At 67.4% G+C, this 56,434-nt stretch carries 50 protein-coding genes (2 of these 50 only partly in view); 20 read left to right on the top strand and 30 right to left on the bottom strand.

From position 1 onward, the window contains the following. From nifJ to B9N97_RS09465, 5 genes are all read left to right on the top strand, one after another. Nucleotides 1–175, top strand: the final stretch of a protein-coding gene (gene nifJ / locus B9N97_RS09485) for a pyruvate:ferredoxin (flavodoxin) oxidoreductase (RefSeq protein ID WP_085086673.1). Its footprint begins 3,356 nt before the window's first position; the window shows 175 of its 3,531 coding nt (coding positions 3,357–3,531); the start codon falls outside the window, past its left edge; the stop codon is at nucleotides 173–175. A 271-nt stretch (nucleotides 176–446) separates the two neighbouring features. Further along, nucleotides 447–1,952: a tagaturonate reductase gene (locus tag B9N97_RS09480; protein WP_085085696.1), complete on the top strand. Its 1,506-nt coding sequence runs from the start codon at nucleotides 447–449 to the stop codon at nucleotides 1,950–1,952. A 55-nt stretch (nucleotides 1,953–2,007) separates the two neighbouring features. Further along, entirely contained in the window at nucleotides 2,008–2,313 is a 306-nt protein-coding gene (locus B9N97_RS09475; protein WP_244560635.1) for a hypothetical protein, read from the top strand. Nucleotides 2,314–2,363: 50 nt separating this feature from the next. Further along, complete coding sequence (locus tag B9N97_RS09470; protein WP_085085694.1) at nucleotides 2,364–3,428, top strand: LacI family DNA-binding transcriptional regulator; 1,065 nt, start codon at nucleotides 2,364–2,366, stop codon at nucleotides 3,426–3,428. 104 nt (nucleotides 3,429–3,532) lie between these two features. Further along, entirely contained in the window at nucleotides 3,533–5,056 is a 1,524-nt protein-coding gene (locus B9N97_RS09465; protein WP_085085692.1) for an FAD-binding oxidoreductase, read from the top strand. Between the two features lie 21 nt (nucleotides 5,057–5,077). Here B9N97_RS09465 and pflA read toward each other — a convergent pair whose 3' ends face one another. Next, nucleotides 5,078–5,851 (bottom strand): pyruvate formate-lyase-activating protein, encoded by a 774-nt coding sequence (gene pflA, locus B9N97_RS09460; protein WP_085085690.1) that lies wholly within the window; start codon nucleotides 5,849–5,851, stop codon nucleotides 5,078–5,080. 126 nt (nucleotides 5,852–5,977) lie between these two features. Then, nucleotides 5,978–8,263: a formate C-acetyltransferase gene (gene pflB / locus B9N97_RS09455; protein WP_085085688.1), complete on the bottom strand. Its 2,286-nt coding sequence runs from the start codon at nucleotides 8,261–8,263 to the stop codon at nucleotides 5,978–5,980. Nucleotides 8,264–8,658: 395 nt separating this feature from the next. Here pflB and B9N97_RS09450 point away from each other — a divergent pair, with 395 nt between their 5' ends. Next, nucleotides 8,659–9,555 carry a MurR/RpiR family transcriptional regulator gene (locus tag B9N97_RS09450; RefSeq protein WP_085085686.1) on the top strand — a complete coding sequence of 299 codons (897 nt, stop codon included), beginning with the start codon at nucleotides 8,659–8,661 and terminating at the stop codon, nucleotides 9,553–9,555. A 272-nt stretch (nucleotides 9,556–9,827) separates the two neighbouring features. On the opposite strand, the gene B9N97_RS09445 is transcribed toward B9N97_RS09450, so the two are convergent. Continuing rightward, entirely contained in the window at nucleotides 9,828–10,205 is a 378-nt protein-coding gene (locus tag B9N97_RS09445; protein ID WP_085085684.1) for a hypothetical protein, read from the bottom strand. Between the two features lie 204 nt (nucleotides 10,206–10,409). Here B9N97_RS09445 and rraA point away from each other — a divergent pair, with 204 nt between their 5' ends. Then, a complete protein-coding gene (gene rraA, locus B9N97_RS09440; RefSeq protein ID WP_244560634.1) occupies nucleotides 10,410–10,955 on the top strand; it encodes a ribonuclease E activity regulator RraA in 546 nt (181 codons plus the stop codon). A 202-nt stretch (nucleotides 10,956–11,157) separates the two neighbouring features. Then, nucleotides 11,158–13,749, top strand: a complete 2,592-nt coding sequence (gene acnB, locus B9N97_RS09435; RefSeq protein ID WP_085085682.1) for a bifunctional aconitate hydratase 2/2-methylisocitrate dehydratase — start codon at nucleotides 11,158–11,160, stop codon at nucleotides 13,747–13,749. Nucleotides 13,750–13,824: 75 nt separating this feature from the next. Here acnB and B9N97_RS09430 read toward each other — a convergent pair whose 3' ends face one another. From B9N97_RS09430 to B9N97_RS09395, 8 genes are all read right to left on the bottom strand, one after another. Then, on the bottom strand, nucleotides 13,825–14,724 hold the full coding sequence (locus B9N97_RS09430) for an MBL fold metallo-hydrolase (RefSeq protein ID WP_085085680.1): 900 nt from the start codon (nucleotides 14,722–14,724) through the stop codon (nucleotides 13,825–13,827). Nucleotides 14,725–14,804: 80 nt separating this feature from the next. Further along, entirely contained in the window at nucleotides 14,805–15,581 is a 777-nt protein-coding gene (locus B9N97_RS09425) for an SDR family NAD(P)-dependent oxidoreductase (protein ID WP_085085678.1), read from the bottom strand. Nucleotides 15,582–15,598: 17 nt separating this feature from the next. Beyond that, a complete protein-coding gene (locus tag B9N97_RS09420; protein WP_085085676.1) occupies nucleotides 15,599–17,125 on the bottom strand; it encodes a tripartite tricarboxylate transporter permease in 1,527 nt (508 codons plus the stop codon). A 51-nt stretch (nucleotides 17,126–17,176) separates the two neighbouring features. Further along, entirely contained in the window at nucleotides 17,177–17,713 is a 537-nt protein-coding gene (locus B9N97_RS09415; protein ID WP_085085674.1) for a tripartite tricarboxylate transporter TctB family protein, read from the bottom strand. Nucleotides 17,714–17,779: 66 nt separating this feature from the next. Beyond that, a complete protein-coding gene (locus B9N97_RS09410) occupies nucleotides 17,780–18,769 on the bottom strand; it encodes a Bug family tripartite tricarboxylate transporter substrate binding protein (protein WP_085085672.1) in 990 nt (329 codons plus the stop codon). A gap of 65 nt (nucleotides 18,770–18,834) precedes the next feature. Further along, the gene (locus B9N97_RS09405; protein WP_085085670.1) at nucleotides 18,835–19,488 is read right to left on the bottom strand and encodes a 2-dehydro-3-deoxy-6-phosphogalactonate aldolase; all 654 of its coding nucleotides are present in this window, start codon (nucleotides 19,486–19,488) and stop codon (nucleotides 18,835–18,837) included. Further along, complete coding sequence (locus B9N97_RS09400) at nucleotides 19,488–20,534, bottom strand: 2-dehydro-3-deoxygalactonokinase (protein ID WP_085085668.1); 1,047 nt, start codon at nucleotides 20,532–20,534, stop codon at nucleotides 19,488–19,490. Before B9N97_RS09400 ends, B9N97_RS09405 begins: the two co-directional genes overlap by 1 nt. Then, complete coding sequence (locus B9N97_RS09395; RefSeq protein WP_143266578.1) at nucleotides 20,519–21,349, bottom strand: IclR family transcriptional regulator; 831 nt, start codon at nucleotides 21,347–21,349, stop codon at nucleotides 20,519–20,521. Before B9N97_RS09395 ends, B9N97_RS09400 begins: the two co-directional genes overlap by 16 nt. Nucleotides 21,350–21,574: 225 nt before the next feature. Here B9N97_RS09395 and B9N97_RS09390 point away from each other — a divergent pair, with 225 nt between their 5' ends. Further along, nucleotides 21,575–22,684, top strand: coding sequence for a branched-chain amino acid ABC transporter substrate-binding protein (locus B9N97_RS09390; RefSeq protein WP_085085666.1), 1,110 nt, complete (start codon nucleotides 21,575–21,577; stop codon nucleotides 22,682–22,684). Between the two features lie 24 nt (nucleotides 22,685–22,708). Here the strand turns inward: B9N97_RS09390 and B9N97_RS09385 are convergent, their stop codons facing one another. After that, entirely contained in the window at nucleotides 22,709–25,723 is a 3,015-nt protein-coding gene (locus B9N97_RS09385; RefSeq protein ID WP_085085664.1) for an MASE3 domain-containing protein, read from the bottom strand. Between the two features lie 466 nt (nucleotides 25,724–26,189). Between B9N97_RS09385 and B9N97_RS09380 the strand changes: the two genes are divergently transcribed. Together B9N97_RS09380 and B9N97_RS09375 are read left to right on the top strand one after the other, a co-directional pair. Continuing rightward, a complete protein-coding gene (locus tag B9N97_RS09380) occupies nucleotides 26,190–26,516 on the top strand; it encodes an antibiotic biosynthesis monooxygenase family protein (RefSeq protein WP_085085662.1) in 327 nt (108 codons plus the stop codon). A 32-nt stretch (nucleotides 26,517–26,548) separates the two neighbouring features. Further along, nucleotides 26,549–27,439, top strand: a complete 891-nt coding sequence (locus B9N97_RS09375) for a pirin family protein (RefSeq protein ID WP_085085660.1) — start codon at nucleotides 26,549–26,551, stop codon at nucleotides 27,437–27,439. 51 nt (nucleotides 27,440–27,490) lie between these two features. On the opposite strand, the gene B9N97_RS09370 is transcribed toward B9N97_RS09375, so the two are convergent. From B9N97_RS09370 to B9N97_RS36715, 11 genes are all read right to left on the bottom strand, one after another. Beyond that, nucleotides 27,491–27,835 (bottom strand): HesB/IscA family protein, encoded by a 345-nt coding sequence (locus B9N97_RS09370; protein ID WP_085085658.1) that lies wholly within the window; start codon nucleotides 27,833–27,835, stop codon nucleotides 27,491–27,493. Nucleotides 27,836–27,857: 22 nt separating this feature from the next. Beyond that, on the bottom strand, nucleotides 27,858–28,307 hold the full coding sequence (locus B9N97_RS09365; RefSeq protein ID WP_085085656.1) for an iron-sulfur cluster assembly protein: 450 nt from the start codon (nucleotides 28,305–28,307) through the stop codon (nucleotides 27,858–27,860). A 16-nt stretch (nucleotides 28,308–28,323) separates the two neighbouring features. Next, nucleotides 28,324–28,791, bottom strand: coding sequence for a Fe-S cluster assembly sulfur transfer protein SufU (gene sufU, locus B9N97_RS09360; RefSeq protein ID WP_085085654.1), 468 nt, complete (start codon nucleotides 28,789–28,791; stop codon nucleotides 28,324–28,326). After that, nucleotides 28,788–30,050 carry a cysteine desulfurase gene (locus B9N97_RS09355; RefSeq protein WP_085085652.1) on the bottom strand — a complete coding sequence of 421 codons (1,263 nt, stop codon included), beginning with the start codon at nucleotides 30,048–30,050 and terminating at the stop codon, nucleotides 28,788–28,790. Before B9N97_RS09355 ends, sufU begins: the two co-directional genes overlap by 4 nt. A 2-nt stretch (nucleotides 30,051–30,052) precedes the next feature. Beyond that, nucleotides 30,053–31,420 carry a Fe-S cluster assembly protein SufD gene (gene sufD, locus B9N97_RS09350; RefSeq protein ID WP_244560633.1) on the bottom strand — a complete coding sequence of 456 codons (1,368 nt, stop codon included), beginning with the start codon at nucleotides 31,418–31,420 and terminating at the stop codon, nucleotides 30,053–30,055. Further along, nucleotides 31,420–32,172 carry a Fe-S cluster assembly ATPase SufC gene (sufC, locus tag B9N97_RS09345; protein WP_085085648.1) on the bottom strand — a complete coding sequence of 251 codons (753 nt, stop codon included), beginning with the start codon at nucleotides 32,170–32,172 and terminating at the stop codon, nucleotides 31,420–31,422. The genes sufD and sufC overlap by 1 nt, the downstream gene beginning before the upstream one ends. Nucleotides 32,173–32,258: 86 nt before the next feature. Then, the gene (sufB, locus tag B9N97_RS09340; RefSeq protein ID WP_085085647.1) at nucleotides 32,259–33,743 is read right to left on the bottom strand and encodes a Fe-S cluster assembly protein SufB; all 1,485 of its coding nucleotides are present in this window, start codon (nucleotides 33,741–33,743) and stop codon (nucleotides 32,259–32,261) included. Between the two features lie 45 nt (nucleotides 33,744–33,788). Continuing rightward, nucleotides 33,789–34,259, bottom strand: a complete 471-nt coding sequence (locus B9N97_RS09335; RefSeq protein ID WP_085085645.1) for an SUF system Fe-S cluster assembly regulator — start codon at nucleotides 34,257–34,259, stop codon at nucleotides 33,789–33,791. Nucleotides 34,260–34,569: 310 nt separating this feature from the next. Continuing rightward, nucleotides 34,570–35,571, bottom strand: coding sequence for a hypothetical protein (locus tag B9N97_RS09330; protein ID WP_085085643.1), 1,002 nt, complete (start codon nucleotides 35,569–35,571; stop codon nucleotides 34,570–34,572). Nucleotides 35,572–35,582: 11 nt separating this feature from the next. Continuing rightward, entirely contained in the window at nucleotides 35,583–36,008 is a 426-nt protein-coding gene (locus B9N97_RS09325; RefSeq protein WP_085085641.1) for a phage holin family protein, read from the bottom strand. Further along, the gene (locus tag B9N97_RS36715) at nucleotides 36,005–37,075 is read right to left on the bottom strand and encodes a hypothetical protein (protein WP_085085639.1); all 1,071 of its coding nucleotides are present in this window, start codon (nucleotides 37,073–37,075) and stop codon (nucleotides 36,005–36,007) included. The genes B9N97_RS09325 and B9N97_RS36715 overlap by 4 nt, the downstream gene beginning before the upstream one ends. Nucleotides 37,076–37,282: 207 nt before the next feature. On the opposite strand from B9N97_RS36715, the gene B9N97_RS09315 reads away from it, so the two are divergent. Continuing rightward, entirely contained in the window at nucleotides 37,283–38,446 is a 1,164-nt protein-coding gene (locus B9N97_RS09315; protein ID WP_085085637.1) for a hypothetical protein, read from the top strand. A 159-nt stretch (nucleotides 38,447–38,605) separates the two neighbouring features. Then, nucleotides 38,606–40,765, top strand: coding sequence for a malate synthase G (locus B9N97_RS09310; RefSeq protein ID WP_085085635.1), 2,160 nt, complete (start codon nucleotides 38,606–38,608; stop codon nucleotides 40,763–40,765). Nucleotides 40,766–40,815: 50 nt separating this feature from the next. Here B9N97_RS09310 and B9N97_RS09305 read toward each other — a convergent pair whose 3' ends face one another. Both B9N97_RS09305 and B9N97_RS09300 read right to left on the bottom strand, forming a co-directional pair. Then, nucleotides 40,816–42,144: a class I SAM-dependent methyltransferase gene (locus tag B9N97_RS09305; protein ID WP_085085633.1), complete on the bottom strand. Its 1,329-nt coding sequence runs from the start codon at nucleotides 42,142–42,144 to the stop codon at nucleotides 40,816–40,818. Nucleotides 42,145–42,156: 12 nt separating this feature from the next. Then, entirely contained in the window at nucleotides 42,157–42,633 is a 477-nt protein-coding gene (locus B9N97_RS09300; RefSeq protein WP_085085631.1) for a class I SAM-dependent methyltransferase, read from the bottom strand. 444 nt (nucleotides 42,634–43,077) lie between these two features. On the opposite strand from B9N97_RS09300, the gene B9N97_RS09295 reads away from it, so the two are divergent. After that, entirely contained in the window at nucleotides 43,078–43,899 is an 822-nt protein-coding gene (locus B9N97_RS09295) for a ParB/RepB/Spo0J family partition protein (RefSeq protein ID WP_085085629.1), read from the top strand. Nucleotides 43,900–43,925: 26 nt separating this feature from the next. On the opposite strand, the gene B9N97_RS09290 is transcribed toward B9N97_RS09295, so the two are convergent. Then, a complete protein-coding gene (locus tag B9N97_RS09290; RefSeq protein WP_085085627.1) occupies nucleotides 43,926–44,558 on the bottom strand; it encodes an MBL fold metallo-hydrolase in 633 nt (210 codons plus the stop codon). A gap of 256 nt (nucleotides 44,559–44,814) precedes the next feature. Here B9N97_RS09290 and B9N97_RS09285 point away from each other — a divergent pair, with 256 nt between their 5' ends. After that, nucleotides 44,815–45,267 carry an RrF2 family transcriptional regulator gene (locus tag B9N97_RS09285; RefSeq protein ID WP_085085625.1) on the top strand — a complete coding sequence of 151 codons (453 nt, stop codon included), beginning with the start codon at nucleotides 44,815–44,817 and terminating at the stop codon, nucleotides 45,265–45,267. A 100-nt stretch (nucleotides 45,268–45,367) separates the two neighbouring features. Further along, the gene (locus B9N97_RS09280) at nucleotides 45,368–46,072 is read left to right on the top strand and encodes an SDR family oxidoreductase (protein ID WP_085085623.1); all 705 of its coding nucleotides are present in this window, start codon (nucleotides 45,368–45,370) and stop codon (nucleotides 46,070–46,072) included. Nucleotides 46,073–46,137: 65 nt separating this feature from the next. Here B9N97_RS09280 and B9N97_RS09275 read toward each other — a convergent pair whose 3' ends face one another. The 3 genes from B9N97_RS09275 to phoU all read right to left on the bottom strand — a co-directional run bounded on the left by B9N97_RS09275 (nucleotide 46,138) and on the right by phoU (nucleotide 49,788). Next, on the bottom strand, nucleotides 46,138–47,430 hold the full coding sequence (locus B9N97_RS09275; protein WP_085085621.1) for an adenylosuccinate synthase: 1,293 nt from the start codon (nucleotides 47,428–47,430) through the stop codon (nucleotides 46,138–46,140). 131 nt (nucleotides 47,431–47,561) lie between these two features. Beyond that, nucleotides 47,562–48,728 carry an ATP phosphoribosyltransferase regulatory subunit gene (locus B9N97_RS09270; RefSeq protein ID WP_085085619.1) on the bottom strand — a complete coding sequence of 389 codons (1,167 nt, stop codon included), beginning with the start codon at nucleotides 48,726–48,728 and terminating at the stop codon, nucleotides 47,562–47,564. Nucleotides 48,729–49,017: 289 nt separating this feature from the next. Then, on the bottom strand, nucleotides 49,018–49,788 hold the full coding sequence (gene phoU / locus B9N97_RS09260; RefSeq protein ID WP_085085615.1) for a phosphate signaling complex protein PhoU: 771 nt from the start codon (nucleotides 49,786–49,788) through the stop codon (nucleotides 49,018–49,020). A gap of 299 nt (nucleotides 49,789–50,087) precedes the next feature. Here phoU and B9N97_RS09255 point away from each other — a divergent pair, with 299 nt between their 5' ends. Genes B9N97_RS09255 through B9N97_RS09245 form a run of 3 tightly spaced genes read left to right on the top strand, consistent with a single transcriptional unit; the run spans nucleotide 50,088 to nucleotide 54,716 of the window. Beyond that, nucleotides 50,088–50,795: a hypothetical protein gene (locus tag B9N97_RS09255; protein ID WP_085085613.1), complete on the top strand. Its 708-nt coding sequence runs from the start codon at nucleotides 50,088–50,090 to the stop codon at nucleotides 50,793–50,795. A 25-nt stretch (nucleotides 50,796–50,820) separates the two neighbouring features. Further along, nucleotides 50,821–52,959 carry an adenylate/guanylate cyclase domain-containing protein gene (locus tag B9N97_RS09250; RefSeq protein ID WP_085085611.1) on the top strand — a complete coding sequence of 713 codons (2,139 nt, stop codon included), beginning with the start codon at nucleotides 50,821–50,823 and terminating at the stop codon, nucleotides 52,957–52,959. Between the two features lie 32 nt (nucleotides 52,960–52,991). After that, the gene (locus B9N97_RS09245; RefSeq protein ID WP_085085609.1) at nucleotides 52,992–54,716 is read left to right on the top strand and encodes a ShlB/FhaC/HecB family hemolysin secretion/activation protein; all 1,725 of its coding nucleotides are present in this window, start codon (nucleotides 52,992–52,994) and stop codon (nucleotides 54,714–54,716) included. 69 nt (nucleotides 54,717–54,785) lie between these two features. Here B9N97_RS09245 and B9N97_RS09240 read toward each other — a convergent pair whose 3' ends face one another. Beyond that, nucleotides 54,786–55,421: a cold-shock protein gene (locus B9N97_RS09240; protein WP_244560632.1), complete on the bottom strand. Its 636-nt coding sequence runs from the start codon at nucleotides 55,419–55,421 to the stop codon at nucleotides 54,786–54,788. Between the two features lie 410 nt (nucleotides 55,422–55,831). Between B9N97_RS09240 and B9N97_RS09235 the strand changes: the two genes are divergently transcribed. Further along, nucleotides 55,832–56,434: the beginning of a right-handed parallel beta-helix repeat-containing protein gene (locus B9N97_RS09235; RefSeq protein WP_085085607.1), read on the top strand. 1,278 nt of this gene lie beyond the right edge of the window; the window shows 603 of its 1,881 coding nt (coding positions 1–603); its start codon is at nucleotides 55,832–55,834; its stop codon lies beyond the right edge, outside the window.

Raw genomic sequence — 56,434 nt, 5'->3', positions numbered from 1 at the left:
ACTGGACAGCGGCGCCCCCTCCGCCGGTCTCGCCGCCTTCATGGCCGGCGAATCCCGCTTCAGCGCGGTGGAGCGCGCCAATCCCCAGCGCTACCACGCGCTGCTCGATGAGGCCGAAGCGGAGATCCGCCGCAAGCGCCACCTGTTCGAACATATGGCGGGGTTCAAGGAGTAGGGGAGGCGTTAGACCCCCACCCTAACCCTCCCCCGCTGGGCGGGGGAGGGGACAAGTGCTTAAGGGGGAGGGCGGCGGCAGTCCCTCCCCCGCCCAGCGGGGGAGGATAGGTGGGGGTCTAACCCCGCAAGAATCCCACTCCCCCAACCACAATGCCGCACCCATTTCCCCTTGCCCCACCCATTAATATATTAGTATATTTACTCCATCGCCCGTGCCTGCCGTCAACGCACCGGGCCCCGATCTTCAGCTCCCGTAAGGATGCCCAGTCATGCGTTCCCTGACCCGTGACCAGCTTGCCGGCGGCGCGTTCGACGTCGCACACACCGATGGCGCTCCGACCTTGCCCGTGACCATCCTTCAGGTCGGCGACGGTAATTTCCTGCGCGGTTTCGTCGATTGGATGGTCGATGTCGCCAATGGCCAGGGGCTCACCAAGGCCGGCGTCGCCATCGCCCAGCCGCTCGACCAGGGCATCGCCCCCCTGCTGAAGGCGCAGGACAACCTCTACACCGTCCTGCTGCGCGGAATCGAGAATGGGCGCGAGGTCGAATCCCGCCGCGTCGTCTCCTGCGTGTCGGAGGCGCTGAACCCCTACGCCGACTGGGCGCGGATGGTCGAACTGGCGACCTCCCCGGCGCTCCGCTTCTTCGTCTCCAACACCACGGAGGCCGGCATCGCCGACCGCGAGGAGGCCTATGCCCCCGGCGCCTGCCCGGACAGCTTCCCGGCCAAGGTCGCGGCCCTGCTCCACGCCCGCTATCGGGCGCTGGGCGGTACGGCCGACAGCGGACTTGTCTTCCTGCCCTGCGAGTTGATCGAGGCCAACGGCGCCAACCTGAAGCGCATCGTGCTCGCCCACGCCAAGCGCTGGGGCCTGGAAGCCGGCTTCGCGGACTGGGTGGAAACTCACAACCATTTCCTGAACACGCTGGTCGACCGCATCGTCCCCGGCTATCCGAAGGACGAGGCCGCCGCCCTCTCCGCCAAGTGGCGCTACGAGGACAAGCTGACAGTTGCCGCCGAACCCTTCCATGTCTGGGTGATCGAGGGCCCGGCCCATCTGGCGGACGAGCTGCCGCTGCACAAGGCCGGGCTCAACGTGGTGTGGACCGACGATCTGCAGCCCTACCGCACCCGCAAGGTCCGCATCCTGAACGGCGCCCACACCGCCAGCGCCCTGGCCGCCTATTGCGCCGGTCTCGACACCGTCAAGTCGATGATGGACGACCCGACCGTCTCGGCCTACCTGAACAAAGTCATGTTCGAGGAGATCGTCCCCTACGTCCCGCTGCCGGAGGCGGAGCGCCAGGATTACGCCCGCACCATCATGGAGCGCTTCGGCAACCCCTATATCCGGCACGAGCTGATCTCGATCACGCTGAACTCCGTGTCGAAGTGGCAGGTGCGCGTCCTGCCCAGCCTGAAGGACGCGGTCGCCCGCAACGGCTCGGCCCCTGCCGGGCTGTCCTTCTCGCTGGCGGCGCTGCTGCGCTTCTACCGCGGCCGGCAGGCCGACGGCGCCTATACCGGCTCGCGCGAGGCCGGGTCCTACCCGATCAGCGACAATGCCGAGGTGATCGCCGCCATGAGCGCCGCCTGGGCCGCCAACGCCGGTGACCCGAAGGCCCTGGTCGCCGCCGTCCTGTCCGACGCCCGCCTGTGGAAGGAGGACCTGACCGCCATCCCCGGCCTTGCCGCGCGCGTGGCCGACAGCCTCGCCGCCATCGAGGCGAAGGGCATGAAGGCCGCCATGGCGGAACTGGTCGCCGGCTGATCCGGCGACTGTCTTATGAAGCGGGGCGTGTCCGATGGGATGCGCCCCGCTGGGCATGACATCGATGACACCCCATCTGACCCGGCGTATCGCCGAACTGGAACTCGATGCGGCGGTGCTGCGCCATCGCCTGCTGCATATCCCGCTCGCACTGCAAGAGGATTGCGGTCTGCAGGCTTGTCATAGGATCATCGGCCGCGAAGCGCTGAGCCTGTTCCGGGCCGTCCGGCAGGAGACGCGCGACGATGACGACGAATGCGACCGTGCGCTCTGCCGGATCGAGGCCGCCTATCAACTCGTCCACGACGCGATCGGGGCCCTGGCCGTCCTTGCGCTCGCCGATCCGCCGACGCGGCACTGACCGGCCGCCCCTGATGGGCAAGGCCACCTGATGCGTGAGGAAGACCGACGATGCAGACGACCGAAACCAGGAAGCGGACGCGCCGCGGCACCCAGCGGGTGACGATGACCGACGTGGCCGCCGCCGCCGACGTGTCGCCCAGCACCGTCTCGCTCTATCTCCGCCGGCCGGAATCGGTGTCGCGCCACCTCGCCGAACGCATCGCGCGGGTGATCGACGAGATGGGTTATGTGCCCAATCTGGTCGCCGGCAGCCTCGCCGCCGCGCGCAGCCGCACTGTCGGCGTCATCCTGCCGTCGATCCTCAACTCCTTCTTCGCCGAGACCTACAACACGCTGCAGGGCATGTTTCAGGCGGCGCATTACCAGACCCTGCTGGGCGTCAGCGAGTTCAGCCCGGAGGAGGAGGAAAGCCTGATCCGCGCCTTTCTCGCCTGGTCGCCGGCGGCGATGGTGGTGACCGGCTTCCACCACACCGAACGGACCCGCGCCATGCTGGCCTCCTGCGGCGTGCCGGTGGTGGAGATGTGGGACATGCCCGGCCATCCCGGCGAGGCGGTCAACATCAGCGTCGGCTTCTCGCATTTCGAGGTCGGCCGCATGCAGACCAGCCACCTCTACGACCAGGGCAGCCGCAAGGTCGCCTATATCGGCGCCGCCGCCAGCCAGGATCTGCGCGTGCGCAGCCGCACCGACGGCTATGAGGCGGAGGTGATGCGCCGCGGCCTGCACGATCCCATCGACTTCACCGTCCCCGACGCCGCGACGACGGAGGTCGGCCGCTGGCTGATCGACGAGATCCTGACCCGCCATCCCGACATCGACGGCGTGGTCTGCTCCAACGACGCGCTGGCGCTGGGCGTGCTGTTCGAGGTGACCCGCCGCGACCTGCGCGTGCCCGACGATCTGGCGGTGGTGGGCTTCGGCGATCTGCCCTTCAGCAACTCCTGCCCGCCACCGCTGACCACCGTCCGCCCGCCCCAGCGCGAGATCGGCCGCCTCAGCGCCACCCAGATCCTGGCGGCATTGGACGGGGTCCGCGTGACGCCGAAGCACCACAACCTGGATTGCGAGCTGGTGATCCGCGGCAGCACCCGTCCCCTCAAGAACGGGTAGGGGAAGCAGCTTCACCCCATGGGCGTGTTTGGTTGACGATGGTTGTTATCATTCGGATAATAACCATCAACAAACACAACCGCTGACCCAGGGTGGACAGGCTCATGGCTTTCGGACTGCAGTCATCCCGCCGCAATTTCCTTGTCGGCGCCGGCCGTTTCGCCGGTGCGGTCGCCGCGGTCCGGCTGATGCCGGGCTCCGCGCTGGCGGCGGAGGCGGGCGGGGCGCTTTGCCCGCCGCCGTCGGCCTGGTCCGATCTGGCGAAGGCGGTGAAGGGCGGGGTTCTGCGCCCCGAGGATCCCTTCTTCGCCGATGTCTGCCGCCCCAACAACCTGCGCTACGGCGCCACCCTGCCGGCCGGTATCGCCCGCTGCGCCAGCGCGACCGACGTCCAGGCCTGCATCAAATGGGTGAAGGAGCAGGCCATGCCCTTCGCCGTCCGCTCCGGCGGCCACAATTATGCCGGTTTCTCCACCACGCCCGGCCTGCTGATCGACATGACGCTGATGGCCGGGGCGAAGCCGGTGGCGGGCTCCGACGGGCTGGTCCGGGTGCTGGGCGGGACGCTGAATTCCTACGTCTACAAGCAGATGGAGCGGCTGGGCCGCACCATCACGCACGGGCGCTGCGATTCCGTCGGCGCCGCCGGCTTCCTGCTGGGCGGCGGCATCGGCTTCAACATGCGCAAGTTCGGCATGGCGTCCGACCTGCTGCGGGCGACGGAACTGGTGACGGCCGACGGCAGCCACGTCAAGGCCGATGCCGCCACCGAATCCGCGCTCTATTGGGCCTGCCGCGGCGGTGCCGGCGGGAATTTCGGCATCAACACCTCCTTTACCCTGGAAACGCGCCCGGCAGAGCCGGTGACGGTGTTCAATCTGGTCTGGACCAAGGAGCTGCCGAAGGTTCTGAAGCTCCTGCTGAGCGAACTGGCGGCGGCACCCGACGAGTTCGGCAGCAAGATCAGCGTCACCATCCCCAGCTGGCAGGAGCGCTGCGCCGGCACGCCGCTCAAGCTGTCGATCCTCGGCCAGCTGCACAAATCCAATCTGACGCTGAAGGATATCTTCAAATCCACCTGGGAACTGATCGACAGGAGCCAGTCGCAGATCGAGGAAAATGTTCCTTACTGGACGGGTCAGGACTTCCTGACTGAAACGACCTTCCCCTACTACTATCAGGAAAAATCCAGCTACATGAAGGCGGCGGACATCGGCGACGAGGCGATTGCCGCGATGTTCGACTGGGCGGCGAAGATGCCCGCCACCTCGATGCCGGTATCCTTCAAGTTCTTCCAGGTCGGCGGCGCCATCAACCGCGTCGGCCCGACGGAGACCGCCTATGTCCACCGCGGCTATGACTGGCTGTTCTCGGTGGAGGCCAACTGGTGGCGGCCGACCGATTCCGCCCTGCTGATCGAGCAGGCGCTGGAATGGCAGCAGCGCTTCTACGACGACGTCAACCGCCGCACCAAGGCGCAGGGAGCCTTCCAGAACTTCCCCGATCCGTCGCTGGCTGACTGGCAGCGGGCCTATTACGGCGAGAATCTCGCCAAGCTGGCCCAGGTGAAGAAGGCGGTCGATCCGGCCATGCTCTTCACCTTCGCCCAGGCGATCCGTCCGGCGTAACTCCGGGACCGGGCTGCGGGTTCAGTCCGCCCGCAGCCCCCGCGCCTGGAACTGTCCCCGCACCCGCTCCACCAGCGCGCGGGAGGGCGGTTCGGTGTCGGTCAGCATGTATTTGCGCCCCAAGGCCTTCCATTTGTGCTCGCCCATCTTGTGGAAGGGCAGCACGTCGACCCGGTCGACCACGCCCAGCCCGGCGACGAACTCGGCCAGCCCGTCGATCTCTGCCGCGTCGTCGGTCAGGTTGGGGACCAGCACATAGCGCAGCCAGATGCGCTTGTTCATCCCGGCCAGCCGTTCGGCGAACTCCAGCGTCGGGCGCAGCGGAACGCCGGTCAGGTGGCGGTAGGTCTTTTCGGAAAAGGCTTTGATGTCGAGAAGGACGAGATCGACGTCCTCCAGCAGATGATCGTCGGCATGGTTGCCGAGGAAGCCGGAGGTGTCGAGTGCGGTGTGCATGCCCAGCGCCTTCGCCCCGCGCAGGATGGCGGCGGCGAATTCCGGCTGCACCAGCGGCTCGCCGCCGCTCAGTGTCAGCCCGCCATGGGCACGTTTCAGGAATTCCGCGTAGAGAGCGATGTCTTCGAGGACTTCGGTCGAGGTCGTCCGCGTCCCGTCATGCATGTGCTGGGTGTCGGGATTGTGGCAGTAGAGGCAGCGCAGCGGACAGCCGGACATGAACAGCACATAGCGGATCCCCGGCCCATCCACCGTGCCGCCGGTCTCGACCGAATGGATCCAGCCGGAAACCGGCCCCAGGCCGTTCGGGGGGCGGATCGGGGGGTAGGCGTTTGTCATTGCAGAACATCCGTTTGAGAATCTGTCGTCCACAGGGGACCGCGTTCCGAATTCGCCACCCCCGCCGATAAGGCGGGGATGACGGATCGGAGTTCCTGGCCGTTGGACGAACTGTCCGGACGGTCCTCAATGCTTGTCGTGGAACGTCCGGCTGATGACGTCCAGCTGCTGCTCGCGCGTCAGCTTGATGAAGTTCACCGCGTAACCGGACACCCGGATGGTCAGCTGCGGATACAGCTCCGGATGGTCCATGGCGTGCAGCAGCGTCTCACGGTCGAAGACGTTGACGTTGATGTGGTGACCGCCCTGGTGGGCATAGCCGTCCAGCATGCCGACCAGATTGCTCACCCGCTCGTCTTCCGTGCGACCCAGCGCGCCGGGGACGATGGTGAAGGTGTAGCTGATGCCGTCCTGCGCATGCGCATAGGGCAGCTTCGCCACGCTGGCCATCGACGCGATGGCGCCCTTCTTGTCCCGCCCGTGCATCGGGTTGGCACCCGGCGCGAAGGGCTGGCCGGCCTTGCGGCCGTCCGGCGTGTTGCCGGTCTTCTTGCCGTAGACGACGTTCGACGTGATCGTCAGCACCGACTGCGTCGGAATCGCGTTCCGGTAGGGCTTCTGCTTGCGCAGTGCCGTCATGAAGCGCTCGACCGCCCACACCGCGATGTCGTCCACGCGGGCGTCGTTGTTGCCGAAAGCCGGGTAATCGCCCTCGATCTCGAAATCGGTGGCGAGGCCGTTGGCGTCGCGGATGACCTTCACCTTGGCGTGCTTGATCGCCGACAGGCTGTCCGCCACCACGCTCAGGCCGGCGATGCCGCAGGCCATGGTGCGCAGGATGTCGCGGTCGTGCAGCGCCATCTCCATCCGCTCGTACATGTACTTGTCGTGCATGTAGTGGATGGCGTTCAGCGCGTTCATGTAGACCTTGGCCAGCCACTCCATCATCGGCTCGAAGCGGGCCATGACCTCGTCATAGTCCAGCACGTCGCCGGTGATCGGGGCGAAGGCCGGGCCGATCTGCTCGCCCGAAACCTCGTCCTTGCCGCCGTTGATGGCGTACATCAGCGTCTTGGCCAGGTTGGCGCGGGCACCGAAGAACTGCATCTGCTTGCCGATGCGCATCGCCGACACGCAGCAGGCGATGCCGTAATCGTCGCCCCAATAGCCGCGCATCAGGTCGTCGTTCTCGTACTGGACCGAGCAGGTCTTGATCGAGGTGTCGGCGCAGAAGCGCTTGAAGCCGTCCGGCAGCTTCTCCGACCACAGGACCGTCAGGTTCGGTTCCGGCGCCGGACCCAGGTTGTGCAGGGTCTGCAGCATGCGGAAGTTGGTCTTGGTGACCAGCGTCCGGCCGTCCAGCCCCATGCCGCCCAGGCATTCCGTAACCCAGGTCGGGTCGCCCGAGAACAGCTGGTCGTATTCCGGCGTGCGCAGGAAGCGGACCATGCGCAGCTTCATCACGAAATGGTCGATCATCTCCTGGGCTTCCGCCTCGGTGATGACGCCGGCGCTGAGGTCGCGCTCGATGTAGATGTCGAGGAAGCTGGACACCCGGCCCAGCGACATCGCAGCACCATTGGCTTCCTTCACCGCGGCCAGATAGGCCAGATAGGTCCACTGCACCGCTTCCCGCGCGGTGGCGGCCGGACGCCTGACGTCGAAGCCGTAGGAGGCGGCCATCTGGACCAGCTCCTTCAGCGCGCGGATCTGCTCGGAGATCTCCTCGCGCAGGCGCAGGACGTCCTCGTCGATGCGGCTCACCTCCAGCGAGGCGAGCTGGGCCTTCTTGTCCTTGATCAGGAAATCGGCGCCGTAGAGAGCCAGCCGGCGATAGTCGCCGATGATGCGGCCGCGGCCATAGGCGTCGGGCAGGCCGGTGATGACGCCGGACTTGCGGCAGCGCAGCATCTCGGGCGTGTAGACATCGAACACGCCGTCATTGTGCGTCTTGCGCAGGGCCGGGAAGATCTCTTCCAGCTTCGGCGATGGGGTGTAGCCGTAGGCCTCGAGCCCCGTCTTGACCATGCGCCAGCCGCCGAACGGCATGATCGCGCGCTTCAGCGGCTTGTCGGTCTGCAGGCCGACGATCACTTCCAGTTCCCGGTCGATGTAGCCGGCGGCGTGCGAGGTGATGGAGGCGAAGACTTCGGTGTCGGCGTCCAGAACGCCGCCCTTGGCGGCGCGTTCCTGCTTCAGCAGGTCGGTGACCTTGGCGAACAGCGCGGTGGTGCGGGCGGTGGGGCCAGCGACGAAGCCTGCGTCGCCTTCATAAGGGCACAGGTTGCGCTGGATGAAATCGCGGACGTCGACCGAGCGGCGCCAGACGCCCGGGGCGAAGCCGCGCCAGGGGTCGGCGGCGGACTGCTGCTCCGTTGTCTGGGCAAGTCCGTCCATCAGCAGGGTGTCCATGATGACTCCTCAGAGATTCAGACGTCGGCGCGGATCGTAGGCCGTGTCGGCAGTCTCGTGGTGCCCGCGAACCGGCGGGGCGATTGGAAACATAGGCGCGATGGGCGCCGGATTCGTTGATACACGTCATATTTTCAGCCCGGGCCGGTGGCGGCAGATGCCATGGATGGATGCCGTGGTTTGCGCCCGCTCTGTAGTTTTACTACATACCCCCGGACGGGCTTCCCGACAAGGCGAACCGGCTCGACATTTTGTCGCAGGGCAAGGTTCAGCAGCTTGGAAAGGCTCGGAAAGGACGTCTTCTCCGGGCGACTTAATCGGTCGTTCGCAGCGCTGTATATGTAGCTTTGCTACATGTGCTAGGCTGACCCACAATCAGAAGGGAGAGCCCCCAAATGCTGGCGAGAATCGCCGCCGTCCGCGACCAGATCCGGCCATCGGAACGCAAGCTGGCCGACTATGCGATGGCCCATCCGGGCGACGTCATCAACCTGTCGATGGCCGAACTGGCCGACCGGGTCGGGGTGAGCGAGCCGACGGTGGCGCGCTTCTGCGCGGCGCTCGGCTGCCGCGGCTTCCGGGAGTTCAAGATCAAGCTGGCGCAGGACATCGCCGGCGGCATGCCCTTCCTGCACCAGGACCTGTCCGCGGGTTTGGAACTGGAGTCCGACGGCGTGGGGGCTGGGACGGTGCCGGGCGCGGTGCTGGCCGGCAAGCTGTTCGACCGCACCATCGCCACGCTCATGCAGGTGCGCAACAACCTGCCGGCCGAGGCGGTGGACCGCGCCGCCGATGTTCTGGCCGCGGCACGGCGGATCGAATTCTACGGCTCCGGCAATTCCGGCACGGTGGCGGAGGATATCCAGCGCAAGTTCTTCCGGCTGGGCATGCCGACGGTCGCCTACACCGACTCCCACGTCTATTTCGCCTCCGCCCTGACGCTGGCGAAGGGCGACGCCGTGGTCGCGGTCTCCAGCACCGGCCGCACCCGCGACATCCTGGATGCCGTGCGGAACGCCCGCAAGGCCGGCGCCGACGTGGTGGCGCTGACCCGCTCCGGCTCGCCGCTGGCGGAGATGGCGACCGTCAGCCTCGTCGCCGACATCGCCGACGATTTCGACATCCATTCGCCGATGACCGTCCGCATCGCCCATCTGGTGCTGGGCGATATCCTGTCGATCGCCGTGGCCCTGCGCATGGGCGACACGTTGCAGGAACGGCTGAAGCGCCACGACCGCGCCGTGGACGCGCATGTGTCTGAAACGGTGTCGGCACGGGCCGGCGATAGTTAAGACAGGTCAGAGGTTCATAGCGTAGGGTCGCAGTCAGCGTCCCTTTTAACAAATGCGCCAAAAAGGACGGAAGTCCTATAAAATCCGGCAGTTCCCACCCGCATGCGGAGGCCGGCCAGATGGAACAGCAGCAGGGATCATGTTTCACGACGTTCCATCCACCCGATGCTCTTCTTATCGGAAGGGCGGGGTGTTGCAACATGGAACGACAGCTGGGATCCTGTTCCACGCTGTTCCATCCGTCCGGCCGTCCACCCTATCGAGTGGCAGGTTCACCGGCTGCCCGGCAGCGTCGCCCCGCCGCGGGCGTAGACCTGGATCGGCCGGCAATCCTCGTCCAACGTGACCACCAGGGAGCCGGGCTGGTCCTTCAGATAGACCCAGGCGTCCCAGCGGACGATGGCGTCACGGAACTCGTCGCGGTAGAGGCCGTAGCTCAGGCCGCGGATATCGCCGGCCGGAATATGCATCCCCGTCAGCACCGCCGCGGTCTGCGGGTTGCACTCGCCCGCGGAGTAGCGCTCGAGCGTGCTCAGCACCGCCGGGTCGGGCTGCGCCACCGGCGGGGGCGAGATGACGGAGGCGCAGGCCGAGACCAGAAGGGTCAGCCCACCGGCCGCGGTTGCGGCGGCAATCTTCGGCGTGTTCATGGAGGACACCACGGTTTCTATTCGTCTTTCCGGAAATATGGGCGCCGGCCGCCGGGGCGTCGACTGCACGTTCGGCAAGCCTCCTGCGTCATGTTCGCCGACCTGCCGCCGTCGCGGCGCGCCGCCCTTGCCTCCCGCCCGCCTTTGGCGCAAGAGGTGACGGGAGAAAGTCCCTGCACCGTTCACGCTGCGGAGCAAGCCCCCATGAGCGCCGATCAGATGAGCACCGATCAGATGAGCACCGATCAGACCGCCACCGCCTTCACCCCGACCTGCGACCTGTTCGACCGGTTCAAGGACGACGCCCGCTACGTCCTGCCGGGCTTCCGCGATTTCGGCGCCGTCACCCGCTTCGCAGGCGAGGTCGTCACCGTGAAGTGCCTGGAGGACAATTCCCGCGTGAAGGAACTGCTGGCCACCCCCGGCGCCGGCCGCGTCCTGGTGGTCGATGGCGCCGGCAGCCTGCGCTGTGCCCTGATGGGCGACATGATCGCCGCCTCGGCCGTCAGGAACGGCTGGGCCGGGGTGGTGATCTGGGGCTGCGTCCGCGACGTGGCGGAACTGGCGACCCTGCCGCTCGGCATCAAGGCGCTGGCGCCGATCCCGCGCGCCTCCACCCGCCGCGACCAGGGGCTGGTGGATGTGCCGGTCGAACTGCCGGGCGCCGCCGTCCGGCCCGGCGACATCCTGTTCGCCGACGAGGACGGCATCGTCCTGCTGACGCCGGAGCAAGCCGCCGCGCTGAAGTAAAGCGGGGTTGGCAAAGTGGTCATACCAAGCGCCGGTAATACCAATGCAAAAAGAATGGCTGCTTCATCCTGCCCGCTTCACGTAAGCGGGGCGCCCCCTTGCGCTTTCATTTAAGCGGGCATATAAACCCGACCTGAGTTCAAGCGGGCCGTCTCACGGTTCCCATCCAAGGGCCGGCCTTTCATTTATGAGGAACCCTGCCGTGCTCGAAGCCTATCGCCAGCACGCGGCCGAACGCGCCGCCCTCGGAATCCCGGCCCTGCCCCTCACCGCGAAGCAGACGTCGGAGCTGATCGACCTGCTGAAGGCCCCGCCGGCGGGCGAGGAGGCCTTCCTCCTCGACCTCATCACCCACCGCGTTCCGGCCGGCGTCGATGACGCCGCCCGCGTCAAGGCCGGCTTCCTGGCCGCCGTCGCCAAGGGCAACGACAGCTCGCCGCTGATCTCCAAGGTCAAGGCCACCGAACTGCTGGGCACCATGCTCGGCGGCTTCAACGTCCAGCCGCTGATCGACCTGCTGTCGGACGCCGAATGCGGCGCCGCCGCCGCGGAAGGCCTGAAGAAGACCCTGCTGGTCTTCGACTTCTTCCACGACGTCAAGGAACTGGCCGACAAGGGCAACGCCAACGCCAAGGCGGTGCTGCAGTCCTGGGCCGATGCGGAGTGGTTCACCTCGCGTCCGGAAGTCCCGGCGTCGATGACGCTGACCGTCTTCAAGGTGTCGGGCGAGACCAACACCGACGACCTGTCGCCGGCCCCCGACGCCTGGAGCCGTCCGGACATCCCGCTGCACGCGCTCGCCATGCTGAAGAACCCGCGTCCGGGCATCGAGGCCGACGAGCCGGGCCAGCGCGGTCCGACCAAGCAGCTGGAAGCGCTGAAGCAGAAGGGCAACCTGATCGCCTATGTCGGCGACGTGGTCGGCACCGGCTCCTCGCGCAAGTCCGCCACCAACTCGGTGCTGTGGTTCACGGGCGAGGACATCCCGTTCGTCCCGAACAAGCGTTTCGGTGGCGTCTGCCTGGGCACCAAGATCGCCCCGATCTTCTACAACACCATGGAAGACGCCGGCGCGCTGCCCATCGAGTTGGACGTCAACCAGATGGAGATGGGCGACGTCATCGAGCTGCGCCCCTATGAGGGCAAGGCCCTGAAGAACGGCGAGGTCATCGCCGAGTTCACCGTGAAGTCCGAGGTGATCTTCGACGAGGTGCGCGCCGGCGGCCGCATCCCGCTGATCATCGGCCGCGGCCTGACCGCCCGCGCCCGCGAGGCGCTGGGGCTGGCTCCGTCGACCCTGTTCCGCCAGCCTGCCGCCCCGGCCGACACCGGCAAGGGCTTCACGCTGGCCCAGAAGATGGTCGGCCGCGCCTGTGGCCTGCCGGAAGGCAAGGGCGTCCGTCCGGGCACCTATTGCGAGCCGAAGATGACCACGGTCGGGTCGCAGGACACCACCGGCCCGATGACCCGCGACGAGCTGAAGGACCTGGCCTGCCTGGGCTTCTCGGCCGACCTTGTGATGCAGTCCTTCTGCCACACCGCCGCTTATCCGAAGCTGGTGGACGTGAAGATGCACCACGAGCTGCCGGACTTCATCTCCACCCGCGGCGGCGTGGCGCTGCGTCCGGGCGACGGCGTCATCCACTCCTGGCTGAACCGCCTGCTGCTGCCGGACACCGTCGGCACCGGCGGCGACAGCCACACCCGCTTCCCGATCGGCATCAGCTTCCCGGCCGGTTCCGGTCTGGTCGCCTTCGCCGCCGCCACCGGCGTCATGCCGCTGGACATGCCGGAATCGGTGCTGGTCCGCTTCAAGGGCGAGATGCAGCCGGGCGTCACCCTGCGTGACCTCGTCAACGCCATCCCGCTCTATGCGATCAAGGCCGGCCTGCTGACCGTCGAGAAGAAGGGCAAGAAGAATATCTTCTCCGGCCGCGTGCTGGAGATCGAAGGTCTGCCGGATCTGAAGGTCGAGCAGGCGTTCGAACTGACCGACGCCTCGGCCGAGCGGTCGGCGGCGGGCTGCACCGTGCTCCTGAACAAGGAGCCGATCATCGAGTACATGACCTCCAACATCACGCTGATGAAGTGGATGATCGCCAACGGGTACGCCGACGCGCGCACCCTGGAGCGACGCATCAAGGCGATGGAGGCGTGGATCGCCGATCCGCAGTTGCTGAAGCCCGACGCCGATGCCGAGTATGCCGCGGTGATCGAGATCGATCTGGCCGACATCAAGGAACCGATCCTGGCCTGCCCGAACGATCCGGACGACGTGAAGACGCTGTCGGAGGTTGCCGGCGACAAGATCGACGAGGTGTTCATCGGCTCCTGCATGACCAACATCGGCCACTTCCGCGCCGCGGGGAAGATCCTGAACGGCAAGTCGGACATCCCGACCCGCCTGTGGATCGCCCCGCCGACGAAGATGGACGCGATGATGCTGACCGAGGAAGGCTATTACGCCACCCTCGGCAAGGCCGGCGCCCGCATGGAGATGCCGGGCTGCTCGCTGTGCATGGGCAATCAGGCGCAGGTCCGCAAGGGCTCGACCGCCATCTCGACGTCGACCCGCAACTTCCCGAACCGTCTGGGCATCGACACCCGCGTCTACCTGTCGTCGGCCGAACTGGCCGCCGTCGCGGCGCTGCTGGGCAAGATCCCGACCAACGAGGAGTATCTGGCCCAGGTCGGCGTGGTGAACCAGGCCGCCGCCGACATCTACCGCTACATGAACTTCGACCAGATCCCGGCCTTTCAGGAAGTCGCGGACAAGGTCGCCGTCCCGGCCTGATAGCCGGACGCAGCGGTGAATGACGAAACCCCCGCCGGATCGCTCCGGCGGGGGTTTTTGCTTCGCTCAAGAGGTTCAGGCCATGCGATAGGCGCTGCGGTCTTCCGCCCGTGCCGGCTTTTCCAGATAGATGCCTTGCCGCGGAACGGCGATGCTATCGAACTCGTCCGCCAGCCGGTGCAGGGCGGCCCGCATCTCCGCTCCGTGCATCGGTTCGCCATGACCGGTGATGACCAACTCCGGTTCAAGGGCCGCCAACCGAGCGACCGAATCCTTGGCCTTGTCCCACTCGACCGTGAAGTACATGGGCGGTCCGTGCATTTCCGCCCGCTGCACCGCGACGGCATATGCCGACTCCTGCCCCGTGGTGACGAAGGCGTCGCCGACGATCATCGAGCGGTCCTGCTCCCGCCAGAAGGAGACATGGCCGACGCTGTGCCCCGGCGTGTGAACCCAGCGCCAGCCCGGCATGACCGGCACCGATCCATCCTCCGGCAGGGCACGCAGGCGAGATCCGACATCCACCGGCTTGCGCGGGTAGAGACGCGCCAGCGCCGCCATCGCGCCCCCGCCGACCGACGGATCGCCGGGCGGGTAGGCGGCGCGGCCGTTCAGATAGGGGTGTTCCAGCGGGTGGGCGTAGACCGGGGCATCCCACTCTTCCGCCAGATCCTCCAAGGTCCCGACATGGTCGAAATGGCCGTGGGTCATGACGATGGCGGCGGGGCGGGAATCGCGGCCGAACCGCTCCGCCGCCGCGCTGCGGATGAAGCCCTTGGTGCCGATCAGTCCGGTGTCGATCAGCACCCATTCGCGGTCGCCGGCTCGCGGCGGCCCCCAGAACACCACATTGACGATGCCGAGCCGCCGATAGGCGATGTCAGGCGCGATCTCGTGCGTATGGTCGTTGCGCAGCGCGTCGAGTGCCGGATCGATCGCGCTGCTGTCCTCCGACAAGGGAATCTGCGTGGCCATGGTCGTCCATCTCCTGCCCGTGTCATCCGACAACAGCGTGGAGCGGTGCTTGTCCTGCAGTCCTCTGCCGGCCCGGCGCTTTACGGCATGAACTGGCCGCCGTTCACGTCCAGAATCTGCCCGGTGATATAGCCCGAGCAGGCGTGGGAGGCGAAGAACAGAAAGGTCGGGGCGCATTCCTCCGGCTTGCCGAAGCGGCCCATCGGGATGCCGGTGGACACGCGGGCCTTGGCTGCCTCGTCCTTGTCGGCGTGGAAGGCGGTGTCGAAGGTGCCGGGCGACACGGTGTTGAAGCGGATGCCCTCCTTGGTGTGGAAGGCGACCCAGTTCTTCTGGATGTTGTGCAGCCACGCCTTGGCCGCCCCATACAGCCCGGCACCCGGCCCGCCGCCGGTGTATCCGGCGACCGACCCGACCAGGATCACCGATGCGGTCTGCCCGCTGTCCTTGGCCGATTGCCGCAAATGGGGCAGGGCGTGCTTGGTGGTCATCAGGGCGGAACGGGCGTTCAGGTCGGTCACCGCGTCGAAGAATTCGTCGTCGATCTCCTCCAGCGGCTTGCGGGCGACCAGCCCGCCGGCATTGTTGATCAGAACGTCGATCCCGCCGAACCGCTCGACGAAGGCGTCCACCACCGCTTTGCAGGCGGCGCTGTCGCTCAGGTCGCCGGGGAAGAAGGCGGCTTCGCCGCCCGCCTGCTCCATCGCGGCCAGGGTGGGGCCGAGATCGGCCGGCGCCTTGCGGCCGTTGATGCCGACCTTGGCGCCGCAGCGGGCGAATGCCTGGGCCGCGGCCAGACCGATCCCCTGGGTCGAGCCGGTGATGAGGACGCGGCGGCCGTTCAGATCGTTGAACATAGACAGGTTCCTTATCATCAGGCTTGGTTCTGGGGACTGGTGGCGCCGGGCCGCCGGCTTTCCATCCGGTGTGCGCGCCAGCGCTTCACCAGCGGCAGCAGCAGGGTCAGGATGGCGACCGACAGCAGCACCACCGTGATCGGACGGGTATAGAGGAAGTCGTAGCTTCCGCCCGACAGCGACAGCGCCCGGCGGAAATTGGCCTCCGCCATCGGTCCCATGATCAGGGCCAGCACCACCGGAGAGGCCGGGAAGTCCCACTTCTGCATGAAGTACCCGGCGACACCCGCCGCCAGCATGATCCCGATGTCGAACAGGCTGTTGTTGATGGCATAGGTGCCGACGATGCACAGGACCAGGATCACCGGCGTCAGCACCGACTTCGGCATCTGCAGGACCCGGCCCATGAAGCGCAGCGATCCCAAACCGATGACCAGCATGGCGACGTAGCAGAACAGCATGCCGGCGAACAGGGTGAAGACCAGGTCCGCATGGTCCTTCAACAGCAGGGGTCCCGGCTGCAGCCCCTGCAGCGTCAGCGCACCCAGCATAACCGCGGTCACCGCGTCGCCCGGAATGCCCAGCGTCAGCATGGTCAGCAGCGCGCCGCCGGTGCAGCCGTTGGCACCGGCTTCGCACGCGGCGACACCGGCCAGTTCGCCCTTGCCGTAATTCTCCGGCGTCCGGCTGAACCGCTTGGCCTCGTTATAGGCGACATAGGCGGCGATGTCGGCGCCGGCGCCCGGAATGATGCCGATCACAATTCCGAGGCCGGAGGAGCGCGCCACCGTACCCAGCATGCGGCGATAGGTCGGCCAATCCGGCAGGATGCGGCCCAGCGCCGCCGCCATGCCCAGGCGGACCTTCGGGTCCTCCAGCGTCTTGAAGGCTTCGGCCGCGGCGAACAGCCCGATCATCACCGGGATGAAGGGGACGTTGAACAGCTCGGTATAGCCGCCGGTGAAGCGGGGAAATCCGTCCATCGGGTCCATGCCGACCGTGGCGATCAGCAGCCCCAGGAAGCCGGCGATCAGTCCCTTGATGACCGAACGGCCGGAGATGCTGGCGATGATGCTCAATCCGAAGACGGCCAGCGCGAAGCTTTCCGGCGCACTGAACTCAAGGGCAAAGCCGGCCAGGATCGGCGCCATGAAGATCAGCACGATGATGCTGGCGGTTCCGCCCAGGAAGGAGGACAGCGTCGCCGTGCCGAGAGCCACGCCGGCCATGCCTTTCCTGGTCAGCTCGAACCCATCCATCGCCGTGGCCGCCGCCGCGGGGGTGCCGGGGATGCGCAGCAGGATCGCCGTCACCGACCCGCCATAGACGCCCCCGAAGAAGACGCCGGAAATCATCAGCAGGCCGGACACCGGGTCCATGCCGAAGGTGAAGGGCAGCAGGATGGCGACGCCCATGGTGGCGGTAAGGCCGGGCAGGGCGCCGATGACGATGCCCAGCGCCACGCCGACGAGGGCGAGCAGCAATGCCAGCGGGTTGGAGGCCAGCGTGGCGAAGCCGCCCATCAGAAGGTCGAGTTCATGCATGGCGGCTGTCTCCCACCGGGCAGGGGGTGGCGACGGAGTGGGGAACGGGGGTCATTCGAACAGGCTCCCCACCGGCAGCGGCACCTGCAGCATGTAATGGAAGACGCCGTAGACCAGCGCGGTCACCCCGACGGCGAGCACCGGATTCCACACCGGGCTGCGCTGTCCCATCAGCGCCATGATGACGGCCATGTAGACGGCGGTGGCTGGGCCATAGCCGACATGCTCCATCGCGGCGATGCAGGCGGCGGTCGCCAGCATGCCCAGCGCGACACCGGCATAGCCGGCAATGCCGACCCGCGCCTGCCCATCCGCGGCGGGAGCGGTGGGGGCGCGCAGCGTGTTGGCGATCAGGATCAGGCACAGCAGGATCAGCGCGCCGGAATGAATGATCGGGAAGCGCGCGGCGCCGACATCGGCGGCAAGCATGCTTTTCGGAAAATCAGAGGTTGCGGCGATGGCCGACGCGGCGATCGCGATCAGCACGACGGCGATCACCAGATTCGCGATCTTCGTCGTCAACGGGATGGCGTTGCCGAAATCGTCGCTGGAGCCGGGGCGTTCGCTCCCGGCGGGCGGGTTGCTCATGGTCCGGTCTCCTCAACCGACAAGGCGACCCCGGCGGCAGACCGCCGGGGTCTGTTCGGTCAGGCGTTACTTCGCCATGCCCAGCTTGGTCATCATGCCCTTGAAGAAGGCATTGTCCTTCTGCATGACCTGACCGAACTCGGGACCGTCGGCATAGGCCCAGGTCAGGTTCATCTTGGCGAGCTGGTCGCGGAAGCTCTGGTCCTCCGCCGCGGCCTTGCTGGCCGTGCGCAGGGTTTCGACCACTGCAGCCGGGGTCTTCTTCGGAACGACGATGCCGCGCCAGGTGGCGACGGACAGGTCGATGCCCTTCTCCTTCAGCGTCGGTACGTCTGGGAAGGCCTTCTGGCGCTGGTCGGCCATGACCGCCAACATGCGCAGCTGGCCGGCGGCGAGCTGGCTCGACACCTCGGCCGGGCTGACCGACACCGCCTCGATATGGCCGCCCAGCAGCGAGGTCACGGCCGGGTTGGCGCCGTCGAAGGGCACATGGTTGAAGGTCGTGCCGGTCCTGTCCGCGAGTGCTTCGGCCGCGAGGTGCCAGATGGCGCCGGTTCCGGAATTGCCGATGCGCACCTTGCCGGGATTGGCCTTGGCGTTGTCCAGGAACTCCTCGAAGGTCTTCCAGGGCGCATCGGCCTTGACGGTGATCGCGCTAGGCTCCGCGTTCAGGCGGGCGATGGGGGTGAAGTCGTCCACGGTGAAGCGGGCGACGCCCATATGCGGCAGCAGGGTGATCTCCACCGTGCCCATGCCGATCTTATAGCCGTCGGGGCGGGCGGCCATGATCTCGGTGAGGCCGACGGCACCGCCGCCGCCGGTCTTGTTGACCACACCGATCGGCTGCGGCAGGTGCTTCTTCGCCGCGTCGGCGAAGGCACGGGCGACGAGGTCGGTGCCACCGCCGGCGGCGTAGGGGACGATCAGCTCGATGGGCTTCGTCGGATAGTCGGCGGCGAAGGCCGCGCCGGGCAGGGTCGCGGCGCCGGCGATCAGCGCGCTTGCGGACAAGCCGACCGTCAGTGCACGGCGGGAAAGGCGATTGGTGACCTTCATGGGATTCCCTCTGTGGTGCGCCGGCGTGTGCGCCGGTCGTTGGATGGTGAAAATCGAAAGCGAGGTCAGCGGGGGGCGGTCCCCTCCGCCCAAGCCTGGGCGAAGCGGGCTGCTCGGGCGGCCAGATCCGCCACCGGCAGGCCGGGGCTGTAGAGGGCGGAGCCGAGGCCGAAGCCGGCCGCACCCGCCGCGCGGTAGGGCTGCATGGTATCGGGCGTGATGCCGCCGACGGGGAGCAGCCGCACGCTGTGCGGAACCACCGCGCGCAACGCCTTCACCACCGGCGGGGTGATCTGCTCCGCGGGAAACAGCTTCAGCGCATCGGCACCGGCGGCGAGCGCCGCGAAAGCCTCCGTCGCCGTGGCGACGCCGGGCACGCAGATCATCGACCGCGACTTGGCGGCGCGGATGATCGCGGTGTCCGCATGCGGCATCACCACCAGATCGGCGCCGATGGCGGCCAGCCGGTCGACCTGATCCAGCGCCAGGACCGTCCCGGCCCCGACCAGCGCATCCTGCGGCAGGGCACGGCGAATGGCCTCGATGCTGTCGAACGGGTCGGGGGAGTTCAGCGGCACCTCGACCAGCCGAAAGCCGGCGTCATAGAGCGCGTTGGCCGCAGGCACAGCCTCCGCCGGGGTGAGGCCGCGCAGGATCGCGACCAGCGGCAGGGCGGCGAAGGCCGCATCGACGCGGGCGGTAAGCGAAAGCTCTGTCATTATGCGCTCTTGATGCTGGAGGGCGTCGCGGACGCGGAGGGCAGAAGGCCGGCTGCGGCGGCGAACTGGAACAGGCCGCGGGGTGCGGTATTGCCAAGCTGTGCGGCAGGCGTGGTGCCGAAGGCGGCAAGGCCGCGGCTGTAGCGGCGGCAAAGTGCCGGATCGCCGATCAGCAGCAGCGGCGTGCCGGCCGGCATCTCCGCCAGTAGAGCAAGTCCCGACCGCAACTCGTGACCGATCAGCAGGCCCGACAGGTAGTGCGACAGCGCTTCCGGCGGCAGACGTTTGGTCAGCCCCAGCGTGCGGGTGGCGAACAGCTGGTGCGGCAGGTCGCCCGGCCCGGCCGATTGCGCGGCCCGGATGCCGATGGAGAAAGCCTCCTCCTCATCTTCCGGCGTCGCGTCGACCCCGGCCGGCATAAGGCGGCCCAACAGCGAGTGGGTTTTCAGGACCGCGAACAGCTCGCCCGTCATGTAGGAGGAGAAGCCTGCGATGCGGCCGTCGGCGACCCGGACCCATTTGGAATGGGTGCCGGGCATCGCGACACAGGCATTGCGTGCCCAATCAGCATTCCCGGCCAGCGCGCCGGCGATCTGGATCTCTTCGCCTCGCATCACGTCGGGAATCGACTTGGCGGAAACGCCGCCGTCGGGATCGTGCAGGACGCCCGGCGCGATCAGGATCCGGCGGCCGGCCGCCGTCTCGACACGCGCCGCCTTGTCGGCCAGCGTCGTCGCGTCGGCCGGCGTGGTGACATAGGGGGCCTCGACCCAGCCCTGGGCGCTGCCGACCATGCCGCCGGCGACCACCGGCAGAGCAGGATGGGCGTCCAGCCAGTCGCCGCAAAGTCCGGTCAATGCGGCATCGAAGCCCGCGGCGCCGGGCTGCGGCAGGTTCTGGATGCCATGCCCGCTCGACCGCTCGGTCAGTATGCGGGCGGAACTATCCAGCAGGAAACCGCGCAAGCTCGACGTGCCCCAATCCAGTGCGATCAGCACAGGGCGGTCGGGAGTCGTTCCGGCAGCGGAGGTCACGGTGCGGTCCATCCCAGATCCTTGGAAATTGCCTCGGCCGTCGCGCGGACCAGCGGTCCCAGCGTCGTCATGCGGTCTTCGGGCATGTAGGGAACGGCGCTGGCGACGCTGACCGCCGCCACCACCAGATTCCGTCCGTCGCGTACCGGAGCGGCGACGCAGCGGATGCCGAGTTCGTTCTCTTCCAAATCCATCGCCCAACCCTGGGCGACGTAGCGGGTCAACTGTTCCTGGAACACCGGCCAGTCGGCCGGACGCGGCCGGCCGGCCGGCGGCTCTGCCGGACAGGTCAGCGCATGGAGCGCCTGCCAGCGCGCCGGCGGCATCCCCAGCATCAGCGCCTTGCCCAATCCAGTGGAGGCGAGCGGCATGCGCTGTCCGGTGCGGGACCGCATTTCCAGCCCGCGGGTGCCGGGAATCTTGTCGAGGTAGAACACCTCGCCATTCTCCTCGACGCCGAGATGGACGGTGTCGCCGGTGGTCTCGGCCAGGGCCTCGATATGCGGGCGGGCGATGGCGACCAACGGGCGCTGCTCAAGCGCCTTCATGCCGAGTTGGATCAGCTTTGGCCCCAGCAGATAGCCCTTGTAGGGGATGTGGTGGAGATACCCCTCCGCCACCAGACTGGAGAGCATACGGTTGGTGGTGCTACGCGGGGTGCCGAGCCGTGCTGCGATCCCCTTCACGTCGCCGATGCCGGCCGCCACACATTCCAGCAGCGCAAGTCCGCGCAGCAGGGTCTGTGTCCCGGTCCCCTGGGTCTTTCCGGCGTCAGCCTCCTGCTCCATCGCTGCCATCGCCGCGCTCATGGTTTGTTTGACCACCATTGATTTCTCCGATGCTGGCGTATGTGCCGTAGTGTGTCAAATAATTTTGTTTGGTGCCAAATAGTGGGACAATTCTAACGGCGACGAACGGTCGCGGCTCGGTTCGGAGCGCTACGAAACCCATGATCGCGCTTTCAAAATCCTGTCGTATCGGTCAGAAAAGGAAACATGCCGGGACCGGCGGACATGGTCCCTTACAAAACAGCAATCCTGGGAGAACCAACCATGCGTCTCACCGTCCTTTCCTTCGTCAGCGCGACGGCGCTGCTGGCCGGCTTCGGCACGGCGCAGGCCGACATCGTGATCGGACTCGGCACGGCGACCACGGGTCCGGTGGCAGCACTGGGTGAGCAGTCGGTGTATGGCGCCAAGCAGGCGGTCGCGGACATCAACGCCAAGGGTGGCGTGCTGGGCCAGAAGCTGGTGCTGAAGGTGGGCGACGACGCCTGCGATCCGCGGCAGGCGGTGGCCGTCGCCAACCAGTTCGTGCGCGATCAGGTCACGGCCGTGGTCGGCCATCTCTGCTCCGGCGCCAGCATTCCGGCGGCCGACGTCTACCAGGAGGAAGGCGTGGTGATGGTCAGCCCGACCGCCACGAACCCGCTGCTGACCGCCAAGGGCTATCCGACCATCTTCCGCGTCTGCGGCCGTGACGACCAGCAGGGCGTGGTCGCCGGCAACTATCTGGCCCAGAACTTCAAGGGCAAGAACATCGCCGTGCTGGACGACAAGCAGGCCTATGGCAAGGGGCTGGCCGACGTCGTGGTGGAGACGCTGGAGAAGGCCGGCGGGAAGGTGGCCTATCGCGGTTCGGTCACGGCCGGCGAGAAGGACTTCTCGGCGCTGATCACCAGCCTGAAGGACAAGAACATCGATGCCGTCTATTACGGCGGCTACCATCCGGAACTGGGCCTGATCGTCCGTCAGGCGCAGGAACAGGGGCTGAAGCCGCAGTTCATCGCCGGCGACGGCCTGAACAACCAGGAATACTGGTCGATCACCGGTCCGGCGGGCGAGGGCACGCTCTACACCGACAGCCCGTCGGCGGCCAGCGATCCCAAGGCGCAGGAGCTGATTGCCTCCTTCAAGAAGGCCGGCCTGCCGGAACCGGGCAACTTCGCCTTCTACAGCTATGCCGCGGTCCAGGTCATCGCCCAGGGGCTGCAGAAGTCCGGCGGCACCGACGGCGGCAAGCTGGCGAAGACCCTGCATGCCAACAGCTTCGACACCGTCGTCGGTTCGATCGAATTCGACAAGAAGGGCGACATCGTCAAGCCGAACTACGTCATGTATGTCTGGAGCAACGGTCAGCCCAAGATGATCGCCCAGAAGTAACGATGGCCAAGAGCCGGCCCGGCCTCAGGCATGGGCCGGCTCTTCTTTGCCTGCGAGTTCCGGTGTTTTCACGTATTTGCGGATGAAGTCTTCGACCGGCATCGGCCGGTCGAAATAGTAGCCCTGGAAGATCGTGCAGCCGCGGTCTTCCAGGAAGTCCCGCTCGGCCGCGGTCTCCACCCCCTCCGCCACCGCCTTCAGGCCGAGACGGCTGGAGATCGACAGCATCGTTTCCACCAGCACGGCATTGTGGCTGTTGCGGTCGACATCCTGGACGAAGGAGCGGTCGATCTTGATCTCTCCCACCGGCAGCCGCTTCAGATAGGACAGCGACGAGAAGCCAGTGCCGAAATCGTCCAGCGAGAAGGAAATCCCGAAGGCCGCCAGTTCCGACATCTTGGCGACGGTGTCGGCGCAGTCGCCGACGGCGATGCCCTCGGTAATCTCCAGTGTCAGGCGGCGCGGATCGGTGCGGGTGGCGCGCAGGGCGGCGATGACGCCGGCGCAGAAAGTCTGCTGACGGAACTGGCGCGGGCTGATGTTGACCGACAGGTGGCAGTCGCTGCCGGAATCGGCCAGACGGCGCAGCACATGGCAGGCCTCCATCAGAATCCAGTCGCCCAGCGGCAGGATCAGGCCGGACTCCTCCGCCACCGCGATGAAGGCGCCGGGGGCGACGAAGCCGCGCTGCGGATGCTGCCAGCGGATCAGCGCCTCCGCCGCCACCAGCGTGCCGTCGGCCCGGGTCTGGGGCTGCAGGAACAGGGTGAATTCCCCGGCATCGACCGCCTTGCGCAGATCCTGCTGCAGCAGCAGACGGGCCTGGGCATCCGCCAGCATGGCGGGGTCATAGTCGCGGATGGTGTTCCGCCCGCCGTCCTTGGCGGCATACATGGCGGTGTCCGCCTGTTTCAGCAGATCCTCCACCGACTCGTCCGGCGTCTTGGGGAAGATTGTCAGGCCGATGCTGGCGAAGATGCTGTGTTCGCAACGGTCGAGCTGGAAGGGCTGGGCCACCGCCAGCCGCAGCTTTTCCGCCACCCGCCGGGCGATCTCCGCCGCCTCCTCCTCCGCAGCCCCCAGGTCGGGCAGCAGGATGACGAACTCGTCGCCGCTAAGCCGGCTGACCAGATCGCCCTTGCGCAGGGTGGCGTTCAGCCGCGCCGCCAACTCGCGCAGCAGCATGTCGCCGACGATGTGGCCGCGGGCGTCGTTCAGCCCCTTGAAGTCGTCGAGGTCTAGGAACATCAACGCGCCATAGCGGCCGGTCTGGCGCGCCGCCCGCAGATGGCCGTCCAGATGCTCCAGCAGCAGGCGGCGGTTCGGCAGGTTGGTCAGCGGGTCGTAGAAGGCGAGATTCTCGATCTGCCGCTCCGTCCGCTTCCGCTCGGTGACGTCCATCACCACGGTCAGGTAGCCGCGCACCGAGCCGCCGCTGTCGCGCAGCATGCTGGTCAGGGTGGAAACGGAAATGCGGGCGCCGTCCCTGCGCAGTCCGGTCCATTCGCCGGGCTCGGGCTGGCCGCTGTCGCGGGTGCGGGTGACCAGCGCATCGAAACCCGCCCGCACCGGCCGGCCGAGTTCCACGGAGAGGACGTCGGCATGGGCGCGCAGCTCGTCCCGGTCATACAGCCGCGGCAGGTCGGTGGTGCCGACCATCTCCTCGGCCGGGTAGCCGAAGATGCGCTCCGCCTCGCGGTTGAAGACGCGGACGACGCCGTCCAGCGTGGTGGCGATGATGCCGCAGGCGGCGCTCTCCAGGATGCCGGTGTTCAAAGACAGGCTGTCCTTCAGCGCTTCGCGGCTGGCATAGGTCTCGGTCACGTCCTGGAAGACCATGACGACGCCATGCAGCGCGCCGTCGCGGTCGCGGATCGGCGAGGCCATGTCGGCGATGTGGCTGCGGACGCCGCCGCGCGCCACCAGCACCGTGTGGTTGGCGAGGCCGACCATTTCGCCGTTCTCCAGCACCTGCTGGACCGGCACCGGCACCCGTTGCCGGGTCTCGGCATTCTCGATGTCGAAGACTTCGCTTACCGGGCGGCCGACCGCTTCGGCCACCGTCCAGCCGGTCAGGCGTTCCGCCACCGGGTTCATCAGGGAAACGCGGCCGGCGGTGTCGGTGGCGATCAGCCCGTCGCCGATCGACAGCAGCGTGACGCGCGCCTGCTCCTTCTCCCGCCACAGGTCGCGCTGGGACCTGTGCAGGGCGTCGTAGGGATGATGCACGGCGGTGACGAAGACGGCCCGATACAGGTACCAGTAGCCGATGACCTTGTAGATGTGTCCGGCCACATTGGCGAGGTCGTAGACGGTGAGATAGAGCGTAAAGCACATCTCGCTGATTGCGATGGCGACGGCGGCGATGACAAGGCGAGGGACGTCCAGCGTCTGCGCCTCGCGCCGGCGGCGGTGGAAAATCAGAGCGGCGCCGGCATAGAAAAGAACCAACGCATATTCGGCCGCCACCTTCAGCGGCGTCAGCCCTTCGCCGGGCAGATAGGTTCGCGGCAGCAGGTGCGGGTACCACAGGATGGCGACGAACGCCGCGGCGGTCGCCAGCAGCACCCCGCCGATCAGCGGATAGCGCAGCGCCGCCGACCCCGGGCGCCAGGGCAGGGTGGCCGCCATCAGCAGGGAAACCGCCGCCATCGCCCGGGCGCCGAGCCAGAAGGCGATCGCCTTCTCCGGCCCCGAGGGCGTCACGAAATCGGGCATTCCCGCATAGGACAGCAGATGACCGAAATCGAGCAGCGCCACCCCGAGAAAGCCGGCGGACAGGGCCAGCAAGGCGGGCGGGGTATCGGACGTATGGGAATGCCAGCCGATGGCGAAGATCAGGGCGGCGACGGCGATGGCGAAGGTTTCGAAGAAGCTGTGCAGCGGCAGGTAATGCGCGATTTCCATCGCACCGGGAAGGCGGGCGGCTTCCAGGACCAGCAGGAAAGGAATGGAGAGGATGATGAGCGTTGCAATGGCGTCGGGCGGCTTCGTGCGACCCTGCAGCGCCCCCGTGTCCGCTGGACCTGTTGAAGTCATTCCTTCCCCCCTGGCCGCTTGGTCGGTCGCCCGCCTCACGGTGCTTATACCCCTTTTGCGTATATTAGAGCTTAACGGTATTGGCAGTCCATGCTCCGTCGCTTCCAGCCTTTGCGAAGGTTTGAAACAGCGTGAAACATCCCCGCCGCGACTGTTCAATGTTCCATCCGCCCGGATCGGGAGGTCGGGTCTTGGCGGATGTGGTGCATGCGGGAGGCCTTCCGGGTGGGGGAGGGGGAGCGCATTTTAGCCCAGCCGGTGAAGGTACGTGGACGCGACAGAGAAAACCCTCTGTAGACGACTGTAAGATAACGATTAAACGCGTTTCTCCGGTGGTGGCCGCATGTCGCTGGTCCTGTGCCGGTCGGCCATATGGGGGAGCGGCGACAGGCTGATTGCCGGTCGGGGCTTCCGCCCTTATCCTCGAACGGGTCGGGCCAGTAGACCAATCGGGAAGGGAAGCCGCATGTTCATCGCGATGAACCGTTTCAAGGTCCGCCACGGGTCCGAACAGGAGTTCGAGGAGGTTTGGCTGAATCGCGAGGTCCATCTGCACAAGGTGCCGGGCTTCGTCGAGTTCCACATGCTGCGCGGCCCGGACCGCGAGGAGTACCGGCTCTATTCCTCCCACACCGTGTGGGACTCGGAAGCCGCTTTTCAGGACTGGACGCGGTCGGAGGCCTTCCGCAACGCCCATGGCAATGCCGGCGCCCGCAAGCCGCTGTATGTCGGGCCGCCGGAATTCGAGGGGTTCGAGGTGATCCAGACCGTACCGCGCGATCCGAACGCCTGAACACGAAACACCGATCGTCGGGAGGAAGACCCATGCTGGAGCTGGTGATCGAGCAGCGCCGAAAGAGCCTCGGCGGATTCGAGGTGGGGCGGATTCTGCCCTTCGTTCAGCGGCGGATGGTCGGCCCCTTCGTCTTCTTCGACCATATGGGGCCGGTCGATTTCGAGCCGGGCCTGCCGCGCGATGTCGACGTGCGCCCCCACCCGCACATCGGGCTGTCGACCGTCACCTACCTGTTCGAGGGCGAGATCATGCACCGCGACAGCGTCGGCTCCGAACAGGCGATCCGGCCGGGGGAGGTGAACTGGATGACCGCCGGGCGCGGCATCACCCATTCCGAACGCTTCGAGCGAGCCCGGCAGGAAGGCGGGCGGATGCACGGCATCCAGGCCTGGGTCGCCCTGCCCGAGGCGGACGAGGAAACCGATCCGGCCTTCACCCATTACGGCACCGGCGACCTGCCGGTCTTCGAGGAGGGCGGCGTGCGCGGCCGGCTGGTGGCGGGCGATGCCTTCGGCGCCAAGGCCGGGGTGAAGACCCATTCGCCGCTGTTCTACATCCATTGGGATCTCGCCCCCAGCGCCAGCGTGATGCTGCCGGAGGACGGATGGGAACGGGCGGCCTATGTGGTGGCGGGAAGCGTGGAGGCCGAGGGTCAGCGCGTGGAGGCCGGACGGATGATTGTCTTCGCTCCCGGCCAGCCGGCGCAGTTGACCGCCGTCACGCCGTCCATGGTCATGGCCATCGGCGGCGAGCCGCTGGGGCAGCGCTTCATCGACTGGAACTTCGTGTCCTCATCGAAGGAGCGCATCGAGCAGGCCAAAGCCGACTGGCGGGCTGGCCGGATGAAGCTGCCGGATTTGGACAATGGCGAGTTCATCCCGCTGCCGGAGATGCCGAAGCCGGCGAATCCGATGTCGTGAGGTGGGGCGGGATTCTCCCTCTCCCGGGGGGCGGGAGAGGGCTATTTTAGATCACACGTGGAAGCTCTCGCCGCAGCCGCAGCGGCCCTTTTCGTTGGGGTTCTTGAAGACGAAGCCGGTCTGGAACTTGTCGTCGACATAGTCCATCTCGCTGCCGATCAGGAACATGACAGCGGCCGGGTCGATCAGGATGGTGACGCCCTTGTCCTCCACCACCTCGTCGAACTTCATCTTCTCCTTGGCATACTGAACGTCGTAGCTGAGGCCGGAGCAGCCGCGCGCCTTCACGCCGATGCGCAGGCCGACCATGTTGTCGGTGGCCTTGGACATCAGCGCCTTGACGCGCTCCGCGGCGGCGTCGGTGATGGTGAGCGCCTTGGGCAGGGGGCGGGCCATGGTGATGGTCTCCTAATACGGCTCAGAACATATCCAGTTGCAGGCGGGCTTCCTCGGACATCATGCCCTGGTGCCACGGGGGCTCCCACACCAGCTCGATCTTGACCTCGTTGACGTCCTCGACGCCCAGCACGGCTTGGCGGACCTGCTCGGGCAGTTCGCCGGCCACCGGACACATGGGGCTGGTCAGCGTCATATCAATCTCGACATTGCGCTGGCCATCCATGTCCACACGGTAGATCAGGCCCAATTCCCAGATATCGACCGGGATTTCGGGGTCATAGCAGGTCTTGATGGCCGCCACGACGCGATCCATGATCTCCTCTCTCGGGTCATAGCCCTCGGGCGGCTTGGGCATCGGCGCGAAGTCCTTGGACTCGGAAGCCTCGCTCGCCGCGTCGGCCTTCATCTGCGCCTCGGCTTCCGCCGGGTTCGGAGCAATGGGGCGCTGCGTCAGGGTTTCATCGGGCATTTCGATCCCCCTTCCCTCAATACTGGTCGCTGGAGGCCGCAGCCTCGCCGTGGAGCGCGGCGTTCATCGCGTGCCATGCCAGGGTCGCGCACTTCACCCGCACCGGGAACTGGCGCACGCCGGACATCACCATCAGCTTTTCCATGGTCTCGTCGTCGACACCCTCGGGGATGTCGGGCTCGTCCTGGGTGCACAGCTCGTGGAAGGCGTGGAAGAGTTTCTCCGCCTCGGCCGCCGTCTTGCCGCGCACCAGCTCCGTCATCATCGAGGCGCTGGCGGTGGAGATGGCGCAGCCGCGGCCCTGGAAGGCCACATCGTCCACCACCCCGTCCTTCAGGGTCAGATAGACCATGAAGCGGTCGCCGCACATCGGGTTCTCGCCCTTCGCCTCGCGATTGGCGTCGTCGGGATGGCGGAAGTTGCGGGGATTCTTGCCGTGGTCCAGGATCACTTCCTGATACAGCTCGCGCAGATCGTCCATCATGCTCCGAAGAACTCCTTGACCGCCTGGAGGGAGTGGACCAGGGCGTCGGCTTCCTCCCGGGTGTTGTACAGGCCGAAAGACGCGCGGACGGTCGGTCCGACGTCGAAGCGCTCGGCCAGCGGCTCGGCGCAATGGCGGCCGACGCGCACGGCGACGCCATACTGGTCGACGATGGTGCCGACATCGTGCGGGTGCACGCCCTCCAGCGCGAAGGAGATGATCGGCCCCTTGCCCGGCGCGGTGCCGACGATGCGCAGACCGTCGATCTGCGACAGTTGCTGCGTGGCGTATTGCAGCAGGTCGTGCTCGTGCGCGGCGATGGCGTCGCGGCCGAGGGCCTCGACATAGTCGATGGCGGCGCCCAGCCCGATGACCTCGGTGATCGGCGGGGTGCCGGCCTCGAAGCGCGAGGGGGGCGCCTTGAAGGTGGTGCCTTCGAAGCTGACGCTCTCGATCATATCGCCGCCGCCCTGGTAGGGGGGCATCTTCTTCAAGAGGTCGTACTTGCCGTAGAGCACGCCGAGACCGGTCGGGCCATAGAGCTTGTGCGCAGTGAAGACGTAGAAGTCGGCGTCGATGTCCTGGACGTCCACCGTGCCGTGCACCACCGCCTGGCTGCCGTCGAACAGGACGGGCACGCCGCGCTCATGCGCCAGCCTGGCGATGGCCTTGGCCGGAGTGACGGTGCCCAGCACGTTGGAGCAGTGGGTGATCGCCACCAGCTTCGTGCGGTCGGACAGCAGATCCTTGTAGGCGTCCATGTCGAGGACGCCGTCCTCGTCGCAGGGCACGACCTTGATGACGATCTTCTTCTCGGCCTGGAGCAGCTGCCACGGAACGATGTTCGCGTGATGCTCCATGATCGACAGGATGACTTCGTCGCCTTCGTTCAGGAAGGTGCGGCCATAGCTGCTGGCCACGAGGTTGATCGCCTCGGTCGAACTGCGGGTGAAGACGATGCAGCGGTCGTTCGGCGCGTTCAGGAAGCGCGCGACCTTGGTGCGTACCGCTTCGAACTGGTCGGTGGCGGTCTGCGACAGGAAGTGAACGCCGCGGTGGATGTTGGAATAGTCCTCCTCCAGGAAGCGGGTCATGGCCTGGATGACCTGACGCGGCTTCTGGGCGGATGCCCCGCTGTCCAGATAGACCAGCGGCTTGCCGGGCTTTCCCTTCCTGGCGTGGACGCTGCGGGCGAGGATGGGGAAATCCTCCCGCACCCGCTGCACGTCGTAGGCTTGGTTCAGGATGGCATCGGACATGGTTACTTCTGCTCCTCCAGCCAGCCGGCGATGATCCCCTGGAAGGCGTCGCGGATCGACTCCTCGGCGATCTCCTCCAGGGATTCCGACAGGAATGCGCCGATCAGCAGGCCCTGGGCGGTGTCGCGGTCGATGCCGCGGGCGCGCAGGTAAAACAGCGCGTCGTCATCCAGCTCGCCCGCGGTGCAGCCGTGGCTGCACTTCACGTCGTCGGCATGGATTTCCAGTTCCGGCTTGCTGTCGATCTCGGCCCCGTCGGACAGCAGCAGGGCGCGGTTCAGCTGATAGCCGTCGGTCTTCTGCGCGTCCGGGCAGACGGTGATCTTGCCCTGGAACACCGCGCGGGCGGTATCGTCGATGACGCCCTTGTAGACCTCGCGGCTGGTGCCGTTGGGCTGGGCGTGGACGATCAGCGTGGTGGTGTCGGCATGCTGGGTGCCGCGGACCAGATAGCCGCCGCTGACATGCGTCCGCGCCTCGGTCCCGTCGAGGCGGCTGACCACCTCGTTTCGCGACAGCTTGGCGCCCGTCGTCAGGATGAAGTTGTCGTAGCAGCCGCCGGTCGCCACCGTCGCCGCGATGTGCGACAGGTGGATGGCGCCGGCGCCCTCGCGCTGCGACTTGTAATGGTGCAGCGTGGCGCCTTCGCCGACGAACACCTCGGTCACGTGGTTCGACAGCGTGGTGCCGGCGCCGCGGCCGACATGGTGTTCGACCACCACCGCCTTCGACCCGGCCTCCGCGATCAGCAGCATGCGCGGATGGCAGGTGGTCGCCTGCAATTCCGAGCCGACGGAGACGAAGACCAGCTCGATGGGACGGTCGACCTGGACGTTGGCCGGCACGTGCAGGACCGCGCCATCCACGAGATAGGCGCTGTTCAGCGCCACCAGCGGACGGTCATCCGCCGCGGCGAGGCGGCCGAGATGATCGGCCAGCAGGCCGGAATGGGTGCTCAGCGCGGCGTCGAGGCTCAGCAGATCGACACGCGGCGGCAGCCCGTCGACCGACGACAGGTCGGCGCGGAAGCGGCCGTCGACGAAGACCATGCGCGGGCCGTCCTGCCCCTCGGTCCGGACGGTCGGCAGCAGGTCGATCGCGGCGGCGGCAGGGGCGGCCGGCTGGAAGGTCAGCTTGGCGAGGTCGCGCAGGTTGGTGTAGCGCCAGCTCTCGTTCTTGATCGTCGGCAGGCCGACGGCGGCGAAGCGCTCACGCCCCGCGGCGCGCAGCTCGGTCAGCCAGGACAGGCCGCTGCCGGGCAGGCCGGAGCCCATCTGGTCGAGCGGCGCCAGGAAGGCCGGCGCCGTCGCCGGATCGGCGCCCCGCGTCGAGTAGGTCATCGGGTGAAGTGGGGAGTTGTTTGCCGACATCAGGCAGCCTCGCTCGCGCCGAAGTCGCGGTAGCCGTTCTTTTCCAGCTCCAGCGCCAGTTCCTTGCCGCCCGACTTCACGATGCGGCCGGCGGCCAGCACATGGACATAGTCGGGAACGATGTAGTCGAGCAGGCGCTGGTAATGGGTGATGACCAGCATCGAGCGGTCCGGCGAGCGCAGGGCATTGACGCCCTCGGCCACGATCTTCAGCGCGTCGATGTCGAGGCCGCTGTCGGTTTCGTCGAGGATGGCGAATTTCGGTTCCAGCACCGCCATCTGCAGCGTCTCGTTGCGCTTCTTCTCGCCGCCGGAGAAGCCGACATTGACCGCGCGCTTCAGCATCTCGTCGCTCATGCCCAGCGCCTTGGTCTTCTCGCGGATCAGCTTCAGGAACTGCATGGCGTCCAGCTCCTTCTCGCCGCGATGCTTGCGGATGGCGTTGATCGCGGTCTTCAGGAAGGTGGTGTTGCCGACGCCGGGGATTTCCACCGGATACTGGAAGGCCAGGAAGACGCCCTCGGCAGCCCGCTCCTCCGGCTCCATCGCCAGCAGGTCCTTGCCGTAATAGGTGACCGAACCCTCCGTGACCTCATAGCCGTCGCGGCCGGCGAGGACGTAGGACAGGGTGCTCTTGCCGGCGCCGTTCGGCCCCATGATGGCATGGACCTCGCCCGGGCGGATGGTCAGGTCGACGCCCTTGAGGATTTCCTTGCCGTCCACGGTGGCGTGCAGGTTCTTGATTTCGATCATCGTCTTCGCCTCGTTGTCTTCTTCAGGCCGCCGGCACGCCGTCCGGTCTTCACGTTCTGTCGGTTTTCCTCTGGTGGGCGGGGGCCTCAGCCCACGCTGCCTTCCAGGCTGATGCCCACCAGTTTCTGCGCCTCCACGGCGAATTCCATCGGGAGTTCCTTCAGGACCTCCTTGCAGAAGCCGTTGACGATCAGGGACACCGCGTCCTCTTCCGAGATGCCGCGCTGGCGGCAGTAGAACAGCTGGTCCTCGCTGATCTTGGCCGTCGTCGCCTCGTGCTCGATGCGGGCGGATCGGTTGCGGCTTTCGATGTAGGGGACCGTGTGGGCGCCGCACTTGTCGCCGATCAGCAGGCTGTCGCACTGGGTGTGGTTGCGCGCACCCTCCGCTCTGGGCAGGATCTTCACCAAGCCGCGGTAGGTCTGCTGCGCCTTGCCGGCAGAGATGCCCTTCGACACGATGGTCGAGCGGGTGTTCTTGCCGATGTGGATCATCTTGGTTCCGGTGTCGGCCTGCTGGAAGTTGTTGGTGATGGCGACCGAATAGAACTCGCCCACCGAATTGTCGCCCTGCAGGATGCAGCTCGGATACTTCCAGGTGATCGCGGAGCCGGTTTCCACCTGCGTCCAGGAAATCTTGGAGTTCTTGCCGCGGCAGGCGCCACGCTTGGTGACGAAGTTGTAGATGCCGCCGACGCCTTCGGCGTTGCCCGGATACCAGTTCTGGACCGTCGAGTACTTGATGGTCGCATCGTCCAGCGCCACCAGCTCGACCACGGCGGCGTGCAGTTGGTTCTCGTCGCGCTGGGGTGCGGTGCAGCCTTCCAGATAGCTGACGTAGGCGCCCTCGTCGGCGATGATCAGTGTCCGCTCGAACTGGCCGGTGTTGGCCTGGTTGATGCGGAAATAGGTCGACAGCTCCATCGGGCAGCGCACGCCCTTGGGGATGTAGACGAAGCTGCCGTCGGTGAAGACCGCGCAGTTCAGCGTCGCATAGTAGTTGTCGGTGTAGGGCACCACGGAGCCGAGATACTTCTTCACGAGGTCCGGGTGCTTCTGCACCGCTTCGGAGATCGCGCAGAAGATGATGCCCATCTCCTCCAGCTTCGCCTTGAAGGTGGTGGCGACCGACACGCTGTCGAACACGGCGTCGACGGCGATGGCCGGGCTCTTGCCCTCCGACCCTTCGACGCCGGCCAGGATCTCCTGCTCACGCAGCGGGATGCCCAGCTTCTCGTAGGTCTTCAGCAGTTCCGGATCGACCTCATCCAGCGACTTCGGGCCGGCCTTCTTCTTCGGCGCGGCATAATAATGCGCGTCCTGATAGTCGATGGGCGGGAAGCTGACGGCGGCCCATTGCGGCTCCTCCATCGTCTGCCAGACGCGGAAAGCCTTCAGGCGCCATTCCAGCAGCCACTCCGGCTCCTCCTTCTTGGCGGAGATGAAGCGGACGATATCCTCGTTGAGGCCCTTCGGCGCGACGTCGGATTCGATGTCGGTCGTGAAGCCGTACTTGTACTTCTGCTCCGTGACGGCGCGGACCTGCTCGACGGTTTCCGGTTGGGCGGCCATGGCTTTGCCTCGTCCTTCTCAAGAATGCGGTTCGGTGCGCGCCGTTCAGTGCGCAGGGCGGGCCGGCTGGGCGGCTGTGGAAGTCGTTGCGGCTGCCGGGGCCGGGAAGGTGATGGGGGCCATCATGTCGGCCAGCGTCACCTCCTCCAGCGCGCCGCGGATGGCGCGGTTCACCTTTTCCCAACCGCCGCGCATGGGGCAAAGTTGCTCCACCCCGCACTGGCTGTCGGCACCGTCGACGCAGGCGGTCAGCGCGATGGGACCGTCGAGCGCCGTGATGATTTCCGCGATGGAGATTGCATCGGCCGCCCGGCTCAGCGCATAACCGCCGGCAGCGCCGCGCTGCGAGGTGGTGAGCCCCGCCGGCGTCATCGCCTTCATCAGCTTGGCGACGGTGGGGGCGGGAACGCCGGTGCGGTCGGCCAGATGGGCGACGGTGTGGACCGTGCCGACCTGGCGCGCCATCTCGCTCAACACGACGATGGCATAGTCGGTCAGCTTGCTCAGCCGGATCATGCCCGCACCCCGTTTCACCCCGGTTTCGAATACAGGACCAATTTAGTCCTGATTGCTCCGGGGGGCAAGGGGCGTTTGTCGATTAAAGTGCAGGGTTTCTGCCGGTTTGGCGGCTTTGCATGGCTGATGCGCCGGCAATACCCGTCAACTCAGCTTGGTTATAGCGCCGCTCCCGCCACCACGCTACAGCGATGCCACAGCTTTCCCATGGCGGTGCGACGGTTTGTCGCGGGATAGCGCAGCCCCCAAATGCGGAAAACCCCGCGCCGGTGGCGGCGCGGGGTTGGTCCGGCGAAGCTCGGGGTGGAGGTTAACCCGGCTTCTTCACTTCCGCGCGGGCGGCGTCGGTGGCGTCCGACACGACGTCGTGCAGGTCTTCCTTCACCGAATCGACCACCGTCTCTGCGGCGGCCTGGGCGGCGCGGGTGCCGCGGTCCAGCGCGTCCATGGCGATGGATTTGGCGCGCTCGGTCGCCTCGTCGGCATACTCGCCGACCCATTGCTTCTCATAGCGGGTGCCCGGCAGGGCGGCGCCGATGGCAGCACCTAGCGCCACGCCCATGGCGCCGGCGACGATGGGATGGTCCTCCACGAGGTCCCAGAAGCCGGTCGACATGTCGTGCGCGCGGTGGCGCAGATGGTCGGTAGACGGCGCCATGGAGGACAGGCGCGAGATGCCGCGGCTGGCATAGGACTGCGACTGCCGCTGGCCGTGGATGTCGCCCCGGATATCGCCGCGACCCGACGGGTGGTCGTTGTCCGACCCGCCCATCATGCCGCTGACCTTGTCCGAGGCGCTGTCGTAGGCGGAGCCGACCGCACCTGACGCGCTGTCATAGGCGGAGCTTGCGGCGTTGCGGACGCTGTCGGTGGCGCCGCTCAGCGACTCGCGGGCATAGTCCACGGCGTCGCCCATGCGGTGGCGGGCGTTGCGGACGGTGCTGGACCGGGCGATGCGGCGGTCGTAGCCCGTGCTGGACAGCGCCAGCCAACCCAGCCCGATGCCGACCAGGGCCAGCGGGATCGGATTGCTGGTCATGCTGTCCATCACCGAGCCCGACGAGCGGGACTGCGACTGCCGGTAATGAACGGTCTGGCCGCTCTCATAGCGGTCGGATTGCTGCGACGGCGAATAGGTGTGCTTCATGGAATTCTCCATCAGGGATTGGGGAGACCACCGCGTCAGTCTGTCGCGCAGACGGGAACTGCGGTCGCGCAGCGCCTCGACGGTGCCGCCGATGCGCGCGCGGCTGGCGCGGATGTCGCCCTCCAGGGCGTCGAGGTCCTTCGATTGACGATCATCGTCCGCCATCGGCCGGCCCCTCAGCGGGCAAGCTGGGATTTCGCCCAGCGCTTGTCCTCGTCCAGCGTGTTGATCGTGCGGCGGGGGCGGAGGTTGGCGGGGCTCAGCCGGTTCTTGCCGACATAGGCCAGGATGCCGCCGACCACCAGAACCACCACGCCGACGATCAGCGCGGACAGCCACGGGGCCAGGACGTTGGACAGGCCGAGAACCGCGGAGGCAAGCAGGACCAGGACGCCGGCGAAGGCGACCAGACCGCCGACGGCGATGAAAGCCACGCCGCCGGCGGCCTCGGTGGCCTTGTCGGTCAGCTCGGCCTTCGCCAACGCGATCTCGGATCGGGCAAGGTTGGCGGATTCGCGGGCGAGATCGGCGAACAGGCCGGCGAGCGGCCGGTCCTGCCGCGGATCCCGCGGCTCGTCATAGCGGTTCTCGGCGGCGCTCATGGACGCTGTCCCTGCGGCTTGGAGGTGGAGGAGGTGGTCCCGGCGGCCCCGCCCTGGGTTCCGCTGGTGCCGGTGGTGTTGCCGGTGCCGGTCCCGCCGACACCCGTGGTGCCGGAGTTCATGGTGCTGCCGGCGCTGCCGGTCGTGCCCGCGGTGCCGCCGGGGGTGCCGACCGTGCTGGAGCCGAGCGCGGTGTCTGCCGACGATCCGGCGCCGCGGCCGGTGACGGAGGCCGGGGCGGTGGACAGCGGCATGCCGATGCGGCCGGCCGACGGATTCGGCTCACCCAGCCGATCCGACGCACGCTCCGACTCCATGCGGCCGGCCAGGTTGCCGGTGTTGACGCCGGAGGACCCGGTGGTCGGGGTGTCGGCGCTGCGCGACGGGGTGGAGCGGCTGACGGATTCGCCGATGCCCCCGGCCATGCCGCGGCTGGGGCCGGAGCTGCGGCCGGTGTCGCGGTTCATGTCGCGGCCGGTGTCGTAGGCCGAACCGCGCGCGGTGCGCACGGACTGCGACGGGTGGGTGTTCCCGCGCAGCGACGTCGAGGCGCGGTGCATCCGCCGTTCGCCGGAGCTTTTGATGAAGCGCGCGGCCAGGAAGCCGACGGCGAAGGCGGCGCCGATGAACACCTCGGGCTGGCGACGGGCGAAGCCCTCGACCTCGCCGACGATGTCGTCGACATTGGCGTCGCGCAGCATGTCGGCGACCCGCTCGACGCGGCTGGCCGCCTGCTCGGCGTAATCGGCGACCACGCCGCCATTCTCCTCGTTCAACTGCTCGGCGGCCTTGTGCAGGGCGTTGGCGACCCCGCCCAGCTGGTCGGCGGCGCGCCCGGTCTGCTGTTCCAGCAGCGAGCGGATGCGGCCCTGGGCATTGCCCAGCGTCTCCCGCCCCGTGGACATCGCGTCATCGGCGGCGCGGTTGACGGTCTTCTTGATATCCTCGACGCCGCTGCGTCCGCCCGACATCGTGTTGCCGTTGGTGGAGCTGCCGGCAGTCGAACTTCCGGTGGTGGAGCCGGCCGGGTTCGATCCGCCGGTGCCGGTCATGTCGCGGTTCGGCATCTTGTCTTTCCTCCTCGGGGATTCCGGTATTCCGCGGCTCCGCGCCAGCGGTATCAAACCGTCCGTTGCGGAATCGGGTGTCGGGAAGGGAAACACCAGCCAAGCCTTCGGGGTTCCACGCACGCGCTGCGCGAAATGGACAGTCACCACCAATGTGCTAAACTTTGCCGGGAATTTCCTGGTGCGGCCCGACCGGAGGGTGGCGGCATGAGCGTTTTCAGCGTGGTGGCCGACGGACAGGCCGGACTTTTTCGGCTGCAGCAGGCGAAGAAGCCGTGGGAAAAAGACCTTCAGGCGAAGGACGCCCAGGGGCAGCTCGCCCAGAAGGCGGAGCGGGCGCAGACGCTGATGCAGCCCTCCGCCAAATGGCAGAGCGACCACGCCTCCGCCCGGGCGGCGCTGGAGGAGGCCCGGCGCGTCGGCGGACCCAAGGAGGCTGCCGCCGCCCGGCTGGAGCAGGTGGAACGCAAGATCGAGCAGTTGAAACTGGCGATGCGCTTCGCCCAGGGCGATCCGCAGAAGCTGGCCGCCCTGGCGCGGGAGGCGGCGCTGCTGGCGCGTGAGGCCGGGCGCGCCGCCAAGGAATATGGTGCCGGCATCAAGGCCGCGGCGGAGATGGGGCTTCCGGGCGATGCCGGTGCCGCCACCGGCGGATCGATGCTGTCGTCGGAGACGACGATCACCCGCAGCAGCATCAGCCTGACCCTGCAGCAGACCGAGGTGACGCTGACCATTGGCATTTCGACGGGTGACGGAGCTTCGGCGGAGAGTGCCGCCGACCTGATGGCAGCGGATGCCGGAGCGGCGGCGAATTCGGCCGCTGGAGTGACGGCCCAGGACGGCGCGCTGCCCGACGACATCGCACGGCTGGTGGAGGATGTTTTGTCCGGCTTAGGCGAGGGCGGACTGGTCGGGGTCGACCCGGCCTCCGCCGCGACGACCGGTACCGGCGGCCGCAGCGCGATGATCCAGCAGCTGATGGCCGACAACGCCATGAAGATGTCGCGCTATCGCGAGGCCGACGCCTTCGGTCAGCGGGTGGAGGGGGTGCTCGCCACCTCCAAGCGCATCATCGGCGAGGCGAAGGCCGCCAACCTGCTGGACGAATCCGAAAAGCGGCGGCGCGAGCGGCGGGAAGGCTTCAAGGCCGACGACAAGATGGTGGAGGCGGCACAGAAGGAGGTCAACGGCCTGCGCGCCGCGGCGTTCGGGTCCAGCAAGGAGCTTGGTGTGGCCGGATTGCTCGCCGGCGGCGATGCGGAGAGCGCGGAGATGCCGGTCCTGCCACCGGCTGCCGATTCGGGGGCTGCCGATTCGGGGGCCGCCGATTCGGGCGTCCAGCCGGCCGCGGCGCTGAATCTGCTGGCCTGAGCGCGGCTGACCGGGATAGGCCGCCTGCTACCATTTCTCCATACGCTGCGGTGCGACATTGTGTTGACCGGGTCAATCGGAAGACGCGATAACCGATGAACCAAGACTCCCGGAGAGGAGTCTGCGAACCGAGCGCAAGAGAATGGGACACGCAACGAGATGAGCAACTGGATCCGCCGTGGCGGCCTCGAAATCGCCCAACCGCTGTACGACTTCATCAATGACGAGGCGCTGCCGGGGACCGGTGTCGACGCCGACCGTCTCTGGACCGGCCTCGACCAGCTCCTGCACGAGCTGGCGCCGCGCAACAAGGCTCTGCTGGACAAGCGCGACAGCCTGCAGGAACAGATCGACGCGTGGCATACCGCCCGCCGCGGCAAGGTCTTCGACCAGTCCGAATACGAGTCCTTCCTGCGCGAGATCGGCTATCTGGTGCCGGAGGGCGATGACTTCACCGTCGGCACCGGCAATGTCGATCCGGAAATCGCCTATCTCGCCGGCCCGCAGCTGGTGGTGCCGATCACCAACGCCCGTTATGCCCTGAACGCCGCCAACGCGCGCTGGGGCAGCCTGTACGATGCGCTGTACGGCACCGACGCCATTCCGGGCACCCCGGCGCCCGGCGGTTATGACGCCGCCCGCGGCGCGCAGGTGATCGCCTGGGCCCGCAAGTTCCTGGACGACAGCGTTCCGCTGGCCGAAGGCAGCCATGCCGACGCCACCGGCTATGCGGTCGAGGGCGACACGCTGGCGGTGACGCTGAAGAGCGGCGGCAAGACCGGCCTGAAGGACAAGGCCGCCTTCGTCGGCTGGCAGGGCGAGGCGGCGGCGCCATCGGCCGTGCTGCTGGTCCAGAACGGCACCCACATCGAAATCCGCATCGACCGCAACAGCGTAATCGGCAAGGACGACGCGGCCGGCGTTGCCGACGTGGTGCTGGAAGCGGCGCTGTCGACCATCCAGGACTGCGAGGATTCGGTCGCCGCCGTGGATGCGGAGGACAAGGTCGTCGCCTACCGCAACTGGCTGGGCCTGATGAAGGGCACGCTGGAGGCCAGCTTCCCCAAGGGCGATAAGACCGTCGTCCGCAAGCTGAACCCCGACCGCGTCTATACCACGCCGACCGGCAGCGTCACCCTGCATGGCCGCAGCCTGCTGCTGGTCCGCAACGTCGGCCATCTGATGACCATCGACATGGTCAAGCTGTCCGACGGCAGCGAGGCGCCGGAAGGCATCCTGGACGGCGTCTTCACCTCGCTGATCGCGCTGCACGATCTGAAGGGCAACGGCGCCCTGCGCAACAGCCGCGCCGGCTCGGTCTACATCGTCAAGCCGAAGATGCACGGGCCGGAAGAGGTCGCCTTCGCCGACGAGCTGTTCGGCCGCGTCGAGGATCTGCTGGGCATGGCCCGCAACACCCTCAAGGTCGGCATCATGGACGAGGAGCGCCGCACCAGCGTCAACCTCAAGGAGTGCATCCGCGCCGCCAAGGACCGTGTGGTGTTCATCAACACCGGCTTCCTGGACCGCACCGGCGACGAGATCCACACCTCGATGGAGGCCGGCCCGGTCGTCCGCAAGGCGGCGATGAAGGCCACCAAGTGGATCTCGGCCTATGAGGACAACAATGTCGACGTCGGGCTGCGCGCCGGGCTGAAGGGCCGCGCCCAGATCGGCAAGGGCATGTGGGCGATGCCGGACCTGATGGCCGACATGCTGGTCGCCAAGATCGGCCACCCGAAGGCCGGCGCCAACACCGCCTGGGTGCCGTCGCCGACCGCCGCCACCCTGCACGCCACCCACTATCACGCCGTGAACGTGGCCGAGGTACAGGACCAGCTGGCCAAGCGTCAGGCCGCCGCCCTGTCCGACATCCTGACCATCCCGCTCGCCGACCGCCCCAACTGGTCGGAGGACGAGATCCGGCAGGAGCTGGAGAACAACGCCCAGGGCATCCTCGGCTATGTGGTGCGCTGGATCGACCAGGGCGTCGGCTGCTCCAAGGTGCCGGACATCCACGATGTCGGGCTGATGGAAGACCGTGCCACCCTGCGCATCTCCAGCCAGCACATCGCCAACTGGCTGCACCACGGCATCTGCACCGAGGCCCAGGTGATGGAGGTCATGAAGCGCATGGCCGCCGTCGTCGACAAGCAGAATGCCGGCGACCCGCTGTACAAGCCGATGGCCGGCAACTTCGACGGCAGCATCGCCTTCCAGGCGGCGTGTGACTTGGTGTTCAAGGGCCGCGTCCAGCCGAACGGCTACACCGAGCCGGTCCTGCACGCGCGTCGCCGTCAGGTGAAGGCAGCGGGGTAAGTTTGGTATTTGCGGCGGAGGGGCATCGTCCCCTCTGCCGCAGCCCTTGCTCAGGTTCCGATCCCCAGCACCCGCACCGCCACCTGCTTGGTGTAGGGGCTGGCCGCGAAATACTCGTACCGCACCGCATTCTCCGCAGCGAATTCCTGGAACGCCCGGTACTCGTCGTCGCGCCAGCTGCGGTTGCCGATATATTCGTCGAAGACGATGACGGTTCCCGGCCGGACACGATCCGCAAGCGCGGTCAGCACGGTGCGGGCCGAGGCGTAGATGTCGCTGTCGACATTGACGAAGCGCACCGGTCCCGGATGGGCGGCGAGGAACGGCGGCAGGCTGTCCTCGAACCACCCCACATGCAGGCGGGCGTTATCGCGCACCGGCGGCAGCTGACTGCCGGTGGTCAGCACGCCGCGGGGGGAGTTGACCCAGCCCTCCGGCAGGCCCTCGAACGAATCGAAGCCGTGGACCTCCTGGCCGGCCGCGTCGGCGATGTGGTCGAGCGAGGTGCCACGCCGCACGCCGAACTCCAGCACCAGGCCGGACGTGGCGGCGCTGGCCAGCGCGTGGCGCAGCAACCGGCCGCTGTTGCCGAACAGATGGAAATCGGAGGACAGCTTCGGCAGCAGCGCCCTGGCGCCATCGGGAAGCGGGCGGCGCTTCGGGTTGTCGCCGATCTCCGCAGCCTCGACGGCATCGGCCTCCGCGGTGCTGCCAAGCAGCCGCAGGGTGGCGGCGAGATAGCCCCAATATTTGCCGTTGGCGCCGCCGCAGCGGGTGGCACGGTGCAGGCGGCGCAGGGCATCCTCGGCGCCATGGTGGTGCAGGGCCTGGGCATGGCTGCCGAACCACGCGGCGGCATGTTCGGGATCGTCGGCGAGCAGAGCGTCGAAATGGGCCAGCGACTCCGCATCCTCGCCGAGATAGGCCGCGGCCATCGCCGCCTCATAGCGGATGTCGGGCGAGTGGTCGCCATTGCGGATCGCCGTCCGGGCCAGGGCGAGCGCGTCGGCATAGCGGGCGTCGCGGCGCAGGGCACCGGCCAGGGACGCGGTGAGTGCCGCGTCGCCGGGCGTGACACGGGCCGCGCGCTCGAACCAGCGGACGGCGGGAAAGGGGGCGTTGTCGGCCTGATGGGCCCGGGCCAGGGAGGACAGCAGCTCCGAATCGTCCGGCCGGTCGGCCAGGACGCGGCGCAGGCAGGCGATGGCCGCCGGGGCGTCGCGATGGCCGAGATGGGCCAGACCGAGCAAATGGAGTTGCTCAAGTCCGTTGGCCAGCCCGTGGGGGAGGGCAGCGCCACGCAGCAGGCGCAGAGCGGGGCGGTAACGGCGCGCGTCGATCAGGGCGCGCGCTTCGTCGAATACAGTGTCAGCGGTCAAAATGACTCGTCGTCAGGGCAGCCGGCGGAAGGTCCACACCGACGCCGGCGGCAGGTTCCGGGCGATCCAGGCATGGCGCCGCGGCTTCAACCGCAGCCGCCGGATCAATTCCGGATTGACCGGGGCGAAGGGACCATAGGTGAATTGCACGAAAACGCCGTCCTGCGCCAGCACGGAAAAGGCGCCGCGCACGATCCGGGCCTGGACCGACAGCGGCATGGCGATCAGCGGCAGACCCGACACCACCGCGTCGCAGGTCTCCCAGCCATGGGCCTGGACGATGCGGTGGACCCGCGTGGCGTCGCCGCGCACCACCGCGGCGTTGGGGTGCAGGATCGACAGATGGTCGGCGAAGGCGGGGTCGAGTTCCACCATCAGCAGATTGTCGGGAGTGACGCCGTTGGCCAGCAGCGCGGAGGTGACCGGACCGGTGCCCGGCCCCAGTTCCACGACGCGGCGACCGGGATCGCACTGGGCGGCCTTCGCCATGGCCCGGCACAGTTCAGGTCCGCTTGGAGTTACCGACGCGACCTTCAGGGGTGAGCGAATCCAGCGCTCGACAAAAAGCTTGCGTTCAGCAAGTGACATCGACCGACCTCCCAACAGACGCCGGATCAATTCCTCGGCTCTGCTTAAACCCTTTCTACTGAGTTACGTTTCATTGCGCCAGCTGAATGGATTTTGAATGATCGTTTAACAAAACGGTGACGACGCCGTGACGATTCCTTTTCACCCAGTATTTCGATTGGACATTCACCCTATGGGCTAGGCGAAAGGGTAGGAGAGGATCGGTCAATGCCCGCTCCGGCGAACCGCAGTGGCAATGTTCTCCTTTTCTTCCACTGCACCGTTGACAGGGCCGTGACCGCCGGGCACCGTTGCGGAACCGGAAGGACGCCGGACGGACAGGGGACCAGGGGACCGAAACAGGACATGCCGACGCTCGCACCCGATCATTCGGATCTGTTCGACGATACGGGCAAGCCGCCCCGGCTGTTGGAACTCGACGTCGCACGGGTGATGCGCAATCCGGGCATGCCGCGCCGCCATTTCGACCCGCAGGAGATGCAGAGTCTGGCCGACTCGATTGCGCATTACGGGCTGAAGCAGCCGATCCTGGTGCAGGAGGTCGTGGGCGGCCATCGGCTGGTCGCCGGCGAACGGCGGCTGCGGGCGCACGAGATGCTGGGGCTGGCGACCATCTACGCGCTGGTCACCTCCGGCAATCCGGACGAGCTGACGCTGGTGGAGAATGTGCAGCGCGTCGATCTGGACGCGCTGGAACTGGCGGAGGCGCTGTCCCGCCTGATCGACCGTTTCGGCTACACCCAGGAACAGCTCGGCCGCATCATCGGCAAGAGCCAGAGCAACGTCAGCCACACCCTGCGGCTGAACAGCCTGCCGGAGACGATCAAGCAGGAATATGCCGCCGCCCATCATGACGTATCCCGCTCCACCCTGATCGAGATCGCCTGGATCAAGGATCTGGACGAGCAGATGGCGCTGTGGGAGCAGGTGAAGGCCGGCGACGGCACCGTCCAGGCCGCCCGCAGCCGCAAGGACGCCGCCAAGGAACCGTCGCTGCGCACCATGTCGGCGGTCGGCCGCTTCCTCGACGCGCTGCGCCGCGCGACCGCCCGGCTGGGCGACCCGCGCGAGCACCGCGCCTATGTCGACGACATGCAGCGCCGCGAACTGATCAGCCTACGCCGCCGCATCGACCTGCTGCTGGGCGACGAGCCGGCAGTGGATTGAGAGGGTGGATTGAGGGCGCGTGGCGTTCAGTCGTTCAAGAACGGATTGTAAAGCCGCTCTTCCCCGAAATTCGACATCGGGCCGTGGCCGGGGATGAAGGCGATGTCGTCGCCGTAGGGGAGCAGCTTGTCGCGGATCGAGGCGATCAGATCGCCGTAGTTGCCCTTGGGGAAGTCGGTGCGGCCGATCGAGCCCTGGAACAGAACGTCGCCGACGATGGCCAGCTTCGACGGCCGGTGGACGAACACGACATGGCCGGGGGTGTGGCCGGGGCAGTGGCGGACCTCCAGCGTCTGATTACCGACGGTCACCGTGTCGCCCTCCTCCAGCCAGCGGTCGGGCGTGAAGGAGCGGACGGGAGGGAAGCCGAACATCTGGCTCTGCATCGGCATGCCGTCGATCCAGAACTGGTCGTCGCGGTGCGGCCCCTCGATCGGCAGAGACAGCTTGTCGGCCAGATCGGCGACCGCGCCGGCATGGTCGATGTGGCCGTGGGTGACCAGCACCTTCTCCAGGGTCACGCCCTTCGCCTTCACCGCGGCCAGGATGCGGTCCAGGTCACCGCCGGGATCGATGGCGGCGCCCTTCATCGTCTCGGGGCACCAGAGCACCGTGCAGTTCTGCTGGAACGGGGTGACCGGAACGATGGCGTACTGCATGTCCTGACCTTCGGCTCTGCGGGAAAAATGGCTAAATGACCCTATGGGCAGAGGGACCTTAGCGCGCCAGCAGCGGATGCCGCAAACCATTCGCGCAAAGCCGGTCGCATTGGTCGGAGAAACTGGCTAAGGTCCGGGCGTCCGGCGGGAACACGCCTTTGGGTGGAATACCGCGCCGGTACGAAATGTTAACCTCCGAAGCTTTAGATCGGGGCGGACCAACCGCCGTCGCCGCAATAAAACGGATTCCGCCGGAATGCTGTCGCAGAAAGCCAAATATGCGTTGCGTGCCCTCATCATGCTGGCGGAGAAGGACACCGGCGACCTGATCCTGATCGCCGACATCGCCGAGAGGGAAAACATCCCGCGCAAATTCCTGGAAGCGATCCTGGTCGAGCTGCGCAAGGAAGGCATCCTGTTCGCCAAGCGCGGCAAGAGCGGCGGCTACCGGTTGGCCCGCCCGGCCGCCCAGATCACCTTCGGCGAGGTGATTCGCCTGATCGACGGACATCTCGCCCCGCTTCCCTGCGCCAGCAAGGGCTCCTTCAAGCCATGCGAGGACTGCATCGATACGGAGACCTGCTCGGTCCGCTGGCTGATGCTGCAGGTCCGCGACGCCACCGCCTCCGTGCTGGACAACCGGACGCTGGCCGACGCCCTGCGCCACCGCCAGTCCACCGGCAGCATCGCCGCCAACTTCGACATCTGACCGTCTCCCGACCCTGCCTTCCGCTCCGCTAAAATCGCATTTGAGGCGGCAGGCGGCCCCCCTTATGGTTGGCCGAACCATTGGTTTGGGAGGGATCGGCATGTCTGAAGAGAAGGTGGCCGTCGTCACGGCCGGGGGCAGCGGCATGGGGGCGGCCTCGGCGCGCCGGCTGGCGGCCGACGGGTTCAAGGTCGCGATCCTGTCCTCCTCCGGCAAGGGCGAGGCGCTTGCCGCGGAGTTGGGCGGCATCGGGGTCACCGGGTCGAACCAGTCCAACGACGACCTGAAGCGGCTGGTCGATGCCGCCATGCAGCGTTGGGGCCGCATCGACGCCCTGGTCAACAGCGCCGGCCATGGACCGCGCGGGGCCCTGCTGGAGATCAGCGACGAGGACTGGCACCGCGGGATCGAGGTCTATTTCCTCAACGTCGTGCGGGCGGTCCGGCTGGTGGCGCCGATCATGGTGGCGCAGAAGGGCGGCTCCATCGTCAACATCTCCACCGCCTGGGCGTTCGAGCCGAGCGCGATGTTCCCGACCTCCGCCGTCGCGCGGGCTGGGCTGGCCGCCTACACCAAGATCTTCGCCGACCAGTATGCGGCGGACAATGTGCGGATGAACAACGTCCTGCCGGGCTGGATCGACAGCCTGCCCGCGACGGAGGAACGGCGCCAGAGCGTGCCGATGCAGCGCTATGGCAGCAGCGACGAGATCGCGGCGACGGTGGCCTTCCTGGCCTCGCCGGGCGCCGGCTACATCACCGGCCAGAACCTCCGGGTCGATGGCGGGCTGACGCGATCGGTTTGAGGTCGCAGAAACGAAAAAGGGCCGGCGAAGCGCCGGCCCTTTTTGCTTGGCAGAACCCCGCCGTGTCAGTCGGCGAAGGGGTCCGTCATCAGGATGGTGTCGTCGCGTTCCGGGCTGGTCGACAGCAGGGCGACCGGGGCCTGGATCAGCTCCTCGATGTGTCGGACATACTTGACGGCCTGGGCCGGCAGCTCGGCCCAGGAACGGGCGCCGCGGGTGGTGTCCTTCCAGCCTTCGAAGGTCTCGTAGATCGGCTCGACGCGGGCCTGGGAACCGGCGTTCGACGGGTAATAGTCGATCTCCTTGCCGTCCAGCTTGTAGCCGACGCAGACCTTGATCTCGTCGAAGCCGTCCAGCACGTCCAGCTTGGTCAGGGCGATGCCGTCGATGCCGCCGGTCTTGACCGCCTGGCGGACCATGACGGCGTCGAACCAGCCGCAGCGGCGCTTGCGGCCGGTGACCACGCCGAACTCCTTGCCCTTCTGGCCGATCAGTTCGCCGATGTCGTCCAGCAGCTCGGTCGGGAAGGGGCCGGAGCCGACGCGGGTGGTGTAGGCCTTGCAGATGCCCAGCACATAGCCGACGGCGCGCGGGCCCATGCCGCTGCCGGCGGCCGCGTTGCCGGCCACCGTGTTGGAGGAGGTGACGTAGGGATAGGTGCCGTGGTCGATGTCCAGCATCGTGCCCTGGGCGCCTTCGAACAGGATGCGCTTGCCGGCGCGGCGCAGCTCGTCCAGCTGCTTCCAGACCACGGCGGCGTAGGGCAGGACCTGCGGCGCGATCTCGCGCAGGGGATCCAGGATGTCGGCCGGGGTCATCTCCGGCGCGCCCAGCGCGCGGAACAGCGCGTTGTGGTGGGCGAGCAGGGCGTCGACCTTCTCCACCAGCACGGCGTCGTCGGTCAGGTCGCACAGGCGGATGGCGCGGCGGGCGACCTTGTCCTCATAGGCCGGGCCGATGCCGCGGCCGGTGGTGCCGATCTTGCCGGCGCCCTTGGCCTCTTCCCGCGCCTTGTCCAGCGCGCTGTGCACCGGCAGGATCAGCGGCACGTTCTCGGCGACGATCAGGTTTTCCGGGGTGACGGAAACGCCCTTTTCCTTGATCGCGTTGACTTCGCGGATGAAGGCCCACGGGTCGAAGACGACGCCGTTGCCGATGACCGACAGCTTGCTCTGGCGCACCACGCCGGACGGCAGCAGGCTCAGCTTGTATTCGACGCCGTTGATCACCAGCGTGTGGCCGGCGTTGTGACCGCCCTGGAAGCGCACCACCACATCGGCCCGGCTGGACAGCCAGTCGACGATCTTGCCCTTGCCCTCGTCGCCCCACTGGGCGCCGACCACCGCAACGTTGGCCATCTCTCGTCTCCGCAAAACTTCAAAAGGAACCGCTCGACCACCCGATCCACCGCAGGGCACCATCCGCGCGGCGTGGGGGTCCGTTCACCCTGAACTCAACTCGCTTGAACTCAAGTCCCTTGAACCCAGGGTCACCCGACCGGCTTGACGTCCCCGCCGGCCAGCCAATGGCCGCACTGGAGCCGTCTGGCTTCCGCGGCCGTATCGGCCACCGGAGCAAGCCCAGCGACCGTCACCCATCCGTCGGCCCGCAGCCTGCGCGCCGTCTCCCAACCGCTGCCATGCGGCACATACACCCGGCCGGGGGCTTTGGCCGCCGGAACCGCGCGCAGAAGCGTGTCCATGTAGAGCGTGAAGCCGGTCGCCGGCTCCCCGCGGCCATCGCCCTTGGCTTCGCCCTGGGCGCCGGCGCGGTAGCGACCGCCCTGGCCCAGTTCCCCCGCCGCGCGGGAGAATAGGGTGAAGCTGAGGCCGGTCTGGTATTCGAAGCCGCGATGTTCCACCAGATCGATGGTCACCGTCAGGTCGGGCATCGCCGCGCGCAGCAGGGCCAGCGTGTCGGTCAGCCGGCGACGGTCCTTCTCGGCGCCTTCCGGCAGCGGCAGGGCAGCCAGCGCCTGCATGGCGCGGTCGGCGGGACCCGACGCGTCCATCAGCGTTTCGAGCAGCTTTGCCGCCGGGCCGCCGACGGCCGCGACCGCGGCGGAGTCCTTGCGGTCCAGCGCGGCGCGCAGCTGGCGGATTTCCTCCTCGCCCAGGCCGAGGCCGGCGCAGATGCGCGAGACCATGGTCGGCACGCAGAGGTCGACCGACAGGTGCGGCACGCCGATGGCGCCCAGCGCCTGGACGGCCAGCAGAACCACCTCGGCATCCGCCTCCGCCTCCAGGGCGCCGATCAGCTCGACGCCGACCTGGGTGAACTGGCGTTCGGGGCGCAACTGCGATCCCTTCACCCGCAGCACCTGCCCGGCGTAGCACAGGCGCAACGGCCGGGCCTCATTCTTCAGGCGGGTGGTGGCGATGCGGGCGATCTGCGGGGTGATGTCGGCGCGGACCGCCATCATCCGCTGCGAATGCGGGTCCATCAGCCGGAAGGTCTGCTTGGCCATCGCGGCGCCGGGGCCGGAGAGCAGGTTCTCCTCGAACTCCACCAGGGGCGGATCGACGCGGCGATAGCCCTGCGCGGCGAATTCCGCCAGCAGGCGTTCGACGGCCGCCGCCTCATGCGCCGCTTCGGACGGCAGCACGTCGTGCAGTCCGGCGGGAAGCAGGGCGGAGCTCAGTGCGTCGGCGGGCATGACCAGCGTGTCTCGTTGCAGGCAGGGACAGGGATGCCGCGGCGAATGTCGGGCACACGGGGCGGGCTAATACCCGACACCCGCGCCGCATGCAAACGGAAAAGCCCCGCAAGGGGACGGTATCTCCCCTGCGCGGGCGGATCCGTCGCAGGGGGATGGGGAGAAAAGCGGGGGATTGCCGGTGTCTCCCTCTCCCGCCTCTCGCACAAACTTCGTTTGTGCTGACGGCGTCAGGCGGATCGTAGATCCGCTGAGAGCCCCGGGAGAGGGCTATTATCGCCATCAGGACTCAGCCGGCATCGGCCGGGCCGGCGTCCTCGTCGGGAGGGAGCGGCAGGTCGGTGTCGGTCGCAAGCGGCGACACCACGGCGAAGCTGCTGCCGTCGTTCTTCGGGCGCAGCACGGTCAGCGGCGAGCCGACCACCAGGAAATGTATGATCTCGGCGATGTTGGTGGCATGGTCGCCGATGCGCTCCAGGTTCTTCGCCATGAACAGCAGATGCGTGCAGGGCGTGATGTTGCGCGGATCCTCCATCATATAGGTCAGGACCTCGCGGAACAGGCTGGTGTAGAGGTCGTCCAGCTCCTCGTCGCGTTCCCAGGCGGCGATGGCCTTGTCGACGTCGCGCTCGATGTAGGCGTCGAGCACCTCCTTCAGGATCGCCTCGACCAGCCGGCCCATGCGCGGGATGCCGGCGGCCGGCCGCACCACGGGCACCTGGGCCAGCGCCAGCGACCGCTTGGCGATGTTGGCGGCATAGTCGCCGATCCGCTCCAGGTCGGCGGAGACCTTCAGGGCGGAGACGATCTCGCGCAGGTCCTGCGCCATCGGCTGGCGCAGGGCCAGCAGCCGCACCGCCTCCGCGTCGATGTCGCGTTCGTAGGCGTCGAGCCGGGCGTCCGCCTGCATCACCTGCGAAGCAAGCCCGACGTCGCGGCGGGTCACCGCCTTCACCGCGGCCTCCACCTGCGCCTCCGCCACGCCGCCCATCTGGGTGACGAGGTTGGACAGACGTTGCAATTCCTGCGCGAAGGAGCGGACGATGTGTTCGGTGCCCATGTTCGGTCGCGACGCTCCAATGATGTCCGGTCCGTCCGCCGCAGCCCGCAGGGCCGCCACGCGCGGGACGTGTATATTAGCCTGTGGTCATGACGTCGGTGTGGCGGGTTTATTTCACTTCCTTGACAATCCTGTGTCGGCGGAGCGCCCCGGCTTTACTGGCGGGCCGCCCGTGACCTTGCCGGCCGGCGACGTATTGGATTTGAAGTAACTCGGTAACTTCGCTAAAGGGTACGCAGCCGTATTGAAACCGTCCGCATGGGGTACGTCCCCCTGCACTGACCGGGAGGCCGTTTTTCATGTCCGTCGCGTTCCAGATGCCCCTCCGTTCCATCGCCGCGGGATCCCTGCTTCTGCTGGCCGCCTCGCCGCTGGCGCTCGCCGCCGATCCGGCGCCGGCCGCAGGATCTCCCACCGCATTGGTTGAGGATGTGTCCGACGGCGTCGACGGCGTGCAGCCGATGGATTACCTGGCGGCCGGCCGCACCTTGGCGCTGAAGGCCGGCCAGACGCTGACGCTGAGCTATCTGGAATCCTGCGTGAACGAGACGATCACCGGCGGCTCGGTGACGGTCGGCGCCCGCGAGTCGGCGGTCGAGGGCGGCAGCATCGACCGCCACACGCTGCCCTGCGACGGCGGCAAGCTGCTGCTGGCCTCCAACGAGGCGGGCAAGGCGGGGGTGACCGTCTTCCGCAGCGCGCCCATTGCCCTGCCGGGCATGAAGGCGCCGCTGCCGAAGCCGGACCTGACCCTGTTCAAGACCCATCCGGTGCTGATCCTGTCGGCCCCCGGCCCCGTCACCATCGACCGGCTGGACGTGCAGGGCATCGCGCTGACCACCGTCAATGTCCCCGGCACCACGCTGGACACCGCCAAGAAGGGCAGCGGGCTGGAGCCGGGCGGCCTCTACAAGGTTTCCGCCGGGCAGAAGTCCTACATCGTGAAGATCGACGAGAAGGCCGCGGCCGGCGGCGGTCCGGCGCTCGGCCGCCTGATCCGCTTCTGAGCGGCGGGCACGACCGTTGACGAGGATGAGGCTGCCCCGGCGCGTCCGGCTGGTCCTGCTCGGCGCGGTGGCGCCGGTCGTGGCATCGCTTCTGGTGCTGGTCGCCTCGTCCTCGCTGCAGGGGCCGTCGATCGACAGCCTCTATTGGCTGCGGGAGCGGCTGCATGGCTCCCGGCCGGCGCCCGATCCATCGCCGGTGGTGGTGGTCGGCATCGACGAGGAGACCTATCGCCGCCCACCCTTCGCCGGCACGCCGCAGGCGCTGTGGGGGCCGCGGCTGGGCACCGTGCTCGGCGCCATGCTGGACGGCGGGGCGGCGGCCATCGGCCTCGACCTCGTCCACCCGACCTCGGTCGAGACGCTGATCCCCGGATTCGAGCGCGACTACCTGCTGACCCTGCGCCGCGGCGGCAAGGAGGGGCGGCTGGTGCTGGCCAAGGTGCAGCATCAGAGCGATCCGCTGATGCCCTACCGCGGTTATATGATCGCCGCCGGCGTCAACAATGTCCGCTCGGTCAATCTGGTCGAGGATGCCGACGGCGTGCTGCGCCGCGTGCCGCTGACACTGACCGTGGCCGGTCCCGACGGCAAGCCGAAGGCCGAGCCGGGCATGGCGGTGGAGGTGGCGTCCCGCGCGCTGAAGGCGCCGCTGGAGCGGGGGGCCGACGGCTCCGCCACGCTCGCCGGCTACCGGATTCCGGGCGGGGAGGGCAACCGGCTGCTGGTCAACCACGTCACCGCGCCCGGCGCCATCCCGACCTATTCGCTGGCCGACCTGTATGCCTGCGCCGAGGCCGGCAAGACCGATTTTTTCGCCAGCCACTTCAAGGGCAAGGCGGTGATGGTCGGCACCGTGCTGGACGTGGAGGACCGCAAGCTCTCCTCCAACCGCTGGGTCACCAAGCCGGAGGGAATGAATCTTCCCGAACGCTGCGCCCTGCCGGTGATGAGCGAGCTGTATGTCGCCGGCCGCACCCGCGACAGCATCCCCGGCGTCTACATCCACGCCGCCGCCATCTCCAACCTGATCGCGCATGACGCGCTGGCGGAGGCCGGCCGGCCGGCCGCCGCGGCCCTGGTCCTGCTGCTGGCCGGGTTGGCCGCGCTGGTGACGCTGGCGACCCGGCCGGCGGTGGCCGCGGCCGGTCTGCTCCTGCTGCTGGCGGGGTGGAGCGGCGTGGCGGTGGAGGCCTTCCAGGGCGGGCTGGTGCTGCCCTATCTGCAGGCGGCGCTGGCGGCGCTGCTGGTCTTTCCACTGGCGCTGGGTCTGCGCTTCGCCGTGCTGGATCGCGACCAGAGGCACATCCGCAACGCCTTCAAGCTCTATCTGCCGGGATCGCTGATCGACGACATGATCGCGTCGGGCCAGTCGCCCAGCCTGGGCGGCGAGGAGCGCGACCTGTCGATCCTGTTCTGCGACATCGCCGGCTTCACCAAGATGTCGGAGGGGATGGAGCCGGAAGCCCTGGTCGCCGTGCTGAACCGCTATTTCACGGTGATGACCGACATCATCGAGGCGCATGGCGGCTTCGTCGACAAATACATCGGCGACGCCGTGCTGGCGGTGTTCGGCGCCCCCTATGCCATCGACAATCACGCCCGCGCCGCGGTGGCGGCGGCTCTGGCGATGCGTCAGGCAATGGCGGACGACCCGACCCTGCTGGCGACGGCCAGCGGGCGCGGTTCCAACCGCATCGGCATTGCCACCGGCCCGGCGCTGATCGGCAACATCGGCTCGCCGCGCCGCTTCAACTATACGGTGATGGGCGACACGGTGAATCTGGCCTCGCGGCTGGAAGGTGCCAACAAATACTACAACACCGTCCTGATGGTCAGCGGCGAGACCATGCGCCACCATGGCGACCCGGATGCCTTCCGCGCGCTCGACATCGTGCAGGTCGTCGGCCGCAGCGAACCGGTCGAGGTGTTCGAACCGCTGTCCGACGCCCGCCGCGCCGATCCGGAAGAGCGCGCCCAGCGTGCCGCCTATGCGACCGCCCTCGACCACTGGCGCGCCGGCCGGTTCGAGGCCGCCGCCGCCGGCTTCCGCGCCCTGGTCGCCGCCGACGGCGCCGCCCTGGCGATGCTGCACAAGGCGGAAAAGCGCGTCGGCCTGGCACCCGAGCCGGACTGGGCCGGCGTCACCGCCCTCACCGACAAATAGCCGGACGACGAAAAGCCGTGTCGCGAACCGCCATGCCCACTTCCATGCCCCGACGCCTGCATCGGCTCGCCCGCCTGTCCGCCCTGCTGCTGGCCGGAGTCGCGGCCCCGCTGCCGGCGCTGGCCCAGTCGGTGCCGCCGGCTTTGTCACCGGTTTTGCCGCCCTCGCTCGACCCCAACCGGCTGGAACAGCGTTTCGAACGGCCGGCCGTGCCGCAATCCAAGCCGGAGATCGAGATGCCGGCGCCGGAAAAGGCGCCGCCTCCCCGCGATGCCGAGCGCATCACCCTGACGCTGAGTGAAATCCGCATCGACGGCAACAGCGTCTATGACAGCGACAGCCTGTCCGCCCTGTGGCGCGACAAACTGGGCAAGCCGATCACCCTGACCGACCTCTACGCCATCCGAGACGCCATCACCGCGCGCTACCGCAACGACGGCTATGTGCTGTCCCAGGCGGTGGTGCCGGCCCAGCGCATCCGTGACGGCGTCGTCCGCCTGCAGGTGGTGGAGGGCTATGTCGACGAGGTGGTGGTCCAGGGTGAGGCGACCGACCGGCTCGGCCTGCTGCGGCGGATGGGGGAGAAGATCAAGGCCTCCCGCCCGTTGCGCATGGCGGACATGGAGCGTTACGTCCTGCTGGCCGACGACTTGCCCGGCGTCGCGGTCAAGACGGTTCTGGAGGCGTCGCCGGACACCCCCGGCGCCTCGCGTCTGACGCTGGCGCTGGAGCGCACGCCCTTCAACGGCTTCCTGTCGCTCGACAACCGCGGCACCCGCTCGATCGGTCCGTTCCAGGTGACCGGCGTCGCCAGCGTCGAGGATCAGCTCGGCCTGTTCGAGCGCACCACCGCCCAGGGCATCGTCACCCCGCAGATCCGCGAACTGCGCTTTTTCGATGTCGGACAGCTGGTGCCAATCGATGCCGAAGGCACGACGGTGGAGTATGGCGTCCGCCGGTCCTGGTCGCAGCCCGGCGACAGCGTCCGGCCGCTCGACCTCTACAGCCTGACCACCTCCGGCCGCATCGCGGTGGCGCATCCCTTCATCCGCAGCCGGACGGAGACGCTGCGCGCCGGCCTCAGCTTCATCGTCCGCGACAGCCGCACCGACGCGCTAGGCGACAAGCTGTCGCAGGACCGGCTGCGCATCGTCGCCGCCAACGTCGCTTACGACTTCGCCGACGGCTGGGGCGGGTCGAACCTGCTGACGGCCGAACTGTCCAAGGGGCTGGATATCCTGAACGCCACGGAATCCGGCAGCGCCAACCTGACCCGCAGCGGCGGGCGCAGCGATTTCCGCAAGCTGCTGGTCTCGGCCCAGCGCAACCAGCCGCTGACAGAATCGCTGGTCCTCGCCCTGTCCGGTGAGGCGCAATACAGCCCCGACCAGTTGCTGTCGTCGGAGGAATACGGCCTCGGCGGCAAGCAGTATGGCCGTGCCTTCGACCCGTCGGAGATCACCGGCGACAGCGGATTCGCCGGCCGGGCCGAACTGCAGTACATCCTGCCGATCCAGGAGGAGGGGTTGGATTACGCGGTCGCCTACGGCTTCGGCGATTATGGTGCGGTCTACAACTACGAGGGCGGCACGCGCCATGGCCGCCGGTCCCTCGCCTCGGCCGGCGTCGGCCTGCGCTTCGGCGTGTTCCGGCGCATCGACGCCGGCGTGGAACTGGCCAAGCCCTTCATCACCACGCCGTTCAGCACGCAGGACCGCGCCCCGCGCGCCTTCTTCACGCTCTCGACGCGATTCTGACTCTGCGCACGGCGAAAGCCGCGCGGCTGGCCGACGAAGGCCTCCGCGCGGCTTTCGGCAATGGCTTCATCAGATCAGCTCGACCCGCTGGGCGACCGGCGCATCCTCCGACCCGACGGCCAGATAGCGGACGTCCTCGCCGTCGGCGACGATGTCCAGACCGGACTGGCGCAGGGTCGCACGGTCGAAATAGACGGTCGCGCCATCTTCCCACGGCTCGATCAGGCCGGACTGGCTGTCCAGATTGTACCAGCGCACCGTGCCATAGGCCATCGTGGCCGGGCCGGCCGGCTCGGCCTGACGCTCGCGCCGTTCGCGCGGCGGCTTCGGCGGACGGGCAAAGCCCTCGCCGTTATCGTCGGGCTGCGCCCCCATGCCGGGGGGCTGGCCCATCGGCTGGGCGGCCGAAGCGGTGGCGCGCGGCGGGCGCTGGTTGCGGGCACGCGGGGCCGGCGGGGTTTCCGGCGGCGTGGCGGAGTGAATGGCGACGACCTGAGGTCCCTTGGCGCCCTGGGCCAGATCGCAGACGACCGTCGTGCCCTCGACCGGGTTGGGCAGGGAGGCGGCGGCCAGGACCGAAGCGTGCAAGAAAGCCTCTCCGGAGCCATCGGCGAGGCGGACGAACCCAAAACCCTTTTCCGGCTTGAACCACTTTACCGTAGCGGTGACGTTCGTCGCGGTGACGTTCTTCAACTCTTCGCTCAAGACAGGTCCCTTTCACGTCCTGTAGCCGGGGGAGGGCGGCCCTGACGCTGAACTGGGCGCGGCACCGCTATATGACCAAGAACAAGACCCCGGCGGTGGCAAGCTTATCATAAAATTCCAGAAAATGGCCAGTGCGGCGATGACCTGTAACATTACCGCAAATGCCGGAACCGCGTTTGCATCCGATCCTACCCGCAATGCGCGAGTCGACCGCTGGAATTCGAAATCGTGGTTCATATTCCGGTTTCGCAAACAAAATGGGACAACAACTCTACCAATCCTGGATACGGTATCATGATACAAGATACCGAACTTGCAGTCCGAACCTGTACTTCAGAGGTAATTAAGCTGTAAATAAATTTTTAACTAAAAAATTGACTTATGCCTCCATCAGAACGGAGGAATGACTTATGACGACCACCGACCAGACCGCATTTTTCGTGTCCACCAAGGGCAATGACAGCTGGTCCGGGCGGCTCGCCGCTCCCAACGCCGCCGGCACCGACGGTCCCTTCGCCAGCCTCGAGAAGGCGCGGGACGCAATGCGGGCGAGCGACATCGACACCACCTATGTTCGTGGCGGCACCTATCGCCTGAACAAGACGTTGACTCTCGACTCCCACGACGACGGCCACAGCTTCCTCGCCTACAAGAGCGAGACGCCGGTGCTGAGCGGTGGGGAGCGGGTGACCGGCTTCACCTACGAGGGCAAGGGGCTTTATTCCGCCAAGCTCTCCTCCGCCAACGGCCTGGACGTCAGCATCGGCGGCGTCCGCCAGCATGCGGCACAGACCGGCGATTTCGATCCGGATCATGCCGCGATCAGCGGCTGGCATGTGCTGAAGGCGAACTCCAGCGGCGCCAGCAAGACCAGCTTCAACTTCTCAAACGGCGACATCCCCTCGGGCCTGAAGCCCCATGCCGGGCTGGTCGTCCAGACCTTCGACACCGAACGGCTGAAGGACGACATCTCGCATGTGAAGGCGATCGACCAGTATCACCACACGGTGACC

The organism is Azospirillum oryzae (assembly GCF_900177515.1).
Taxonomy (GTDB): Bacteria; Pseudomonadota; Alphaproteobacteria; order Azospirillales; family Azospirillaceae; genus Azospirillum; species Azospirillum oryzae_A.
Note: the sequence above shows the minus strand (reverse complement) of the source record. Positions and strands in the feature narration are given on the sequence as shown.

Excerpts from the sequence above, each read along its gene's own strand:
- B9N97_RS09480 (WP_085085696.1), top strand. The coding sequence starts at position 447 with ATGCGTTCCCTGACCCGTGACCAGCTTGCCGGCGGCGCGTTCGACGTC.
- B9N97_RS09385 (WP_085085664.1), bottom strand. The coding sequence starts at position 25,723 with ATGACTTCAACAGGTCCAGCGGACACGGGGGCGCTGCAGGGTCGCACG.
- rraA (WP_244560634.1), top strand. The coding sequence starts at position 10,410 with ATGAGCGCCGATCAGATGAGCACCGATCAGATGAGCACCGATCAGACC.
- B9N97_RS09405 (WP_085085670.1), bottom strand. The coding sequence starts at position 19,488 with ATGACAGAGCTTTCGCTTACCGCCCGCGTCGATGCGGCCTTCGCCGCC.
- B9N97_RS09285 (WP_085085625.1), top strand. The coding sequence starts at position 44,815 with ATGCTGTCGCAGAAAGCCAAATATGCGTTGCGTGCCCTCATCATGCTG.
- B9N97_RS09470 (WP_085085694.1), top strand. The coding sequence starts at position 2,364 with ATGCAGACGACCGAAACCAGGAAGCGGACGCGCCGCGGCACCCAGCGG.
- B9N97_RS09325 (WP_085085641.1), bottom strand. The coding sequence starts at position 36,008 with ATGAGCGCCGCCGAGAACCGCTATGACGAGCCGCGGGATCCGCGGCAG.
- B9N97_RS09245 (WP_085085609.1), top strand. The coding sequence starts at position 52,992 with ATGCCCACTTCCATGCCCCGACGCCTGCATCGGCTCGCCCGCCTGTCC.
- B9N97_RS09400 (WP_085085668.1), bottom strand. The coding sequence starts at position 20,534 with ATGGACCGCACCGTGACCTCCGCTGCCGGAACGACTCCCGACCGCCCT.
- B9N97_RS09395 (WP_143266578.1), bottom strand. The coding sequence starts at position 21,349 with ATGGTGGTCAAACAAACCATGAGCGCGGCGATGGCAGCGATGGAGCAG.
- B9N97_RS09370 (WP_085085658.1), bottom strand. The coding sequence starts at position 27,835 with ATGGCCCGCCCCCTGCCCAAGGCGCTCACCATCACCGACGCCGCCGCG.
- B9N97_RS09390 (WP_085085666.1), top strand. The coding sequence starts at position 21,575 with ATGCGTCTCACCGTCCTTTCCTTCGTCAGCGCGACGGCGCTGCTGGCC.
- B9N97_RS09430 (WP_085085680.1), bottom strand. The coding sequence starts at position 14,724 with ATGGCCACGCAGATTCCCTTGTCGGAGGACAGCAGCGCGATCGATCCG.
- B9N97_RS09280 (WP_085085623.1), top strand. The coding sequence starts at position 45,368 with ATGTCTGAAGAGAAGGTGGCCGTCGTCACGGCCGGGGGCAGCGGCATG.
- pflB (WP_085085688.1), bottom strand. The coding sequence starts at position 8,263 with ATGGACACCCTGCTGATGGACGGACTTGCCCAGACAACGGAGCAGCAG.
- B9N97_RS09255 (WP_085085613.1), top strand. The coding sequence starts at position 50,088 with ATGTCCGTCGCGTTCCAGATGCCCCTCCGTTCCATCGCCGCGGGATCC.
- B9N97_RS09415 (WP_085085674.1), bottom strand. The coding sequence starts at position 17,713 with ATGAGCAACCCGCCCGCCGGGAGCGAACGCCCCGGCTCCAGCGACGAT.
- B9N97_RS09250 (WP_085085611.1), top strand. The coding sequence starts at position 50,821 with ATGAGGCTGCCCCGGCGCGTCCGGCTGGTCCTGCTCGGCGCGGTGGCG.
- B9N97_RS09445 (WP_085085684.1), bottom strand. The coding sequence starts at position 10,205 with ATGAACACGCCGAAGATTGCCGCCGCAACCGCGGCCGGTGGGCTGACC.
- B9N97_RS09315 (WP_085085637.1), top strand. The coding sequence starts at position 37,283 with ATGAGCGTTTTCAGCGTGGTGGCCGACGGACAGGCCGGACTTTTTCGG.
- sufD (WP_244560633.1), bottom strand. The coding sequence starts at position 31,420 with ATGTCGGCAAACAACTCCCCACTTCACCCGATGACCTACTCGACGCGG.
- B9N97_RS09355 (WP_085085652.1), bottom strand. The coding sequence starts at position 30,050 with ATGTCCGATGCCATCCTGAACCAAGCCTACGACGTGCAGCGGGTGCGG.
- sufC (WP_085085648.1), bottom strand. The coding sequence starts at position 32,172 with ATGATCGAAATCAAGAACCTGCACGCCACCGTGGACGGCAAGGAAATC.
- phoU (WP_085085615.1), bottom strand. The coding sequence starts at position 49,788 with ATGGGCACCGAACACATCGTCCGCTCCTTCGCGCAGGAATTGCAACGT.
- B9N97_RS36715 (WP_085085639.1), bottom strand. The coding sequence starts at position 37,075 with ATGCCGAACCGCGACATGACCGGCACCGGCGGATCGAACCCGGCCGGC.
- B9N97_RS09335 (WP_085085645.1), bottom strand. The coding sequence starts at position 34,259 with ATGATCCGGCTGAGCAAGCTGACCGACTATGCCATCGTCGTGTTGAGC.
- B9N97_RS09270 (WP_085085619.1), bottom strand. The coding sequence starts at position 48,728 with ATGCCCGCCGACGCACTGAGCTCCGCCCTGCTTCCCGCCGGACTGCAC.
- B9N97_RS09420 (WP_085085676.1), bottom strand. The coding sequence starts at position 17,125 with ATGCATGAACTCGACCTTCTGATGGGCGGCTTCGCCACGCTGGCCTCC.
- B9N97_RS09475 (WP_244560635.1), top strand. The coding sequence starts at position 2,008 with ATGACATCGATGACACCCCATCTGACCCGGCGTATCGCCGAACTGGAA.
- B9N97_RS09465 (WP_085085692.1), top strand. The coding sequence starts at position 3,533 with ATGGCTTTCGGACTGCAGTCATCCCGCCGCAATTTCCTTGTCGGCGCC.
- B9N97_RS09290 (WP_085085627.1), bottom strand. The coding sequence starts at position 44,558 with ATGCAGTACGCCATCGTTCCGGTCACCCCGTTCCAGCAGAACTGCACG.
- B9N97_RS09275 (WP_085085621.1), bottom strand. The coding sequence starts at position 47,430 with ATGGCCAACGTTGCGGTGGTCGGCGCCCAGTGGGGCGACGAGGGCAAG.
- B9N97_RS09380 (WP_085085662.1), top strand. The coding sequence starts at position 26,190 with ATGTTCATCGCGATGAACCGTTTCAAGGTCCGCCACGGGTCCGAACAG.
- pflA (WP_085085690.1), bottom strand. The coding sequence starts at position 5,851 with ATGACAAACGCCTACCCCCCGATCCGCCCCCCGAACGGCCTGGGGCCG.
- B9N97_RS09425 (WP_085085678.1), bottom strand. The coding sequence starts at position 15,581 with ATGTTCAACGATCTGAACGGCCGCCGCGTCCTCATCACCGGCTCGACC.
- sufB (WP_085085647.1), bottom strand. The coding sequence starts at position 33,743 with ATGGCCGCCCAACCGGAAACCGTCGAGCAGGTCCGCGCCGTCACGGAG.
- B9N97_RS09365 (WP_085085656.1), bottom strand. The coding sequence starts at position 28,307 with ATGCCCGATGAAACCCTGACGCAGCGCCCCATTGCTCCGAACCCGGCG.
- B9N97_RS09300 (WP_085085631.1), bottom strand. The coding sequence starts at position 42,633 with ATGGCGAAGGCCGCCCAGTGCGATCCCGGTCGCCGCGTCGTGGAACTG.
- B9N97_RS09410 (WP_085085672.1), bottom strand. The coding sequence starts at position 18,769 with ATGAAGGTCACCAATCGCCTTTCCCGCCGTGCACTGACGGTCGGCTTG.
- B9N97_RS09295 (WP_085085629.1), top strand. The coding sequence starts at position 43,078 with ATGCCGACGCTCGCACCCGATCATTCGGATCTGTTCGACGATACGGGC.
- B9N97_RS09450 (WP_085085686.1), top strand. The coding sequence starts at position 8,659 with ATGCTGGCGAGAATCGCCGCCGTCCGCGACCAGATCCGGCCATCGGAA.
- B9N97_RS09330 (WP_085085643.1), bottom strand. The coding sequence starts at position 35,571 with ATGGCGGACGATGATCGTCAATCGAAGGACCTCGACGCCCTGGAGGGC.
- sufU (WP_085085654.1), bottom strand. The coding sequence starts at position 28,791 with ATGATGGACGATCTGCGCGAGCTGTATCAGGAAGTGATCCTGGACCAC.
- B9N97_RS09310 (WP_085085635.1), top strand. The coding sequence starts at position 38,606 with ATGAGCAACTGGATCCGCCGTGGCGGCCTCGAAATCGCCCAACCGCTG.
- B9N97_RS09375 (WP_085085660.1), top strand. The coding sequence starts at position 26,549 with ATGCTGGAGCTGGTGATCGAGCAGCGCCGAAAGAGCCTCGGCGGATTC.